Source organism: Amycolatopsis sp. NPDC003676, assembly GCF_053587275.1.
Genome location: NZ_JBSFNS010000078.1, coordinates 1 through 41,326 on the forward strand (window position 1 = coordinate 1; position 41,326 = coordinate 41,326).

A 41,326-nucleotide genomic window follows, 5' to 3' on the forward strand; every position below is an offset into this window, starting at 1 on the left:
CGTCAACGCCCTGTGGAACATCTTCAACTGGGCCGAGATCTCCAAGCGCTTCGACAACGCCGTCGCCGGCGGCAACGGCCTCCTGCTCGGCTGAGCCCGACGCACTGAGGCACCGGAAACGGGGTCCGGCCCACGCGGCCGGGCCCCGTTTCGCATTTCACGGCGGAAATAGTCGCCCGGGTGGGGGAAAACGCCTGCGGCAAATGTCGGGAACTGCTGGTCCATCGGCACTCCGGCGGCGCCCGCAAACCGGCGGGAGCCGTGCCGCACGGCCTGGATCCGGCGGCCTCCGGGCGGGCACGGCGCTTCCGGCTAATGCGTGCGCCCGATCCGGCGAGACGATTTGTCTCGCTTTCGCGGTTCCGCTGCGAACTGTGTGCGGACCGACCACCTGATTCAGCGAGATTCGCTGGCATTCGGTGGGTTCTTTCCCCTCCGGGAAAAAGCGCCTGGACAGCGGCGGATCCGCGCGGCACTCTGGAAGCGCAACCATGTCGGGGGGCAGGGGGAGCACATGGCGTTGCGCATTCATTTCACCGACGACGATTTCGGCCGGACGAGGCGGCGCACCGGCCCCGATCCGCTGTGGGAACTGGTGCTGAGCCTCACGGCTCTGCAGAGCCGCCGTCCGGCGAGCGGGCTGCGGGTCTGGTCCGCGCGCGCCCGCAAGCAACTTCGCCGGGAGAGCCTGCTTCCGCAGCCGCGTCCGGCGGCCGCGCTGGAGATCCGCAACCGGGCGTTGCGGGCGCTGCCGTCCGGCGCGCCGGGCATCCGGCACGCGGGAGCGCTGAGGCAGCCGGACCGGCGGCGGCAGATCGGCCCGGTCGCGGGAGACGGTCTCGTGCACGTCCCGAAAACGACGCTGCGCGCGGACATCCAGACGTTTTTCGTGCACGGGGTCACGCCGTCGTGGGTCGGGGAGCTGGCCGACGGGGCGCGCGCCCTGCTCGGCTCGGCACTCGCGTCGTACGGCTCGGCTCGGCAGTCGCCGACTTGGCCGTCCGCCGGAGACAAAGCCGCCGCGCCGATTCGCTGGGAGCGCCCGGAGTTGTCCGGCGAACCGCCCGCCGACCGCAGTGTCTACTTCGGAGGCTTGCTCGTGATCCCGGCCTATTTCCGGGTCGTGGAACCGGATCCGGGCACCGGACCAGAGCTGCCGGTGGTCTGGGGCGCGCCCGCGGAACGCGCGATCGCGGCAGGCGACGCCGCGCGGGACCCGCTGCCGGATCTGCTCGGCACGACCCGGGCCCGCGCGCTGCACGCGCTGGCGGTCCCGCTCTCCACCGCCGAATTGGCCGGCGAGATCGGCGTGACCCCGGTGGCGGCGGGCAAACACGCGGGCGTCCTGCGTCGCGCGGGATTGGTGGAGAGCCAGCAGGACGGGAACACGGTGCGGCACGCGGTGACGGCCACCGGACAGGCATTGCTGAGCGCGTCCGGCGGGTGATTGCGCGTTCCGGAAGAATCCCACGTACTGGCGGAAGACAGCGGCAATAAACGACACGGTGCGGGCGCCGCGGAATGGTCTGCGACTGGCCCGCCGCTCTCGGGCAGCCAGTCGCGTCTGGGTTGCCTCCGTGTGGCGTTACCCACGAATGAGTGAAAAGAACGGGTGAAACCGGGCATCGACGCGGCGTCGTTTGCCCGTCGCGGGCGGCTTTTCCCGCGACTTGGGCACATTTGTCCGCAAACCCTGCCGTGCGCCCGGTTTTCCCGGCATTCTCTAGGACATGGCTTCTGGTGGTTTCGGCGCGTCCGCGGTGCGCGGTCGCGTGTTCCTCCTTCCCGTCCTGGCCGCGGCCGTCGCGGTCTCGGCGGTGGCCGGGCTCTGGCTGGGGTTCTGGATCCACCGGCAGGGCGCCGCGGCGATCGAGCGCGCGCCCGGCCGGTCCGTGGTCGCGTCCGTCGCGCCCGAGTCCGGCGCGCTGCGCGGCACCGAGGGCGCCGCGATGCCCGACACCCGGCGCGTCACCTGGACCGCCCCGGACGGCGGCACCGAGGAAGCCAACATCCCGCTGCGTTCGGACCCGGCGGCGCGTGGGCTGACGCGGGTGCGGGTGGATGCGCGGGGGCAGTTGCGGTCGTCGTCTCCGGATCAGGTCGATGTGCTGTCGGTGTCGGTGATTACGACGGTTGCGTGGGAGTTGGTGACGGCGATCGCGGGTTTCGCGTTGTTCCGCCGTTTCGGGCGCGGGCGCGTGGCTGCTTGACGACGCTTTCCTGGCAGGCGTCAGCGCCAGTGGCAGCGGTAGAACCAGATGATCGCGAGCGGGATCGCCGTCGTGAGGACCGCGCCCACCGCGATCGGCGGGGCGGAGGCCATGCCGAACCCGACCACGAGCGTGACCAGGCCGGTGAGGAACACGCTGAGCACGCCGAGCGCGGCCGCGGCGAAGGTGATCACCGGCATCGGGCGGAACTTCTCGAACCGGCGGGCAAGGCGCGGGTTCTCCTGGGCGAGGCATCGTTCGATCTCGTCCAGCTGATGTTGTTCGTGGTCGCGCAGCGCCATCGTCCGCTCCGCCCGTCGACCTGGCCGAAACTTCTCCGCTGATTCTGCCACGAAACGAGCCCGGAATCCGGGCCCGCGTTCAATTCGAGGCCTCGCCCGGGTGAGTCCGGCCGGACCACGAGGAGTGGGGCGGCCCGCTCACGCCGAGCGGGCCGCCCCGGGGATCAGTCGCGGCGGCGGCCGCCCACGATGAGCCGGTAGCCGGTCAGGATGACCAGCGCGCCGAGCACCGCGAGACCCCACGTGCGCAGGTCGAAGAACGTCCCGAGCTGGGTGTGGAACAGCGTTTTGCCGATCCAGCCGCCCACGAACGCGCCTCCGATCCCGAGCAGGATGGTGATGATGCAGCCGCCCGGGTCCTTGCCCGGCATGAGGGCCTTCGCGATCAACCCGGCGATCAGGCCCAGCACGATCCAGCTGACAACGCCCACGTCGGTCCTCTCCTCGGTACGGCGGCGGCCCGGCGGGCCGCCCCTGGCGGGACCAGGATGGCATGGTCCGTCCGGGTGGCGCGCGCCAGAGTCAGGGCTACTGTGCGTAGCACTGGCCGGAATCAGCGGCGAAGGGCGGTTTCCGAGTCCATGTGCGACAGCTTCGCCGGATTCCGCACCGCGTAGAGGCCGGTGATCTTGCCGTCGTCGATGCGCAGCGTGAGCACCGTGTCGACCTCGCCGTCGAGCTTCAGCACCAGCGCCGGATGCCCGTTGACCTGCATCGGGCGCAGCGGCGCGGGGATCTGGGCACCGCCCGCGGTCAGCAGCCGCGCGACCTTGTCCGCGCCGACGATCGGCCGCGGCACCGCCTGCTTCACGCCGCCGCCGTCGCCGAGGAAGACGACGTCAGGGGCGAGCAGGTCGAGCAGTCCCTGCAGGTCGCCGGTCTCGACGGCCTTCTGGAACGCGTCGAGCGCGCCGCGGGTTTCGGCGGGCGTGACGTCGCCGCGCGGACGGCGGGCGGACACGTGCGACCGTGCCCGGTGCCCGATCTGCCGCACCGCTGCCGGGGTTTTGCCGACCGCTTCGGCGATTTCGTCGTAAGGCACGTCGAAGACCTCGCGCAGCACGAACACCGCGCGCTCGGTCGGCCGCAGCGTTTCGAGCACCAGCAGCATCGCCATCGAGACGCTGTCGGCCAGTTCGACGTCCTCGGCGACGTCCGGCGCGGTGAGCAGCGGTTCAGGCAGCCAGGTCCCGACGTAGGACTCCTTGCGCCTGCCGAGCGTGCGCAGCCGGGTCAGCGCCTGGCGCGTGGTGATGCGGACCAGGTACGCGCGGTGTTCGCGGATCTCGTCGAGGTTGACGCCCGCCCACTTCAGCCAGGTTTCCTGCAGCACGTCCTCGGCGTCGGCGGCCGAGCCGAGCATCTCGTACGCCACGGTGAACAGCAGGTTCCGGTGGGCGAGGAAGGTCTCGGTGGCGAGGTCCGGGCTCGCTTCGCCGGGCGCTGTCATGGGTGGCTCCTTCGCGTTCTGGGGACGATCGCCCATAGGACGCCGGCCGCCGGGAGTTTGTGACATTCAGGTCCGGCGCGCGGTGACGAGCCACGCCCGGGCGTTGAACCAGACGCCGTCGCGGCTGTGGTGCTTCGCCATTTCGGCGCGCAGCCGGGCGAGGGCTCGGACTTTGCCTCCGGGCGCGGTGCCGTCCGGCGGATCGGCCTCGGCGAGCGCGCGGTGGATCGCGGTGACCCATTCCTGGCGGCGCCGCTCCTGCCATACCAGCTGCACGAGCCGCGCCCCGGGCCGCAGCGCGCGGGCGATGGTGGCGAACGCGGCGGCCGGATCGGCGAAGAACATCGTGCCGAACCGGCTCAGCCCGAGCGTGAACGCCGCCGGCGGGAACGGATGCGCCTGCGCGTCCGCCTGGACGAACCGGACGTTGGGCACGTCCGCGGCCGCTCGCTCGGCGCGGGCGAGCAGCGAGGCGGACAGGCCGATTCCCAGCGCGCTGCCGCGAATCGCGCGCCGAGCGGCGGCGCGGGTGGTCTGCCCGGTACCGCAGCCGATGTCGAGGACGTGGTCGTCCGGCTGGACGTCGGCGGCCTCGCGCAGGTGCCGGTCGTGGCGGCGCAGTTCCGAGTCGTAGTCGAAGTCCCCCACGGGATGCGAGGGTACTGGGAAAGCCCCGGCGGAGAGGAGTTCACGACGATGGCGGAGCGGGGACAGGACTGGCTGCGGCGGACGTGGGACGAGGCCGCGCCGCGGTACGACCGGGACATCGCGTGGGTCGAGGCGGCGCTGCTCGCCGACGGCCGCGAGTGGGTGTGCGGGCAGGCTGCCGGGGAGGTGCTGGAGGTCGCCGTCGGGACCGGGCGGAATCTGCCGTTGTATCCGCCGGATGTGCGGCTGACCGGGATCGACCTCAGCCCGTCGATGCTGGACCTCGCGCGCCGCCGGGCTGTTGAGCTCGGGCGCGAGGTGACGCTGACCGAGGCCGACGCGCAGTCCCTTCCGTTCCCGGACGGCTCGTTCGACACGGTCGTCTGCACGCTGGGCTTGTGCGGCGTCCCGGACGAGCGCGGCGCGATCGCGGAGATGCACCGGGTGCTGCGCCCGGACGGGCGGCTGTTGCTGCTGGACCACGTCGGCAGCGACCGGTGGTTCGTTCTCGCCGTGCAGCGGCTGGTGGAGAAGCTGACCGTGTGGCAGCTGGGGGACTACCTGACCCGCCGGCCGCTGCCGTTGCTCGCGGCGGCCGGGTTCGCGGTGGAGCGGGCGGAGCGGAGCAAGGCCGGGATTGTCGAACGGTTGGCGGCGCGGAAGACTGCTTGATCCTGTACGGTCGTATTGTACGTTCGTATAGGAGGGTGCGAGATGAACGGGAAATGGGGGCACGTCGCGGTCGGCGTGCTGATGGTGGTCGTCGGTGCGGTGCTGTACTTCGTGTTCCACGACGTCGAGACGCCGGTGGTCGGGCTGCGGCAGGTCGGCGTGGTGGTGGGAGTGATCGGGATTCTCGAACTGGTCGCCGTCGCGTGGCGGGCGCGCACGGGGGCGTCTCGGCAGTGAAGCGGGCTTCCCATGTGCTCGATGCTGTGCTGGAAGTGTTGGCGGAGCAGGGAATCGGCGCGCTGAGCGTCCGGACGGTCGCCGCCGTGGCGGGTGTTTCTCCGGCTCAGGTGCAGTATTACTACCGGACGAAGAACGACCTCGTGCGCGCCGGTTTCGAGTACGCGGGAGAGCAGTTCCTGGCGGAAATCGAAGCGGCGCAACCGAAATCGATCGCCGGCTACGTCGAACTGTGGCTGCCGCTGGACGAACCGCGCTCCCGGCGGGCCCGGGTGTGGCTCGCGTACGCGGCGGCTGCCGTGGTGGATCCGGTGCTGCGGGAGGAAAACGCGAAGCTCGATCGCGAGCTGCGGCAGTGGTATGTCGACGCCGGACTGTCCGAGGACGTGGCGGCGCAGGTGTTCGCGATGATCGACGGCGTGACGCTGCAGTGCCTCTCGCTGCCGTTGGCGGACCGGCAGGCGCTGGCGGACCGGACGGTCGGCGCGTTCCTGGCGGCGCTACCTCGCTGAATGTAACACGTGCTACATTCAGCATTGTGGCAGACGACAAGTGGCTGGTGCTGGTGGTGCGGGTGCCGTCCGGACCGTCGCGGCATCGGGTCGCCGTGTGGCGCGAGCTGCGGCGGGTGGGCGCGTTGTCGCTCGGGCAGGGCGCCTGGGCGGTGCCGGACGTGCCCGGGTTCGCCGGCGGCGTCGCGCGGGTCGCCGAACTGGCCGAACGCGGCGACGGCGAGGTGATCACACTCGACGCCGCCGAACGCGACGGTTCGCGGCTGGTCGAGCTGTTCACCGCCGAGCGGGAAGAGGAGTGGGCGGAGTTCCTGGGCGACTGCGGGAAGTTCGACGCCGAGATCGACAAGGAAATCCGGATCGGCAAGTTCACGATGGCCGAACTGGAGGAGGAAGAGCAGAGCCTCGAGCGGCTGCGGCGCTGGCATCGGGATTTGAAGGCGCGGGATGTGTTCGGCGCGCCTTCTGCCGGGGAGGCGGAGCAGCGGTTGAAGCATTGCGCGGAGCGGCTTGCCGAGTACACCGAGCGGGTTTTCGAAGCCCTGCACCAGATGTGAGGGCTTCGGGCGGGGGTGAACGCGGCGTGCGGCGGATGGGTTTGCTGGCCGTGCCGCGGTGGTGCGGGTTCGGATGGGTCGTGGTGCGTCGAGTGCGCTTGGGGGCGGCGTGTGGCGGATGGGCTTGGCTGGCCGCGCCGCGGTGGTGGTTCGGATGGGGCGTAGTGAGTCGAGTGCGCCTGAAGGTGGCGTGTGGCGGATGGGGCTGTTCGCCGACTGTGCCGGGCAGGTTTGCTGGCCGCTGCTCAGTGGCGAGGTTCGGATGGGTCTTGGTGAGTTGAGTGCGGTTGGTCTCGGCTCGGGACGGCGTGGGGCGGATGTGGTTGTTCGCCGACCGCGGCGGGCGGGTTCGACTGGCGCGCCGCAGTGGTGAGGGTTCGGATGGGTCCTGGTGAGCGAGCCGGCCAGGGATGGCGTGCGACCGTTCGCCGACCACTCCGGGCGGAATATTCAGTCCCCGCGGCAGAAGTGAGGGTTTCGCATGGGTTCCGCTGAGCTGCGTCCGCTGTACGCCGCCGGGTTCGTCACCGCGTTCGGGGCGCACAGCATCGCCGCCAGCTTGGGCGCCTACACGCACGGCGATTCCCTCCTGACCTTGGGACTCCTGCTCGCGGTCTACGACGGCGCCGAGGTCGTGCTGAAACCGGTGTTCGGCTCGCTGGCCGACCGGATCGGGCCGCGGCCGGTGCTGCTCGGCGGGTTGCTGGCGTTCGCGCTCGCGTCGGCGGCGTTTGTCGTCGCGGGGAATCCGGCGGCGGTCGGGCTGGCGCGGTTCGGGCAGGGCGCGGCCGCGGCGGCCTTCTCGCCCGCGGCCGGGGCGCTGGTCGCGCGGTTGTCGCCGGAGAAACGGCAGGGGCGGGCGTTCGGCGGTTACGGGGCTTGGAAGAGCGTCGGTTACGCGCTCGGCCCGTTGCTCGGCGGCGTGCTGATCCTGCTCGGCGGGTTTTCCTTGCTGTTCGGCACTCTCGCGGTGCTGGCCTTCGCTGTCGCGGGGTGGGCCGCGTTGGTGGTGCCCGCGCCGGAGCCGTTGCCGCGCCAGCGGCAGACCGTTCTCGACCTTGCCCGTCGCCTCGCTGAGCCTGGGTTCCTGCGGCCGACCGCGGTGCTGGCCGGAACGACCGGTGCGCTCGCGGTGGGTATCGGATTCCTGCCGGTGACGGGAGCGGCGAGCGGGCTCGGCACGGTCGCGACCGGTGCGGTGGTATCGGTGCTGGCGTTGTGCTCCGCACTGGTGCAGCCGTGGGCCGGACGGCTCCGGGACGCCGGGCGGATTCCCGACGGGTGGGGGATGGCTGGCGGGTTGCTGCTGACCGCCGCTGGGCTGGCGTTGGGGGCGCTGATTCCTGGTATCGCGGGGGTGCTGGCGGCGGCGGTCGCGATCGGGGTCGGGGTCGGGGTGGCGACGCCGATCGGGTTCGCGCATCTGGCCGGTGCCGCGCCCAAGGAACGGCTCGGGCAGACGATGGGCGCGGCTGAGGTCGGCCGCGAACTGGGCGACGCGGGCGGACCGCTGCTGGTCGGCGCGATCGCCTCGGCGGCGACGTTGGGGGCGGGGTTCGGCGGGCTGGCGGTCGTGCTGGCCGCAGTCGGACTGGCGGTGGCTGGCTTCCGAAAGCCGTGAGGGGAACCCTGAGGGAATCAGATTCCCTCAGGGTTCCCCTCACGTACCGCTTAGTCGGTGGCGATGGCCGGGTCGCTGGTCGAGGCTTGGCCGGTCTCCGCGTGGCCCGCGAAACGCCGAACGTACTGCCCGTCGTGATCCGCCTTCACCGTGATGTCGTACCAGCCGTTCGCGACGCCCCACTTCGGCACGGCTCGTGAAGTGCCCGGGGCGAGCGTGTACTGGTAAGCCTCGGTGGGCGCGTAAGCGTCAACGCCGGTGAAGGTGACCGTTCGGCTGCTCGGGTTCGTGAACGTGACCGTCACATAGCCAGCGTCGTGCCGCGCAGTCACCTCCGGTCCCAAGCCGCCGATGGTTCCGGCTTGTTCGCGGAGCCAGCCGTTCGGGCCGAAAACCGAGTACTGGTACCAATCTCCCGCGCCGCTCGGCAGGTGCCAGCTGTCGCTGACCGACTTGTGGCCCTCCACGGTGTACGGCCACGGCCCGTCGGAACGCATCTTCGACGTCACGTGGAACCCGGCTCCGGCGTCGCCGAAGTTGGTGAAGGTGAAGTACATCCGGCCGTCGCGGGCCTCGGTGTCCGCGGCCAGGTCGTACGGCAGCGCGCGGGCCTTGCGGGTGCCGGGTTCCTGCTTCGGGAGCGAGCCGTTCGAGGGCGGCACCGGGTGGTAGGTCGGCGGGGTGCTGTGGTCGGCGGGCGGTTGGTAGTCGCCGGTGCCGGGCAGGGACGGGACGCCGCTGTTGGCTCCGGTGAAGTCGAACGCCGACGTGAGGTCCCCGCACACCGCACGGCGCCACGGCGAAATATTCGGGTTGTGCACGCCGAATCGCTTTTCGACGAACTGGATCAGCGACGTGTGGTCGAAGGTTTGCGAGCAGACCCAGCCGCCGGTGCTCCACGGCGAGACGGCCAGCAGCGGCACGCGCGGGCCGAGTCCGTAAGGCATTCCGGTCAGATACGATGCGGCCGCGCCGCCTTCGTACCATTCTCCGGCGACGCTCGCCGTCGATTTGCCCCAGTTCGCGTCGCGCGGCGGATACGGCGGGACGACGTGGTCGAAGAAACCGTCGTTCTCGTCGTAAGTGATGAGCAGGACGGTTTTGCTCCACACGTCCGGATTCGACGTGAGCGCGTCGAGTACACCAGAGACATACCAGGCGCCGTAATTGGCGGGCCACGCTGGATGTTCGCAGTACGCTTCCGGCGCTACGATCCAGGAAACCTGCGGCAAGCGGTTCGCTTTGACGTCCGCGGTGAGGTGGTCGAAGAAACCGTCGCCCGCGGCGGCGTGGGTGCCGGTGCGCGCGTTGTCGTAGAGCGGACTGCCCGGGGTCGATTTCTGGTACTGCGTCAGGTAAAGCAGCGAGTTGTCGCCGTAATTGCCGATGTACGCGTCATCGGTCCAGCCCCACTTGTGCTCCTTGTCGAGACCGTTGCCGACGTCCTGGTAGATCTTCCACGAAACCCCGGCCTTTTCCAGGATTTCCGGGAAACTGGTCCAGCCGTAGCCGGATTCTTCATTGCCCAGCACCGGTCCGTTGCCGGAACCGTCATTTCCGGTCCAGCCGGTGTACATGTAGTACCGGTTCGGGTCGGTCGAGGACAGCATCGAGCAGTGGTATCCGTCGCAGATGGTGAACGCGTCGGCGAGCGCGTAGTGGAACGGGATGTCCTTGCGCGTCAGATACGCCATCGTGGTGCGGGTTTTCGCCGGGATCCACTTGTCCCAGCGGCCGGTGCTCCACGCGGTGTGCGTGCCGTTCCAGTCGTGGTTGAGGTCCTCGATGAAGGTGAGGCCCAGGTTGTCCTCGGCGGGCCGGAACGGCAGCGTTTCGGTGCCGCCCGCGTCGGCCTGGTTCCACACGGATTTCCCGCTCGGCAGCGAAACCGGGCGCGGGTCGCCGAAGCCGCGGACGCCGTTGAGGGTCCCGAAATAGTGGTCGAACGACCGGTTTTCCTGCATCAGCACGACAACGTGCTCGACGTCCGCGAGCGTGCCGGTGCGCACGGCGGCGGGCACTGAAGCCGCCCGCGCGATGCTCGCGGGCAACGCCGTGCCCGCGGCGGTGGCCGCGGCGAGTTGCATGAATCTGCGACGGCTGACCGATGACATCGATGTCTCCTCGAAAAGGCGGGGACAGTTCGCGGACGCGTTCGGGAATTTCCCACCGGGGAAAGCCGAACGAATCATTGACGGGTCACCGCCGCGCTGTCAACCGCTGACCGGGAGGGCGCCCGTTCGTACTGCGTCACAGCCGGTTTGCTACCCGTTTGACCGTCTTGATCACCGGTGCCGTTTCCACGTGGGTGACCGCGGGAAGCGCGGCGACGCTGGTGGTGAGGTAGCGGTACAGCTCGTGCTGGCTCGCGCACACCGCTGTCGCGTAGAGGTTGGTCGGGCCGGTGGTCGCGGCGGCGAACGCGACTTCCGGGTGCGTGGCCAGCGCGGCCCCGGCCTCTTCCAATGCCGACGGGGCGACCGAAAGCCACAGCAGTGTCCGGATTCCCTTGCCGTGCAACCGCCAGTCGAGGTCGAGGTCGAAGTACAGCACGTCCCGTTCGCGCAGTTCCGCCATCCGGCGGCGGACGGTCGTGGGGGACCAGCCGGTCTCGGCGGCGAGTTGTTCGAACCCGGCGCGGCCGTCGGCGGCCAGTGCGGCGAGGAGTGTGCGGTCGCCGTCGTCGAGGGTCGCCGGTCCTGGGCGACGGGGGAGCGGCGGCGGGCGCAACCGGGCGACGGTGGCTTCGTCCAGCGCGCCGAGTTTGGCGACCAGGTTGTCCGGTCCGCCGTAGAACGCGTGCAGCACCGAATGCGCGGTGACGCCCTCGACGCGCGGGGTGCGGGGAAGTTTGGCCAGCAGCAACGCTTCGCTGTCGGCCTCGTTTTCGATGCGGACCGTGCAGGTGATTTCGGTGCCGCCGGACGTGAGGCTCACCCAAGCGGTGTCCGGCCGCCGAGCGAGTGCCTCGGCGACCGCGCCTGCTGCGGCGGGTGCGCACCGGATGCGCAGGAACCATTGCACCGCACCGGAAGCCGTCTCGTTGACGCTGCCGATGACTCGAACCGCTCCAGTCGACCGGAGTCGCGCGTAGCGGCGCGCGATGGTGCGATCCGACACGGCGAGCGCGTCGGCGATCGTGCTGAACGGGGCCCTCGGGTCGATCTGCAGGGCGTGCACGAGCTGGCGGTCGAGGTCGTCGTAGTCGGAATCCACCGGATCGAGAGTACTCATGTCGGAATCCGCCGCAATCGTGTCGCTTTCTGGCTCGCCCGCCGATGCCGGGCCGAGAGTCGGTTCCGAACACACCGACCCTCGAGGGGAGAGATCATGACTGCCGAGGTGCTCGTCGTCGGCGCCGGGCCGACCGGGATGACAGCGGCGAACGAACTGCGGCTCGCCGGAGTGTCCTGCGTGCTGGTGGACCGGCTGCCGCAGGCGAGCGAACTGTCCAAGGCGGGCGGGCTGCAGTCCCGGACTCAGGAGGCGTTCGACCAGCGCGGCCTGCTCGAACCGCTGCTGGCCACCGGCGACTATCCGGTCACGACAGCGCATTTCGCCGGGAATCTGCTGCCGCTGGTCCACAAACGGCACCGGTTCCCGTGGCGGTCGGTGCCGCAGGTGGCGATCGAGGGATTCCTGGAGGAACACCTTGCCGCGGAAGGAATCCACGTCCGCCGGGAGCACGAACTGATCGGGCTGGAGCAGGACGCGGACGGCGTCACCGCGAGATTCGCTAACGGTGCCACGGTCCGGTCCCAGTACCTGGTCGCCGCCGACGGCGGGCGCAGCACGGTCCGGAAGCTGCTGGGCGCGGAGTTCTCCGGCCGTCCCGGGACCGCGACCATGGTGGCCGCCGACGTGCGGCTGAGCGCCGAGGTCCCGATGACTACGATCACCCCGGAGGGTTATCGCGCGCAGGTGTTCCCGCTCGGCGTCGACGCTGAAGGCCGCCCGCTGCGCCGGCTGACGTTCGGCGGACCCGGTTGGTCGCTGGAACGGGACACGCCGGTCACCGAGGACGAGATCCGCACCGGGCTGAAGACGGTCTTCGGCGATCGCGTGGAACTGGTCGAACTCCGTTACGCACGCCGGATCACGAACGCCGCGCTGCAGGCCGCGCAGTACCGGCACGGCCGTGTCTTCCTGGCCGGCGACGCCGCGCACGTGCACCTTCCCTTTGGTGCGCAAGGCATGAACGCGGGAATCCAGGACGCGATGAACCTCGGCTGGAAGCTCGGCGCGGCAATTCGCGGCACCGCGCCCGAGGGATTGCTGGACAGCTATCACGCGGAACGGCATCCGGTCGGCGCGGCGGTGCTGCGCAACGTCCAGGCGCAGTCTCTGCTTCTGGACGGCGGCCCCGATTCGGCCGCGGCCCGGTCGTTGTTCACGGAGCTGGTGCAGTTGCCCGAAGTCCAGTACTTGCTGGACGACATGCTGTCCGGCATGGGATTCCGCTACCCGTTGCCGGGCAGTGAGGACCATCCGCTGGTCGGGCTTCCCGCGCACGATCTCGGTCCGGAACTGCGGGCCGGACGCGGCGTTCTCATGGATCCAGGCAACCAGTTCGGCGATATCGCGGCTCGGTGGGCGGATCGGGTGCACCACGTCGAGACGGGTGCCGAGGCGAAGCTGGTCCGGCCGGACGGATACGTGGCGTGGGCCGGTGTTCCGGACGGGCTGGAACCCGCGCTTCGCCAGTGGTTCGGCGCGCCGTTGAGCTAGCGTGGCCGTCGTGCAGACCTGGCTGACCGACACCCGGACCTCGTACGACACCGTCGCCGACAGCTACGCCGACCGCTTGCGCGACTCGATCGCCAAAAGTCCTTCGCTGCGAATGACGTTGGGCTTGTTTGCCGCGCAGGTGCAGGGAAACGGCCCGGTCGCCGACGTCGGCTGCGGCACCGGGCACGTCACCGCGCACCTGAACGGCCTTGGTCTCGACGCGTTCGGCCTGGACCTTTCGCCCGGCATGATCGAGGTGGCCCGGCGGGATCACCCGGGGCTGCGGTTCGCGGTCGGGTCGATGACCGCGCTCCCGCTGCCCGCCGCTTCGGTGGCCGGGCTGCTGTCGTGGTGGGCCTTGATCCACGTCCCGGACGACGAGGTGCCCACTGCGATCTCGGAGTTCTACCGCGTGTTGCGGCCCGGCGCACCGGTCGCGATCGGCTTCCACGTCGGCGACGTCGCCCGGTTGAAGACGCAGGGTTACGGCGGGCACGCGATGCAGGTGTACGTCCACCGCCGGCAGCCCGCGCAGGTGTCGGAGTGGTTGCGGGAGGCCGGATTCACCGTCACCGCGGAATGGGTGGAGGAGTTGGACAGCGAGGTGCCGCAGGCGGTGGTCTACGCTCGCCGTCCAGCCTGAGGGCTCAGCCTAGGTCGAGCTTCGCCAGCCGGGGCAGCACGCCGTCGCGCCAGCCGGGGCCCATCCGCTCGCACGCGTCGGCCTGGCGTTTGTCGTCGAGGTCGAAGCCGGAGTGGTTGAGCAGGAGCCGGGTGCCCTGGCCTTCGGCGACGAGCGTCCAGGTGAGGGTCCAGTCGCCGTTGAAGGTGTAGACGAACTTCGACGGCGGCTCGGATTCGGTTACGCGGCACGGGATCGAGCCGAACCCGGGCATCTCCAGATGGAACTCGTGGCCGACGTCCGGGCCGATGTCGCCGGGTGCCCACCACTTCGCGTGCAGTTCGGGATCGGTGAGCGCGCGCCAGACCTTCTCCGGGGCGGCGGCGATGAACTGATCGACCGAGATGCTGCCGATGCGGGCGTACGTCACGGGGTTTCCTCCTCGTTTTCCAGCAGGTCGGCCATGCTGCGCAAGCGGCTGCGCCAGAACCGCTCGAACGGGTGCAGCCATTCGCCGACCTGCTCCAGCGGATCGCTTTCCAGGTGGTAAAAACGTTGCCGCCCCACGGCTTCGTCGCGGACCAAAGCGGCGTCCCGCAGCACTTTGAGGTGCTCGGCCACCGCCGGACGGCTCAGCTCGAACCGCGCCGCGAGGTCGCCCGCGGTGTGCGGGCCGTCCGCCAGGATCTCGAGCAGACGCCGGCGGACGGGACTGGCGAGAGCGAGGAAGACGTCGTCGGGCATGACGCTACGTTACGTCGGAAGTTTCCGACATGTCAACCAGCGGGACTCCGGCCGATGATCGGTAACGCCTGCTGATCTCGGGGATATCCACCCGGTATGACGCTTATGTCGAATTCCCGAGTTCGAAGACTGGCGGCCGCCGTTGTCCTCGCCACGCTGACGGTGGCGACCGGGGTCGCCGCTCCGGCGGTGGCGACTGCGGCTCCGGTTGCCGCTGTGGCGCAGACGCCGGAGGAGGTGCGCACGAACGCGGCCGCCGTCGTCGGGCTCGTGATCACCCCCGAACTGTTGCGGCTCAGCGAAAGCGACTTCGTGCACGAGATCTACTTGGCCGCGCAACGACAGGGAGACGTTGCCGAGGAAGTCCAGTACGAGGCATATCACGCGGACACCATCGGCTCGACTTCGTACTTCCTCACCACCGCGATTTACCAGGCGCACCAACGGGATCTGGACCGGGAGGCACTGTTCCAGGCCCGGCGCGCGGAACGGCAGCCCGCTGCCGCGCTGCTCGGTTTCGAGCTGACCCGGATGCTGTTGAGCCAGGAGGACCCGAATTTCGTTTTCGCGTTGTGGGAGCACGCCCCCAGGGATTCGTTCGTGCGGGCGGCTGCGGCTGCCGCCGTCAAGGGGACTCTGGAGGACAAGAAGGAATTCATCGTGCACGGCATCTTCGTCGAGCATCAGCGCGACGTGGCCGCCGCGAAGGAGGCGGCGGAGAAGGAAGCCGCGGAAAAGATACTCCGCGACGCACGAGTGAAGGCGGCCGCCGCGGTGGGCATGGATGCGGCGCTGGCCGCGCAGCTGACGGACGATCAGTTCGTATGGCACATCTGGGCGCGTCAGGCGCCTTACGCTTCCGAGGTGTGGATGGCGGCGTACTCCTGCGAGACGCCGGAGCAGCGACGGGCGTTCATTGACACCGGCATCTTCGAGGCCGCGGCGAAGGACAAGCTGAACGACATGAAGGCGCGTGCGGCCGCGGTCGTCGGCGTCGAGGCCAGCTACGCCAGGTATCTCGAGGAGGGGCCGCTGGTCCGGGAGATCTGGACTCGCTCGACGCCGGGCAGCCATGTCCAGGCGGCGGCTCGGCGGGCGATGGACAGCCAGTCCCCGGCTGAATGGCGGGCATTCCTGGAAACGGGGATTTTCGTGGCTCAGGCCGCGGACAAGTCCTGAATCCGAGGCGCAACCACTCGCCAGCTGCCGCGTCTTGATGTTGTAACGCCAGCTGCCGAAGGGACGTCTTGACCATGCTGCTCCGCCGGTTGGCCGTCCTGGCCCCAGTCGCCGCCCTGGCCGCCGTCACGGTGGCGACCCCGGCGTCGGCCGTGATCGGCGGATCAGTCTCCGGCTACGGCCCGTGGGCGGTGCGGATGCTGGTCGACGGCAAGCCCGAGTGCACCGCGACCGCGATCAGTCGCGAGTGGATTATCGGTGCCGACCACTGCTTTAACGAGGCAGCCGAACCCATCGCGGACTCCCGGATCGAGTTCCGCGTCGGCAATCTCGACCAGCGGCTCGGCACCGTCGTCCGGCCGGTGCCGGGCAGCCGCAACAACCACACGCTGGCCGACATGATGCTGATCAAGGTCGCTCCGATGACCATCACCCCGGCGAAGCTGCCGACCGCCGGGCCGGTGCGGCCGGGCGAGACGGTTCGCCAGCTCGGCTGGGGCGCGACCTGCACCGGAGACGAGAACAGCTGCCAATCCGACGTGCTCAAGCAGGTGGACGCGAAGGTCATCGATCCCGGCGACCAGCGCTGCGAAGGCATGACCATCTCCGGCGGCACCGATTTCTGCGCGCTGACCACGACCGGCGTCACGGCGGGCGGCGATTCCGGCGGTCCGGTCATGTCGACCGCTGATCGCGACACGATCGTGGGAGTCACCAGCAAATCCGACCGCAGCAGCGTCGCGGCCGACGGCGACGTGTTCGGTCAGCTGGACTGGATCAAGAAGACCATCAAGGGCTGAGAAGGGCGCTCCGCAGGGCGCGCACGGCTTCGTCGCGCGCGCCGGCGAGGGCGGGGGAATCCGTGGCGTGCGGGGCGCGAAGCGGGACGTTGCGCGGCAGCCGCGCGAAGCGGGCCGACACCGCGTCGAGCACGGCGGGGCCCCACGGACCGCCCAGGATGATGAGTTCCGGGTCGGACACGGTGACCAAAGCCAGGAGCACGCCGCAGATCGCGTCGGCGAGGGTGTCGAGGACGTCGTCGGATTTGATCGCGCACAGCAGGGCTTCGACGTCGATCGTGGTCGAATCCGGTTGGCGGACACCGAGATCCGCGAAGACGTCGATGAACGCGAGAGCCTGACCGTCCGCGCCGCGCGTGAGGACGTGCGCGATTTCCCCGGCGAAACCGGCGTGTCCGCGACGCACTTCGCCGTCGGCGACCACCGCGCAGCCGAGTCCTTCGCCGAGGAAGAGGTAGGCGAAATCGTCGGCGGCCTGCTCGGTGCGGGCCGCCCAGTTCACGTCGTTGTCGACGGTGACCGGGCCCGCGACGAGCGGCGCGAGGACGTCGGCGGGAGAGAGTTCCCCGAGCAGGAACGGGGAATCGGGCAGGTGGACCAGTTTCCCGGTGGCGCGGTCGACCGGATCGGCCGCGCTGACGACCGCGAGCCGGAGCGGCCCGGCGTCGTCGGCGACCTGTGTCGCAGCCTTGCGGAGAGCCTGCGCGACCTTCCTCGGACGCACGGGCCGGCCGAGGTCTTCGACGTGCCGGGCCAGCACCTCGCCAAAAACGTCGACGGCCTCGGCGACCGCGCCGTCGTGGCCGATGCTGACGACCAGCGCCGTGCCGAGGTCGTCGGCCAGCGCGTAATAGGTGCCGACGCGGCCGCGGCCGGTGGTGCGTTCGCCGGTGTCGCGCAGCAGCCCGGCCTCGGCGAGCCGGGCGACGCTGTCGCCGACCGCGGGCTTGGAAATGCCGGTGTGGGCGGCGATTTGCGCGCGCGTGAGCTGCCGCTGCGCGAGCAGCGCCCGCAGGACGTGCTCGTCGGTCAGCGACCGGAGCAGGTCGAGGGAGGGCTTGGCCGGGGTCACCGGCGCGAGTGTAGCCGATTTAGTCAGGAGTGTTGCCTGAATCGGCGCGGGCGCCTTACCGTCGGTTCAGTAAGGAGCCCTTCCTGAATGGAGCGAGTGCTATGCAGCTGCCCCCGTTGCCGCACTGGGAGACGACGCCGGACGACCTTCCGGCCGCGATCCGCGAGATCAAAGCCGCGCTGCGGGCGCGGATCGAGGCGTCCGGGCGCACCGTGGAGGAGGTTTTCGCGGTGGTCGAGGCTCGTGTCGCTGCGGCGGTCGAGGAGGTCGAGGCGGCGAAGGCGCGCGGCGAGGCGATCTGGCCGGAGTTGGACTACGCCGACATCGAGGCGGGCAGGGTCTCCGAAGAAGACCTCGCGCGGCTGCGGAGGCGCGGCTGTCTTGTGGTGCGCGGTCATTTCCCGCGCGAGCAGGCGCTGGACTGGGACGCGGGGATCGTCGAGTACGTCGAGGGCAACCGGTTCTTCGAGCAGTACCGCGGCCCCGGCGACGACTTCTTCGGCACCGTCGGCTCGCGGCCCGAGATCTATCCGATCTACTGGTCGCCGGCGCAGATGGAGGCGCGGCAAAGCGACCGGATGGCGCGGGTGCAGGCGTTCCTCAACGCGCAGTGGCGTTCCGAATCCGACGGCGTCCGGTGGTTCGACCCCGGCCGGGATTCGCTGTATCCGGACCGGATCCGCCGCCGTCCGCCGGGCACGGATTCCGGCGGTCTCGGCACCCATCTCGACCCGGGCACGTTGGATCTCTGGATGACCGAGGCGTACCAGCGCGCGTTTCGGCACCTGTTCGACGGCACCGTCGAGTCCTATGACCCGTGGGACGCCGCACATCGCACGGCCGGGCCGCAGTTCGAGGGTTCGACGATGTGCTCGGTGTTCCGCACCTTCCAGGGCTGGACCGCGCTGTCCGACATGGAACACGACCAGGGTGTGCTGCACACCGTGCCGATTCCGGAGGCGATGGGTTATCTGATGCTGCGCCCGCTGCTGGCCGACGTGCCTGAAGACGAGATGTGCGGCGTCACGGTGAATCAGGTGTTCCCGGCGAGCGAGAAATGGCATTCGTTGCTGCTGCGGGCTTCCAGCGGAATCCCGGACGTGCGGGCGGGCGATTCCGTGTGGTGGCATTGCGATCTGATCCACAGCGTCGCGCCGGTGGAGAACCAGCGGGGCTGGGGCAACGTCATGTACATCCCGGCCGCGCCGTGGTGCCCGCGCAACGAGGCGTACGCCGGGTCGGTGCGCGAAGCGTTCGAGTCCGGGTCCAGTCCGTCGGACTTCCCGGGCGAGCATTACGAGCGTTCCTGGCCGGACCGGTTCGCTCCCGGGCAGCTGAACGCGACCGGGCGGCGCGGGCTCGGGATCGGGTGACGTCGGTCGAGCGGTTGCCGGAGGAGCCGTATCCGGACGGCCACTATGCGCCGATGCTGTCAGTCCCGCCAGAAGCGAGGGTGATGTCCACAAAGGCCTGAGTTGCCGCGGCAATCGGCCCGGACCGATATATCAACCACTGCGGGAGCTTCTCCGGCGGCGCGAACCGGAGCACCTCGGCGCCGGCCCGGCGGGCGAGATCCGCCCAGCCGTCCGGCATCAGGCTCGCGCCGATCCCGCGCAGCACCATCGGCAGCACGACGCTCCGGTCGCCCACCTCGGCCGCGATCGACAGATCCGGCACGCTCGCCGCCAGGCGGTCGAAGAACCCGCGCACCGCCGTCGGCGACGTGGTGACGATGAACTGCATGCCGCTGAGTTCAGCCCGCTCGACGACCCCGTCCGAACCGATCTCGGTGCCCGGCGGGGCGACCAACAGCAGCTCTTCGTCCCGCAGATGATGCGCGACCAGACCTGGCCCGACCGGCCGTTCCGCGCTCCCGCACACCCCGGCCTCGCAACGCCCCTGCACCACCATCGCGACCACCTCGGCCGCCGACAACGCCGCCGACGTGCTCGCCAAAACGCCCGGGTACCGCGTGCGCATCTCGGCGATGATGCTGATCACCGGCTCCAGCGCGGACGACGACGTGGCCGCGACGTCGATCCGCCCGGCCGGTCCGTCGCCCGCCATCCGCGCGGCGGCGCGCAGGGCGTCGAGGTCGCGCAGCACCAGCCGGGCGCGTCCGGCCAGCAGCTCGCCGGCGTTCGACAGCACCGCGTTGCGCCCGACCCGGTGGAACAGCTCGACGCCGAGGTCCTGTTCCAGCTTCGAAATCGCCCGCGACAACGACGGCTGCGCCACCCGCAACGCCCGGGCCGCGTGCGTGAACCCGCCGTGCTCGGCGATCGCGACGAAGTACTCCAGCTGACGGCGTTCCATAGCGATACGCTATCGGACCGGTGTCTCAGATGTCTTTGACGTACCGCCAGCTCGCGCGCGACGATAAGGCCATGGTCCAGACGCGCCCGACGCTGCAGGGCACCTTCGGCATGGTGTCGTCCACCCACTGGCTCGCTTCGGCGGCCGCGATGGCGGTCCTCGAGGACGGCGGCAACGCCTACGACGCCGCGGTCGCGGGCGCGTTCGTGCTGCACGTCGTCGAGCCACACCTCAACGGCCCCGGCGGCGAGGTGCCGTTGATCCTCGCCCCGGCGGGCGGCGCGCCGAAGGTGCTGTGCGGGCAAGGGCCCGCGCCGGCGGGCGCGACGATCGAGCACTACACCTCGCTCGGCCTTGACCTCGTCCCCGGCACCGGCCCGCTCGCCGCCGCGGTGCCCGGCGCGGTCGAGGCATGGCTGCTCCTGCTGCACGACCACGGCACGAAGTCGCTGCGCGAGGTCCTCAAGTACGCCATTCACTACGCGGCGGACGGCCACCCGGCGGTGGAGCGCGTCGGCGCGACGGTGGAGACCGTCCGCGAGCTGTTCGAGAACGAATGGACGACGTCGGCCGAGCTGTACTTGCCCGGCGGGGTCGCGCCGAAACCCGGTGGCCTGCTGAAGAATCCCGCGCTCGCCGAGACCTGGCGCCGGCTGATCGCGGAAGCGGAGGCGGCCGGGAGCGATCGGGAAGCGCAGATCGAGGCAGCGCGGAAAGCGTGGCGCGAAGGGTTTATCGCCGAGGCGCTTGCTGACTTCGCTGCGAAACCGGCGATGGATTCTTCCGGCGAACGGCACGCGGGCACCCTCACCGCCGACGACATCGCCGTGTTCCGGCCGACCTACGAGGACCCGGTCACCCACACCTGGAACGGCTGGACTGTCGCGAAAGCCGGGCTGTGGAGCCAAGGTCCGGCGTTTCTGCAGCAACTCGCGCTCCTGCCGGACGAGCTGGAGTACGCGACGCCGGAGTACTACCACCGGCTCATCGAGGGCACGAAGCTCGCGATGGCCGACCGTGAAGCCTGGTACGGCGACAGCACCGAAGTGCCCATCGAGGCGCTGCTTTCCCCGGAGTACAGCGAAGTCCGGCGCAAACTGATCGGCGACCGGGCGTCGTTCGATCTGCGTCCCGGCAGTCCGGAAGGCCGCGAACCTCAGCTGAGCCGGCACGCGCACTACGTCGCGGGCGGCGGGGTCACCGCGTCGGCGATCGGGGCGGGGGAGCCGACCGTCGCGAAGGACGGCCTGACCCGCGGCGACACCTGCCACCTCGATGTCGTCGACCGCTGGGGCAACATGATCGCCGCGACGCCGAGCGGCGGCTGGCTGCAGTCCAACCCGGTCGTGCCGGAGTTGGGTTTCCCGCTGGGCACGCGGCTGCAGATGGCGTGGCTCGACCCCGGCCTGCCGAACTCGCTCGCGCCGGGCAAGCGGCCGCGCACCACGCTTTCGCCGTCGCTCGCGCTGCGCGACGGCGTGCCGGTGATGGCGTTCGGCACGCCCGGCGGCGACCAGCAGGACCAGTGGAACTTCCACTTCTTCCTCGGCACGGCGTTGCGCGAGAAGGTCCGCGGCGGGCTCGACCTGCAGGGCGCGATCGATGCCCCGAACTGGCACACCGACAGCTTCCCGAGTTCGTTCTACCCGCGCGGCATGGCGGCGGGGAGCGTGACGGTGGAGTCGCGGATCGGTGCGGACGTCGTTGCCGCGCTGGAGGAGCGGGGCCACGACGTGACCGTGGGGGAGCCGTGGTCGGAGGGCCGGTTGTGCGCGGTGGCGCGGGATCCTGAGACCGGGGTGCTTTCGGCGGCGGCGAATTCGCGCGGCGAGCAGGGGTACGCCGCCGGGCGGTAGCTGGGAATGACAAGCGCTGTCTGGAAACGGACAGCGCTTGTCAGTGCTTTCGACAGATTTACAACGTTGTATCGCGGTGCCACACTGAGGCAGCTCGGTTTCTTCTTTCCCGTGTCCGGCATCTGACCGAAAGAAGCTGTCGATGTCCTCCTCCGAAAGTCCCCGCGAAGTCAGCCGCCGCGACGCCCTGCGCTGGGCGGGCACCGGCGCGGCCGCGGCCGCCGCGCTCTGGTGCGCCCCGGAACTGGTCCAGTCCACCGCCTCGGCCGCTCCGGCGGGCACGCTGAACCCGCTGCGCCCGCCCGCGACGCCGCTCATCGTGCGTTCGCCGTACCTCTCGACCTGGCAGGCCGCGGACAACCTGCCCGGCACCTGGTCGACGTTCTGGACCGGGCACGTCACCGCGCTGTGCGGGATCGCCCGGATCGACGGCGCGGCGTACGTGTTCGCCGGGGCGCCGCAGCTGCCGTCCGGTCCGAGCCTGACGCCGATGTCGCAGAACTCCTTGCAGGTCACCGCGACTCGCTCGATCTACGAACTCTCCGGCGGCGGCGTGACCCTCACCGTCACCTTCTTCTCGCCGGTCGATCCCGGCAACCTCCAGCGCCAGTGCGTGCCGTTCGGCTACGTCACCGTCGCCGCCGCGAGCACCGACGGCCGGACGCATACTGTCTCGCTGCATTTCGACACGTCGGCCGAATGGCTGCAATGGGATTCGGCCACGCCGGTCGGCTGGCAGCGGCAGGAATCCGGCGGCATCACGTCGCTGAGCGTCCAGGCCGCTTCGCCGGGCGCGCTCGCCGAGGACGGGCACGACCAGCCGCGCTGGGGTTCGCTCGTGGTCGCGGCGCCTTCTGGCGCGACCTGGCAAATCGGGCAGGACACGGTCGTGCGCGCGACGTCGGCGAACGGGGGAGCGCTGCCCGGGACCAGCGATCCGGACCAGCCGCGGGCGATCAGCGACCGCTGGCCCGTCCTCGCGTTCGCCAAAGATCTGGGCGTCGTCGCGCCCGGGGCGGCGGCCGATCCGCTGGTGGTGGCGATCGGGCACGTCCGCACCCCCGCCGTCAGCTACCTCGGCGCGCAGCTGGCGCCGTGGTGGACGCACTACTGGTCCTCGTGGCAGGACATGGTCGCCTGGTTCCACGCCGACTACCCGGCCGCGCTCGCCGCCGGGATCGCGCTGGACCAGCGGATCGACAGCGAAGCCTCCGCCGCGGCCGGCGGTGGCGGCACCGGCGACCACTACGCGGCGATCTGCGCGCTCGCGCTGCGCCAAGCGTTCGGCGGCACCGAACTGGTCGACCGGAACGGCTCGCCGTGGGCGTTCCTGAAGGAGATCTCGTCCAGCGGCAACGTGTCCACAGTGGACGTGATCTACCCGGCGCTGCCCGGCTACCTCCATCTCTCGCCGGACTTCGTGCGCTTGTTGCTGGAACCGGTCCTCGACTACGCCGAACACGGCGGCTGGCCGATGACGTTCTCGGAACACGACATCGGCGCGTCCTATCCGAACGCGGCCGGGCACAACGACGGCAACGAGGAGAGCATGCCCGTCGAGGAATCGGCCAACATGCTCATCATGTCCGCCGCGGTGGCGCAGCGGCTGGATTCCGCGGCGGCGAAGGCTTTCGTCAACGCCCACTACGGAATTCTGCGGCAGTGGGCCGAATACCTGGTAGGAAACACGCTCGACCCGGGCAACCAGAACCAGACCGACGACTTCACCGGCTGGATCGCGCACAGCGCCAACCTCGCGTTGAAGGGCATCATCGGCGTCGGCGCGATGGCCGTTCTCGCTGATGTCACCGGCAACTCCGCCGATGCCTTGCGGTATCGGTCCATTTCGCGGTCTTACATCAGCCAATGGACGACGCTGGCCAACGACGGTTCGCACCTGCGGATGGCGTATGACCAGCCCGGCACCTGGAGCCTGAAGTACAACGGTTTCGCGGACCGGTTGCTTGGGCTCGACTTGGTGCCACTCGGCACTGCCGCGCGTGAAGCTGCTTGGTATCAATCAAAACGAGGCGCGCACGGTGTCCCGCTCGACCTCCGGCACGACTACACGAAAGCTGACTGGGAACTGTGGACGGCCGCCTGGCTGACCGACCACGCCGACATCCGCGCGACGCTCATCGAAGGCGTCTACAGCTTCGCCAACACGACGGGTTCGCGGGTTCCGTTCTCGGACTGGTACTTCGTCGCTGATGCCCGGCAGTCCGGCTTCCAAGCGCGCCCGGTCGCTGCTGGGTATCTGGCTTTGCTGCCGCATCCGGCTGCTTCGACGACTTCGTGGCGGCGGATCCAGAACCAACGGTCCGGGAAACTCCTGGCGGTGCAGGATATGTCGCTTTCGGACATTGCTGACGTGACGCAGTGGCAGGACAATGGCACGGTCGATCACGTGTGGACAGTCTTGGACAGCGGCGACGGGACTGTCCGGATTATGAACCGCAACAGCGGAAAGGTCCTCGCGGTGCACGACCAGAGCCTGGACAACGGTGCGCACGTGCAGCAGTTCCAGGACAACGGAACGCCGGATCACCTGTGGCGCATCGTCGACGCGGGCGGCGGTTGGTGGAAGCTGCAGAATGTCCACAGTGGAAAGGTGATGGCAGTCGATCAGCAGTCCACTGCGGACGGTGCACAGGTGACGCAGTGGGACGACAACGGGACGCCGGACCACTTGTGGAGGTTCATCTGAGCGGCTAGCGGGCGACGGAATCAGCGGAACCGGTGTAGCGGGCGCGGAGTTCGCGCTTCAGCAGCTTCCCGGTGGCATTACGCGGAAGCTCATCGACCACCTCGACGCGGCGGGGACACTTGAAAGCGGCGATCCGCTCCCGGCAATAAGCGATCACCGCGTCCCCGTCGAGCGAGTCGTCGGCCGGCACGACCACCGCGATGACGGTTTCGCCCCACCGCGGATCCGGCGCGCCGATCACCGCGACGTCGGCGATGCCCGGATGCCGGTGCAGCACCTGCTCGACCTCGATCGGATAGACATTCTCGCCGCCGGAAATGATCATGTCCTTCTTGCGGTCCACCAAAGTCACGAAGCCGTCCGCGTCGCAGCGGGCGAGGTCGCCGGAATGGAACCACCCGCCGCGCATGGTTTCCGCGCTCGCTTCGGGCAGGCCCCAGTAACCCGCGAAGACGTTCGGGCCGCGCAGCACCAGTTCGCCGACCGTCCCGGTGGGGACGTCGTCGTCGCGTTCGTCCACGATCCGCGCCTCGACGTGCAGGAACGGCCGTCCGACGGACCCGGCGTGCGAGCGCACGAACGCCGATTCCAGCACCAGCGCGGCGGGGGAGAGTTCGGTCATGCCGAAACCCTCCACAAAGGTCAGTCCCTTGCCCTCGTAGAACTCGATCACCGGCAGCGGGCACGGCGCGCCGCCGCACAGCAGGTAGCGCAGGCGCGACAGGTCGTAGGAATCGAAGTCCGGGACCTGCGTCATCGCCGCCCACATCGCGGGCACCATGAAATGGACGGTGACCTTCTCCCGCTGGATCAGGGCGAGTGTCTGTTGTGGATCGAACTTGCCCGCGACCACCACGGTGCCGCCCGCGTACAGCAACGGCAGGGTGAACAGCGCGAGCCCGCCGATGTGGAAGAGCGGGGCGACCGTGAGCGTGATGTCGGAGGGGAGCAGGCCTTCCCCGGAGGTGAGCACGTTGATCGCGTTCGCCTCCAGGTTGCCGTGGGTGAGCATGGCGCCCTTGGGTCGCCCGGTGGTGCCGGACGTGTACATCAGCACCGCGACGTCGTCGGCCCCGGTCGGTTCGGGTTCGACGCGGTCCTCTTGGAGGAGTTCGCTGTTGTTGACCAGCGCCCGGCCGTCAGCGGCTTCCTTCGCGAGCGCGGCGAAGGTGTCGTCGTGCACCACGACCACCGGCCGCGCGTCCTCAAGGAGGTACTCGACTTCGGCCGCCGCGAGCCGGAAATTGATTGGCAGCGTGATCGCGCCGAGCCAGGCGACCGCGAAGAGCGTTTCCAGGTAGCCAGTGGAATTCAAGCCCAGCAAGGCAACCCGGTCGCCTTTCCGCACGCCCAGCCCCCGCAGCGCCGCCGCCCGCCGCGCGACCCGATGTTCGAGCTCGGCGTACGTGATCCGCTCTCCGGTCTCCGCAGCCACGAGCGCGACCGCCTCCGGGGTGACGGTGCTGCGCCGGGCAATCCACTGCGCCAAGCTCGATGCCATGCCGAGACTCCTTCGTCGCCGGGGACCAGGACGAAGGTAACCGTACGGACGGTCAGTGGTCAAACCTTCGGCTAGAGTGGGCCGATGCCACCCAAAGGCCGTGCCGGGGACATCCTGGCGACGTTCACCCGCTACGTCGCCGAACGCGGCTACGACGCCGCGAACTTCTCCGACATCGCCGGCGAACTGGGGTTGTCGAAGGGCACCATCGTGCACCACTTCGGCACGAAGGACCGGCTGCTCGCCGCGCTGCACGAGTCGTACATGCGCCGCAGGCTGGCCGAAGCCGCACTGATCCGCGAACGCCTCGCGACACCGACCCGGCAGTTGGCCGGGCTGCTGTACGCGTTCGTGCTGTACCAGGTGGTGGACCGGGAGGCGACCGTCGCGTTCCAGCGCGAGGTCGTCCGGCTCGCGGACAGCGACGCGATGGCCGAGGGCCGCCGGATGCGCGCGGAATACCTCGACCTGGTGCGGGCTGTGCTGTCGGACGGGGCCGCGTCAGGGGAGTTCCGCTCGTGCGACGTCGAGGTGCAGAGCCTGCTGATCTTCGGCTCGGCGCAATGGGCATGGACGTGGTTCGACCCGGCCGGCCCGGTGTCCGCGGAGGAGGTGGGCGCGCAGCTGGTCGAGTTAGTCCTGGGCGGACTGCTGACGCGGCGGACCCGGCTCAGCGGACTGACCGAAGCGGACGGAAAGGTGGTCCGGGTCGTGCGTCAGTCCATTGCGGATGTCGCCAGTGCGGCATAGTGGGCCAGCAGCCCTTTGTCCCTGCTGAATTCGTAGCCCAAGCATTCTTCTCTTTCGTTTCCCATTGTCATGGAATATTCCTCCTCATGGTTGTTCCGGTGCTGCCCGGATGCTTTCGGGCCGCGTGCGAAAGAAATGATCAGCGAGGGGTACAGTCGCGCCGGGCGAGGGAATGAGGGGGTCTGGTGGGCGACGGTGCTCGCACGGCGGAAATCGTGCGGTTCTGGCGGATGGTCGAAATGTTCACTCCACAGGATGTGCCGAAGAAACCGAACACCCGGCCCGGCGCCGACAGCGAGCAGGTGGTGTTCGATCTCGGTCCGCGCGACCTGGCGCCGTGGGAAGAAGGCCATCCGGTGTGGCGGCTTCCAACGAAGCCGCGGATGACGTGGCAGTTCACCGTTTACGGCGGGTTGTACGAGTTGTCGGCGGTCCGGAACGAGCTTGTACGCGCTTTGGGCCGCGACGCCAAGGAGCCCGACGGACGGCTCGACCGGCACACCGCGCTGCTGGCGTTCACTGTGGACGACAAGGGCGGCCTGGTGGAGAACTCCGCGACGTTGTCCGCCTGCGCATGGGCCATCGGCCGCACGCGCTCCCCGGGACCGGGCGCCCGGGACTGGCTGGACGGGTTCGAAGCGGAGGAACGAGAGTTCGCCAGACAGCTCGACCGGCTGGTCCCGCCGTCGGCGCGAACGGCCCCGGCAGAGGACGACGACTCCGCCGAATCGGTGGTGAGCAAGGTAAAGCAGGCCGCTGGCGAGCAAGTCAAGAACGCCGCGGCCGAGGCGGTCAAGGCAGGGGCGAAATCTGCCGGGACCGCGGTGACGACGGCGGCCGCCGCGGCGGTGGGCTCGGTCGCCGGCCCGGTCGTCGGCGGGATCGCGGGCAGCGTCGCCGGCGCGTTCGCGGAGAAGCTGCTGACTCCGCGCACGCGAGAGAAAGCCTCGGCGAAGCAGCCGGCCGGCTCCGCGACGGGGCAGCCGGACTGGGAAGAAGCGGGCGGCTGGCCGTGTCTCGGCGCGGGCGACGTGCACCGGCTGGTGTCTTCGCTGACGAGGGGACTCGGTCTGGCCGCGCTGGCGCCGTCCGGCGTCCGCGTGAAGTGCGCCTTGGTGCCGATCCGGGAGTCGGCCGAAGCGGGCGAGCAGAATTTCCTCAACAGCTTCATCGCGAAGGATCTGGGCCGGATCGAACAGGATCTCCGAAGCGGGAACGCGGGCCGGGGACTCTCGCAGTACCTGACCGCACCGCGCGCTCTTCCCGTCGCGGCGCGGGTCGATGTGCGGGAAACTCCGGACGCGGTCGTGGCTGGCGTGACGCCCGGCAGCATCCCGGCCGGCCGGTGGCCGACCGACCTCGGGAAACCCCTGGTGCTGAGCCAGCAGTTCGCGGTCGACCGGATCTTCGCCGAACTCGCCGACGGCAGCGGGCTGTTCGCGGTGAACGGCCCGCCCGGGACCGGGAAGACGACGATGCTGCGCGACGTGCTCGCGGGCATCGTCGTCCGCCGGGCCGACCGGCTCGCCACGCTGCATCACCCGGTCGAGGCGTTCACCGGGCAGATCGGCAGCGTCGCGCTGAACGCGAAACACACCGCTCACGTGTACCGCCCCCGGCCCGAACTGACGGGGTTCGAGGTCGTGCTCGCGACCGCGAACAACGGGGCGGCGGAGAACGTCACCGCCGAAATACCCGGGGTCAAGGCGGTGGGCGGGGCCGCGGCCGAAGCGCTGGACGCGGACTACTTCACCGAACTCGCGTCGCACGTCCTCGACGCCCCGGCATGGGGGCTGATGGCCGCGACGCTCGGCAGCATGAAGAAGCGGAGCCGGTTCGCCAGCCGGTTCTGGTGGGGCGACGGTCAAAGCCAGCAGGAACCGGCCGGGAAGAACGGACGGCCGGAGCCGGCGAAGAAGAAGCTCTCCGGGATGCTCCAGATCCTCCAGCAGGCGCAACGGAAACCTGAATCGGCCGCCGACTGGGCTCGCGCGGTCAAGCGGTTCAAGGACGCTTCGGCCGAGGTCCGGCGGCTCGCGGCGGAACGGCAGGAAGTCGCCGACGCGGTGGCCGCGCATCCCGGATGCCAGGCTGCCCGCGACGCGGCGGCGGACCAGGTTGTCGCGGCGGTCCGCCGGGGCGAGCACGCGCGGGGCCAGCTCGCCGGGGCGGAACAGGTGCTGGCACAAGCCCGGAAGGCGTTCGCGGACGAGGACGCGGAGTCGAAGCACCACGCGCTCAACCGGCCCGGGTTCTGGATCCAGCTCTCCACCTGGTTCAAGGCGGGCCGCGAGTGGGCGAGGCTCGCCGACGAACTTCGGCGGCGCCGCGCGGCGGCCAAACAGGAGTGCGAGCGGGCGTGCCGGATCGCGGCCGGGTGGCAGGAGGAATTGGGCTCCGCCACCGTGGCCTGGCAGCAATCGGTTCAGGCGAGGGACGCGGCCGAAGGTGTGTTCGCCGAGGTTTGCGCACGCATCGAGGCGGGCCGTCGGCGCTGGCCGGGGAACGTCCCCTTCCGGCCGGATTTCGACGGCGACGACGAGTTCCAGCGCTGCGCGCCCTGGGCCGACGCGGAGTTCACGGCGGCGCGCAACCGCTTGTTCCTCGAAGCGCTGCGCTTGCACAAGAGGTTCGTGCTCGGAGCCGAACCGAGGCTGCGCGACAACCTGGCGGCGATCGAGGCGTATCTGAAGGGCCGGGTCAAGCCGGAGCCCGCCGTTCTGCTCGCGGCGTGGCAGGCGTTGTTCCTGGTCGTGCCGGTAGTGTCCACCACCTTCTCGTCTCTGCCGCGGCTGTTCGCCGGGCTCGGCCGGGAATCTCTCGGCTGGCTGTTCGTCGACGAGGCGGGACAGGCGACTCCGCAGGAGGTCGTGGGCGGGATCTGGCGGGCCCGGCGTTCGGTGATCGTGGGAGATCCGCGGCAGCTCGAACCGATCGTGTCGCTGCCGTCGTCCGCGCAGGAGGTGCTTCGCCGGCATTGCCAGGTGGACGAACAGTGGTTGCCGGACGCCGCGTCGGCACAGCAGATCGCCGACCGGACGGCGCGGTACGGCACCCAGCTGGCGGACTCGGACGGCAGCGGCACCGCCTGGGTGGGCGCGCCGTTGCGGGTGCACCGGCGGTGCGACCGGCCGATGTTCGGGATTTCCAACGACATCGCCTACGGCGGGACCCTCATGGTGTACGGGACGCACCACGACGGCGACTTCCCCGGGCGGAACGGCTGGATCCACGTGCCGTCCGGCGCGTCGGACGAGCATTGGCTGCCGGCGGAAGGCGAAGCGCTGGCGGGCCTGCTCCGGCAGCTCAGGCGGGACGGCGTCCACGCTGACGACATCCGGGTGGTCAGCCCGTTCCGCGCGGTCGTGCGCGGTTCGCGCAGGGTCGGCCGGGAGGTGTTGGGGGAGGAGTTCGCCCGTACGAACGTCGGCACCGTGCACACCATGCAGGGCAAGGAAGCCGACGTGGTGATCCTCGTGCTCGGCACCCCGGACCACCGGGAACGAGCCCGGGAGTGGGCCGCGGAGAAACCGAACCTGCTCAACGTCGCGGTTTCGCGGGCGAAGCGCCGGCTCTACGTGATCGGCAACCGGCGAAACTGGCGGACCCAGCCGTACTTCAGCGTGCTCGCCGACCGGATCCCGGATCTCGAACAGTGAGCGGCTACCGGATCCTGAGCCGTCGCATCATCTTCAGCCCGGACAGCATTCCTTCCACGTACTTCTCGTACTTCTGTCCCGGCCGCGGGCTCATCACCGGCTTCTTCAGCACCGCCAGGTTCTGCACATCGGTGTACTTCAAAAGCCCCTGATCCCCGTGCCGGGCACCGACTCCGGACGTCTTCACCCCGCCGGAAGGCGTCCCCTTGGCGGCATACGCCGTCGCCAGGCTGTCGTTCACGTTGACGTTGCCCGTCTCCAGTCGAGCCGCCACCGCGGAGGCTGCGCGAATGTCCTTGCCCCACACCGAAGCATTCAGCCCGTAGTCGGTGTCGTTGGCCAATTCGACGGCCTCGTCCACCGTCCGGTACCGATGCAGCGCCACCACCGGCCCGAAGGTCTCGGTGACCCCGCACAGCATGTCCTTCGTGACACCTTCCAGAATGGTCGGCTCGAAGAACGCCGGGCCCAGATCCGGACGCGGACGCCCGCCGCACAACACGGTGGCTCCCTTGGAAACCGCATCGTCCACATGGGACTTGACCCGGTTCATGTGGTCCACCGAAACCAGCGAACCCATTTCCGGGCCGAAATCGTAAGCCGCCCGGACATCCAGCGCGGAAGCCTTGGCGACAAAGGCTTCCTTGAATTCCTCGTAACGCGACTCCGGCAGGTAGATCCGCTCGATGTGCATGCAAATCTGCCCGGTATTGCCGAACGCGCCGAACACCGCGCCCGGCACCGCGTCGGCGAAATCGGCGTCCGGGAGCACGATCATCGGATTCTTGCCGCCGAGTTCGAGACAGCAGCCGATCAGGTTCCGGCCCGCCTGTTCGCCGATCACCTTGCCGGTGGCGGTGGAGCCGGTGAACATCACGTAGTTGGCTTGGCCGATGAGCGTCGGGCCGACGTCCGGGCCCTCGCCGCACACGACCTGGAACAGGCCCTTCGGCAAACCCGCTTCTTCCAGCAGTTGCACGCCGTACAGCGGCGAAAGCGCGGTCTTGTTGTCCGGCTTCAAGACCACCGCATTGCCCGCCATGAGCGCTGGAATGGCGTCGGAAATGCCGGTGGCGAACGGGAAATTCCACGGTGCGATGATCCCGACCACGCCCTTGGGCACCCGGATCTCGGTTGACGACGACACCAGCGGCACCGGTCCGCCGCGCCGGGTCGGGGCGAGCAATTTGGGCGCCCGCCGAAGGTAGTGGCTCATGATCATCGGCGGATCGCACGTTTCCTCGATCGCCATCCGCCGGTTCTTGCCGCTTTCGACCTGGATCAGGTCGGCGATCGTCCGCGCGCGGTCGATGAAGAGCGAATGTGCCCGCTGGAACACCGCGAGCCGCTGCTTGAGCGGCGTCGCGGCCCACTTCGCTTGCGCCGCCCGCGCGGTGGCGAACGCCTGCTCGATGTCAGCGGGCGTCGACTGCGGCAGGTCCACCAGGACGTCGCCGGTGTAGACCTCGGTGAGCGGCCACACCGCGCCGCCCGAGCCCGGCACGCGCGCGACGAGCTGCCGGAGGAACTCGTCGGTCGCCGAGGCCGGGCGAGTGGGCCGGACCGGGGTGACGGTCATGGTGTTCCGCTCCTTCTCAGTTGCCGGAAAGAACCAGCTGCGCGCCCATTTCGCCGATCATGATGCAGGGCGCGTTGGTGTTGCCGCCGGTGATCGACGGCATGATCGAGGCGTCGCAGACCCGGAGCCCGTCCACGCCGCGCACCCTGAGGTCCGGCCCGACGACGGCGAGGTCGTCCACGCCCATCCGGCAGGTGCCGACGCCGTGGTACACCGACGTCGCGCGGTTGAGGATCGCGTCGCGCAGCTCCTGGCCGCGCAGCTGCTTGCCGGGGTGGATTTCCTCGTTGATCGAGCCCTTGAACGCCTTCGACGCGAAGATCTCGCGCACCATCTCCGAGCCTTCGCCGAGCACTTCGAGGTCAGCCGGGTCGGAGAGGTACTGCGGGTCGATGAGCGGCGTCGCGGTCGGATCCGCCGAGGACAGCCGGATCGTGCCGCGGCTCTTCGGGTAGATCAGCGTGGTGAGGACGGTCAGCGCCGGCCGCTTGTCGACCGGGTGCCGGATCGGCGCGTCCTGGTTCGGCGACACGTACGCCCACGGCAGCAGGTGCAGCTGCAGGTCCGGCACCGTGGTGGCCTGCGACGTCTTGAGGAACGCGAGCGCCTCGAACACCGAGTTGGCCAGGAACGTCGAACCCGGCTTGAGCAGCTCGCGGGCCATCCCGCGGGCGAAATACGGTGCGGTGCCCTTGTTCTTGCACGACGACACCTGGAACGTCAGCGCGTGGAACATGTGGTCGTGCAGGTTGTCGCCGACCGGCAGATCCGCGAGCACGTCGATGCCGTGCTCCTTGAGATGCTCGGCGTGCCCGATCCCGGACAGCATCAGCAGCTGCGGCGACCCGACGAACCCGGCCGCGAGGATGACCTCCTTGCCCGCGCGGATCGTGCGGTGCTTGCCGCCCGCGTCGGTCACCTCGACGCCGGTCGCGCGCCCGTTCTCGATCACCACTTTCCGCACGAACACGCGCGACTGGATCTCGAGCGTCCGGGGTGCGAGGTGGTGCAGGTAGCCGCGCGAGGCGCTGTAGCGGAGGCCGTCGGCAGCGTTCTGCTGCATCCGGCTGACGCCTTCCTGCGATTCGCCGTTGTAGTCGTCGATGATGTCGCAGCCGATCGCGTCGGCCGTCGCGTCGAGGAACTGCAGCGTGCCTTCCTGCGGGATCTTGTTGCGGGTGATCTTGATCGGCCCGCCCGCGCCGCGGAAGGCGTTCTCGCCGTCCTCGAAGTCCTCCATGCGCTTGTACGCGGCGTTGACGCCGTCGGCGTCCCAGCCGGTGTTGCCCTCCGCCGCCCAGGAGTCGAAATTCGCCCGGTTGCCCCGGACGTAGACCATCCCGTTGACCGAACTGGAGCCGCCGAGCACCTTCCCGCGCGGCACCGGCATGCGTCGATCGAGAACATGTTTCTGTGGGACCGAGTAGAACCCCCAGTCGCTCATTTTCTTGAGCTGGGGAACCGCGTGCAGCGGGGCGACCAGCCCCGGTTTGCGCAACAGCAGCTGCTCGTCGCTCTTGCCCGCCTCAAGCACGATCACGCTGGCCCCGGACTCCGCGAGCCGTCCGGCGACAGCAGCTCCCGAGCTGCCCGACCCGACGACCACGTAGTCGGCTTCGTTGCTCCGGGCCACCCTGGCTGCCATGTCCGCTCCTCGTCCCGCGCACCGCCGAAACTATAACCTGTTCTAGTTCAGGCACGGTATAGCTTTCCCGCTCGCCGCGCAACGCCTCGCGCGCGAACCTGATTGACTTGCCTTCATGGGGACTGAGGAAGCGAACCGCCGCATCGACGCCGGGGAGACGGCGCCGGATCTGCGGGGGCTGCACCTGACGGAGGTTCCGGCTCGGGTGGTGGAACTCGGCGGTCTCGAGAAGCGGATGTTCCTTCGCCCGCAACGGCTCGCGCAGCAACAGCAGGAAGCCCGCTGCCTCGGCGTGTTCGCGGTCGTCCCGGCCGGATGGCGACGGATCACCGGGTCGCCGTACGAGATCCAGCTCTGCTGCGAGGAGCCTGGCGTCGGCTGGACGGCGACAAGGGCATTTGCCCCGGCCTTCTGCCGCAACCCCGGGTGAGCACCCTTGCTCCGTTCGGTGCGACCCCGCGCACACCGGCTGGGCAAACCAGGCGATAAGCGACACCGGGCGATTGACGGCCGACCGGACACCGCCGTAGCGTGCTGCTCGCGCGACGGCTTCCCGAAGCCGGTGAGATTCCGGCACGGTCGCGCCACTGTGTGCCCATCCCGGGCGAGTCAGGTCGAGGAGCCGTCGTCAGGTCCACCCGCAAGGGACGCGTCATCCCGAAGGAGAGCCATGGCCACCATTCCGGCCGACCGGTCCACCCCGGTCGTCTTGCCCGTGTCGAAAGCCGCTTTGCTGCTCGGCGCGACCATTGTCGGCGCGCTGCTGCTGTACTACTTCATCGGCGTCGACCAGGGCGCGGTCTCGATCTTCGGCAGCGACACGCACGTGCACGAGTTCGTCCACGACGCGCGGCACTTCCTCGGCTTCCCCTGCCACTGACGCGCCCGGAACGGACAACCGAACAATGCAGAACAAGCTGATTCTGCGCGGCCTCCTCGCCGGAGCGCTGGGCGGATTGCTGGCGTTCGTCTTCGCGCGGATCTTCGCCGAACCGCTGACCCAGGCGGCCATCGACTACGAATCCGGCCGCGACGAGGCGCAGATGGCGCTCGACAAAGCCGCCGGGATGGCGAGCGAACACGAGGGCCACGAGATCTTCAGCCGTGCCGTGCAGGGCAACCTCGGCATCGGGCTCGGCATGGTGCTCTTCGGAGTCGCGATGGGCCTGCTGTTCGCGGTGACCTACACGGTGCTGCTGGGCCGCGTCGGCCGGATCCGCGCGCGGGTGCTGGCGGTGCTCGTGGCCGGGGCCGGGTTCCTGACCCTGTACCTCGTGCCGTTCCTGAAGTACCCGGCCAACCCGCCGGCGGTCGGGCACGAGGCCACCATCGGCGCGCGCACCGGGCTGTACCTGACCATGGTCGTCGCGTCGGTGATCTTCCTGGTCGCGGCCGTCGTCGCGGGCAAACGGCTCGCGCCGCGGCTGGGCAACTGGAACGCGACGCTCGTCGCGGGCGCCGGGTTCGTCGTGCTGTCCGGGCTCCTGATGGCGCTGCTGCCGTCGCTGGGGTCGCTGGCCAGCAACGTCGCCGAATACGGCCCGCAGACCAGCGAAACGCCGCTGCCGCTCAAGGGTCCCGACGGCCAGATCGTGTACCCCGGATTCCCCGCCGACACGCTCGTCGGATTCCGGCTCTACTCGGTGCTGGCACAGGTCATCCTGTGGGCGACCATCGCGCTCGTGTTCGGCCCGCTCGCCGAACGGGTGCTGGACCGCGGGCGCGCGGTTACCGTCGAGGCGTGAACCCGCTTACCGGACTGGGCCCGTTCTTCGCCGTCGACACGCATTCGGCTGACGAACCGGCTTCGCCGTGGCGTCCGCTCTCCGAAGTCCTCGATGACGGCCCGGTGCTGCGCGAACGCGTCGCGCAGAACCGGGCCGTGCTCGGCGGCGATTTCGTGGAATTGCGCGTCGCGGCGTCGATCGCGCATCTCGGGCTGGCTGCGCGGCTCCTCTCGCCCGCGTTAGGTCTTGCTGCCGGGGCGGGAGCGATTCCGGACTACTCGACGGCTTGGTGGCAGCCGAAGCTCGGCGGCGCGTTTCCGTTGTCCTTGAAGGAAGATTCGCGGGTTGAGTCCGATGTGGTCACAGCCTTCGCGGAGCGGGTGCTGCGCGGTCCGTTGGTGCGGCTGGACAAGGCGATGGCGCAGTTCTCGCTGGCGGAGAACGTCCGGCGGGGGAACGTGGCGTCGGCGCTGAACGGGGCGGTGACGGTGTTGCGGTCCGAGCGTCCAGAGTGGACTGACCGGGTCGTCGAAATCGTTGGTGCGCTGGAGGAATTGCCGGAGCTTGCCGGAACTGCGACTCGGGAGAACGGGCGATTCCGGCGTCGCAGCTGCTGCTTGTTCTATCGGGCGACGCCGGATCGTGACGGTCCGAAGTGCGGGGACTGTGTGCTGGTCTGACCGGGTCAGGGCGCTCGGTTGGCCTGGTAGGCGACCATGATCCCGGCGAATCGGTCTGCTTCGTAGCAAGGGTCGCCGTACGCGTCCAGCTTCGGATCGGTGGCCGTGACGGTGACGTCGAGGAGCGTGTCGTCGGCGACGCCGGTTTCGACGGTGCAGTGGCCGTCGCGGTCGTCTCGGTGAACGCCGGGGTAGCTGTGGACGAAGACCGGGGCGAAGTCCGCAACCACGGCACGGCGGTGGTACAGCGCTTCCAGCCCGCCTGAGGTGGTGTCGACGGAGGCGACGTACGTCAAGGCCTTCGTGTCGTGGGGGATCCAGGTGCAGGCGGTTTTCCCGGCGACAGGGGAGGCCGTTCCCTGGTTGTTGACGAAGAACATGGTCAGCTGGTGGGAGGTCATCAGGTCGCAGGGCTTGGTGGTGAACTGCGTGAGATCCAGCGGGGCATCGGGCAGCGGCGGCGACAGACGCGGCGGAGGCGGCGGCGCGGACGAGCAGCCTGCGACGCCGAGGAGGAGCGCGAGCAGCAAGCCCGTACGGCGACTGCCGCCGGGAGGCACGATTTTGTTCGGCGCCACAGAATTGAGCATAGCCGTATTTCGGTGCTCTCGGTTTCCGGTCGAAAGGCAGTAAAAGACCGTTTTGTGCGGCCGAATGCCAAAGTCTCTCAGCGGGGTTTCCCTGCGCGGCGAGCAGCCGGGAAGATCGTCCCGCGTGCCGAGGGCGGCCGGTTTTGTCGGTGCCCCGACCTAGGATGCGGAGCATGAAACGGTATGTCGACGAGGACCTGAACGGTGCGGAGTTCCGCGAGTGCGATCTGACCGGGGCGCGCCTGATCGGCGTCGTCATGCAGGACGCCGTGATCGACGGGCTCGTCTCCAACCTCGTGGTGAACGGGGTCGAGGTCGGCGAGTACGTCGAGGCGGAGCTGGACCGGCGATATCCGGTGCGGGTGCTGATCCGCTCCGAGGACCCGGTCGATCTGCGCGAGGCGGCGCGTCAGCTCCGCAAAGGCTGGGCTGCCACGGTCGAGCGGATCCGCAGTGCGCCCGGCATCGAGCGCCGCAGCGTGAACGACGAGTGGTCGGCGGCGCAGACGATGCGCCACCTGGTCTTCGTCCACGATTCGTGGTTCCGCCGCTGCTGCCTTGGCTCGACGGAGCTGTTCACGCCGATGGGCATCGGGCCGGACGTCGGTCCCTACCGCGAAGCGCACGGCCTGGACCGCTCGCTCGATCCGTCCCTTGACGAGATCGTGCGCGTGCGCGACGAACAGGCGGCCGAGCTCGGGGCCTGGCTCGACGAGGTCACCGCCGCACAGCTCGAGGCGCCAGCACCGGTGCCCGAAGACGATGTCTGGCCGCCGTACGCGAGGGGCCGCTCCGTGCGGCAATGCCTGCGCACGGTGCTCAACGAGACCTTCGAGCACCACGGCTTCTGCGTCCGCGACCTCGACCTGATCGAGGTGCAGGACGTGGAGTAGGGATTGGACCTGCGATCGAGATCTGCGCGGGGAACACTGGCGAAGGAGAGCGCCGGGAGGTTGCCATGCGGAGGAACTATTGGACCTACAGCGCGGGGCTGCTCGTCGCGTGGGCGCTGGTCTTCGTGCTCGTCGGCCTGATTCGCGGCGGACACGAGGTGCAGGTCGTGCTGCCGGTGTTCGGCGGCTTCTGCATCGGCTGGGTGAGCACCACCATCGCGCGGTACGTGTACCCGCCGCCGAAGCAGTGGCTGAGCTGAACCCGTCCCGGTCGGCGAGACGATCGTCGCCACCGCCGCGCTGTTGTTCGTAAGGTCGGCCGGTGTTGTCCGAACGAGCGTTCTTCTCCTTCGTCGCACTGGCCGATCCCTCGCGGAAACGCGAGTACAACGAGTGGCATCAGCTCGACCACCTGCCGGAGAACCTGCGCCTCCCCGGCGTCGCGCACGGCGACCGCTGGGCCTGGACCGGCGACGGCACCGCGAGCCCGGAGCTGGCTGTCGACTATGTGGCGATGTACTGGTTCCGCCCGCCGTACGAGCAAAGCGTGGCCGAATGGCGCAAGCTCGGCGAAGACTCGTTCCAGTGGGGCCGCGGACCGCTGATTCCGGGCGTGCGGCGGCCGTTGCTGGGGTTCTTCACGCCGGTGCTCGGCTATGTCGCGCCACGCATCCGGTTGTCCGCGGACGCGCTGCCGTTCCGGCCGAATCGCGGACTGCACGTCACGGTCACCGAGCTGGCCGAACCGCACAGCGACGAGGCGCACGCGCAGTTCGCGTGGCAGGACCGGACGCGGATTCCCGACCTGCTGACCTGCCCGGGCGTTGCCGGAGCCTGGACGTTCTCCTTCCTCGGCAGGCAGCAGCATTCGACACTGAACATCGGCTCCGTGGAGGAACGCGCGCCGGGTTCGCTGCGAGTCCGGCTGTTGTACCTGGACGAGGACCCGGTCGAGGTGAGCCGCGAAATCGCCGAGCGGGAACGCCGCTGGGAGCCCGCGCCGCATCCCGAGGCCGAGCGGACGCTGCTTTCCGGACCGGTTCGGACGATCTGCCCTTGGCGGGACTGGTGATCCCCGTCGAGGAATGGGCCGCGCTGCACGATCTCGTGCACCGTTACGCCGCCCGTGTCGACCAGCGCGATTTCGCCGGGGTCGCCCGGCTGTTCGGCGACGACGGGGTGCTCGTGCTGCCTGATCCGCCTCGCGAGTTCGGCCCGGCCCACGAGCATCGCGGTCCGGAAGCCGTCGCTGCGGCCTTGTCCGTGCTGGACGACGTGCCGCTGACCGCGCATGGCATTACCGGCGTTGTCTTTGACCCCGGCGGCGATCCCGCGATCGCGCGCGGACGGATCACCTGCGTCGCCCACCATGTGACCCCGCGCGACGGACGCTTCGCCGACGCGGTGTGGCATCTGCACTACCTCGACCGCTACGCCAAGACCACCGGAGAATGGCGGTTCGCGCGCCGTGAAGTGCACCTCGATCTGATCGAAACCCGGGAGGTCCGCGCGTCCCGCCTCGGCCGGTGACCTGCGCCGCGTCACCCGAACGGGCGGACCCGTCCGGGGCGGCGGCGCGACGGGTTTGCCCGGAAACTGCGTAAGGTCGAGTCCATGCCAGGGGAAGACGGCCTGCTCACGCAGGACAGCACGCGCGGGCTGACCGCGGCCGAGGTGGCCGAGCGGGTCGCCGCGGGACGGACCAACGACGTGCCTTCGCGCACGAGCCGCAGCGCGTGGGAGATCGTCCGGTCGAATGTCTTCACCCGGATCAACGCGATCTTCGCGGTGCTCGCGGTGATCATCTTCTCCACCGGCTACCTGCTGGACGGGCTGTTCGCCGGGGTGATCGTGGCGAACAGCGTCGTCGGCATCGTGCAGGAGCTGCGCGCCAAGCGGACGCTGGACCGGCTCGCGATCGTCGGCCAGGTGCGCCCGCGCGTGCGCCGCGACGGGACGAGCAGCGAGCTGGCCCCGGAAGAGGTCGTCGCCGACGACGTGCTCGAGATCGGCGCGGGCGACCAGGTGGTGGTCGACGGCGAGGTGCTGTCCGCGGACGCGCTCGAGGTCGACGAATCGCTGCTCACCGGCGAATCGGACCCGGTGGTGAAGCGCGCGGGCGACCCGATCATGTCCGGCAGTTTCGTGGTGGCCGGGAACGGGGCGTACCGGGCGACGAAGGTCGGATCGGAGGCGTACGCGGCGAAGCTGGCCGAGGAGGCGGGCCGGTTCACGCTGGTCGATTCGGAGCTGCGGAACGGGATCAACAAGATCCTGAAGGTCATCACGTACCTGCTGGTCCCGGCCGGCGCGCTGTCGATCTACAACCAGCTTTCCGGTTCGCAGAAGCTGCCCGACGCGCTGCGCGGGATGGTCGCGGCACTCGTCCCGATGGTGCCGGAGGGCCTGATCCTGCTGACCTCGGTTGCGTTCGCGGTCGGCGTGATCCGGCTGGGCCGCAGGCAATGCCTGGTCAACGAGCTGCCCGCGATCGAGGGGCTGGCTCGCGTGGACGTCGTGTGCGCGGACAAGACCGGCACGCTCACCGAGAACACCATGCGGCTGTCCGAGCTGCGGCGGTTGCACGAGGAGGGCGAGGCGCCGGAGACGGTGCTGGCCGCGCTCGCCGCCGCCGACCCGCGCCCGAACGCCAGCCTGGTCGCGATCGCCGAGGGCTGTCCGGCCGCGCCGGACTGGACGCCGACCGCCGTGGTGCCCTTCTCGTCGGCGCGGAAGTGGAGCGGCGCGGCGTTCGGCGAACACGGCGACTGGGTGCTCGGCGCGCCGGACGTGCTGCTGCCCGCCGAGTCGGAGGAACGCGCGGAAGCCGAACGGATCGGCGCGCAGGGCCTGCGGGTGCTGCTGCTGGGCCGGGCCGCGAACGCCGTCGACGCGCCGGACGGGCCGGGCAAGGTCACGCCGGTGGCGCTGGCCGTGCTGGAACAGAAAATCCGCGGCGACGCCCGCGAGACGCTCGACTATTTCGCCGCCCAAGGCGTTGCGGTGAAACTGATTTCGGGCGACAACGCGGTGTCGGTCGGCGGTGTGGCCCGCGCGCTGGCGCTGCCCGGCGGCGAGGCCCCGGTCGACGCGCGGACGCTGTCCGAAGACCCCGGCAAGCTGGCCGAGGAACTGGAAGGCACCGCGGTGTTCGGCCGCGCGACGCCCGCGCAGAAGCGATCGATGGTCGCGGCGCTGCAGGCTCGCGGACACACCGTCGCGATGACCGGCGACGGCGTCAACGACGTCCTCGCTTTGAAGGACTCGGACGTCGGCGTCGCGATGGGCGCGGGCAGCCCGGCGACCCGGTCGGTCGCGCAGATCGTGTTGCTGGACAACGCTTTCGCGACCCTGCCGTACGTCGTCGGCGAAGGCCGCCGGGTGATCGGCAACATCGAACGAGTCGCGAACCTGTTCCTCACCAAGACGGTGTACTCGGTGCTGCTGGCGCTGATCGTCGGCGTGCCCGGGCTGATCGGCCAGGACGCGATGCCGTACCCGTTCCTGCCCCGGCACGTGACGATCGTCGGCTGGTTCACCATCGGCCTGCCCGCCTTCGTGCTGTCACTCGCGCCCAACAACGACCGCGCGCGCAGCGGATTCGTCGGCCGAGTGCTGCGAATGGCGATCCCGGCCGGGGTGGTGATCGGGGCCGCGTCGTTCGTCGCGTACATCCTGGTCCATCCTGGCAACGCGACCACCCATGCCGCGCAGGTCCAGGCGAGCACCACGGCGCTGATGACGTTGATGGCGCTGGCATTGTGGGTGCTGGCGGTCGTAGCGCGGCCCTACACCTGGTGGAAAGCCGCGCTGGTGGCGACGATGGCGGTGGTTTCAGCGCTCATGTTCCTGCTGCCGTGGACGCGCGAGACTTTCGAACTCGACCCGAGCAATACCGGCTACACGCTGACGGCGGTGTGCTGTGCCGCGGCGGGAGTGGTGCTGATCGAGATCGGGCGGTGGATCGGGAACCGGATCGGGACATGACGGTCTGTGAGGGGAACCCTGAGGGAATCAGGTTCCCTCAGGGTTCCCCTCACAGACGACTGGCGGGGCTATCGCCGGGCGC

General features: G+C 69.6%; 39 protein-coding genes and 1 pseudogene. 26 read left to right on the forward strand and 14 right to left on the reverse strand.

Annotated elements, in window-relative coordinates:
• The 3 genes and pseudogenes from ACWDNU_RS32310 to ACWDNU_RS32320 form a co-directional block, all read left to right on the forward strand.
• Positions 1-94, forward strand: a pseudogene (locus tag ACWDNU_RS32310) (superoxide dismutase); the annotation flags it as partial.
• 420 nt (positions 95-514) lie between these two features.
• A complete protein-coding gene (locus tag ACWDNU_RS32315) occupies positions 515-1,447 on the forward strand; it encodes a winged helix-turn-helix domain-containing protein (protein ID WP_449671660.1) in 933 nt (310 codons plus the stop codon).
• 283 nt (positions 1,448-1,730) lie between these two features.
• Positions 1,731-2,210, forward strand: a complete 480-nt coding sequence (locus ACWDNU_RS32320; protein ID WP_449671661.1) for a hypothetical protein — start codon at positions 1,731-1,733, stop codon at positions 2,208-2,210.
• Between the two features lie 20 nt (positions 2,211-2,230).
• On the opposite strand, the gene ACWDNU_RS32325 is transcribed toward ACWDNU_RS32320, so the two are convergent.
• The 4 genes from ACWDNU_RS32325 to ACWDNU_RS32340 form a co-directional block, all read right to left on the reverse strand.
• Positions 2,231-2,512, reverse strand: a complete 282-nt coding sequence (locus ACWDNU_RS32325; protein WP_449671662.1) for a DUF3040 domain-containing protein — start codon at positions 2,510-2,512, stop codon at positions 2,231-2,233.
• A 164-nt stretch (positions 2,513-2,676) separates the two neighbouring features.
• Positions 2,677-2,943 carry a GlsB/YeaQ/YmgE family stress response membrane protein gene (locus ACWDNU_RS32330; RefSeq protein WP_009077073.1) on the reverse strand — a complete coding sequence of 89 codons (267 nt, stop codon included), beginning with the start codon at positions 2,941-2,943 and terminating at the stop codon, positions 2,677-2,679.
• A 122-nt stretch (positions 2,944-3,065) separates the two neighbouring features.
• Entirely contained in the window at positions 3,066-3,962 is an 897-nt protein-coding gene (locus ACWDNU_RS32335; protein ID WP_449671663.1) for an RNA polymerase sigma-70 factor, read from the reverse strand.
• 66 nt (positions 3,963-4,028) lie between these two features.
• On the reverse strand, positions 4,029-4,610 hold the full coding sequence (locus tag ACWDNU_RS32340) for a class I SAM-dependent methyltransferase (protein WP_449671664.1): 582 nt from the start codon (positions 4,608-4,610) through the stop codon (positions 4,029-4,031).
• Between the two features lie 48 nt (positions 4,611-4,658).
• Between ACWDNU_RS32340 and ACWDNU_RS32345 the strand changes: the two genes are divergently transcribed.
• The 5 genes from ACWDNU_RS32345 (at position 4,659) to ACWDNU_RS32365 (ending at position 8,209) form a co-directional block, all read left to right on the forward strand.
• Positions 4,659-5,282, forward strand: a complete 624-nt coding sequence (locus tag ACWDNU_RS32345) for a class I SAM-dependent methyltransferase (protein WP_449671665.1) — start codon at positions 4,659-4,661, stop codon at positions 5,280-5,282.
• A 42-nt stretch (positions 5,283-5,324) separates the two neighbouring features.
• Positions 5,325-5,519, forward strand: coding sequence for a hypothetical protein (locus tag ACWDNU_RS32350; protein ID WP_449671666.1), 195 nt, complete (start codon positions 5,325-5,327; stop codon positions 5,517-5,519).
• A gap of 26 nt (positions 5,520-5,545) precedes the next feature.
• The gene (locus ACWDNU_RS32355; protein ID WP_449671667.1) at positions 5,546-6,031 is read left to right on the forward strand and encodes a TetR/AcrR family transcriptional regulator; all 486 of its coding nucleotides are present in this window, start codon (positions 5,546-5,548) and stop codon (positions 6,029-6,031) included.
• Positions 6,032-6,057: 26 nt separating this feature from the next.
• Entirely contained in the window at positions 6,058-6,588 is a 531-nt protein-coding gene (locus ACWDNU_RS32360) for a Chromate resistance protein ChrB (RefSeq protein WP_449671668.1), read from the forward strand.
• A 481-nt stretch (positions 6,589-7,069) separates the two neighbouring features.
• Positions 7,070-8,209 carry an MFS transporter gene (locus ACWDNU_RS32365; RefSeq protein WP_449671669.1) on the forward strand — a complete coding sequence of 380 codons (1,140 nt, stop codon included), beginning with the start codon at positions 7,070-7,072 and terminating at the stop codon, positions 8,207-8,209.
• Positions 8,210-8,259: 50 nt separating this feature from the next.
• Here the strand turns inward: ACWDNU_RS32365 and ACWDNU_RS32370 are convergent, their stop codons facing one another.
• Both ACWDNU_RS32370 and ACWDNU_RS32375 read right to left on the reverse strand, forming a co-directional pair.
• Positions 8,260-10,323, reverse strand: a complete 2,064-nt coding sequence (locus tag ACWDNU_RS32370; protein ID WP_449671670.1) for a phosphocholine-specific phospholipase C — start codon at positions 10,321-10,323, stop codon at positions 8,260-8,262.
• 136 nt (positions 10,324-10,459) lie between these two features.
• Positions 10,460-11,425: an Lrp/AsnC family transcriptional regulator gene (locus tag ACWDNU_RS32375; RefSeq protein ID WP_449671694.1), complete on the reverse strand. Its 966-nt coding sequence runs from the start codon at positions 11,423-11,425 to the stop codon at positions 10,460-10,462.
• A 114-nt stretch (positions 11,426-11,539) separates the two neighbouring features.
• Between ACWDNU_RS32375 and ACWDNU_RS32380 the strand changes: the two genes are divergently transcribed.
• Both ACWDNU_RS32380 and ACWDNU_RS32385 read left to right on the forward strand, forming a co-directional pair.
• Positions 11,540-12,937 (forward strand): FAD-dependent monooxygenase, encoded by a 1,398-nt coding sequence (locus ACWDNU_RS32380; protein WP_449671671.1) that lies wholly within the window; start codon positions 11,540-11,542, stop codon positions 12,935-12,937.
• 1 nt (position 12,938) lies between these two features.
• The gene (locus ACWDNU_RS32385) at positions 12,939-13,580 is read left to right on the forward strand and encodes a class I SAM-dependent methyltransferase (protein ID WP_449671672.1); all 642 of its coding nucleotides are present in this window, start codon (positions 12,939-12,941) and stop codon (positions 13,578-13,580) included.
• A gap of 4 nt (positions 13,581-13,584) precedes the next feature.
• Here the strand turns inward: ACWDNU_RS32385 and ACWDNU_RS32390 are convergent, their stop codons facing one another.
• Positions 13,585-13,989: an SRPBCC family protein gene (locus ACWDNU_RS32390; RefSeq protein ID WP_449671673.1), complete on the reverse strand. Its 405-nt coding sequence runs from the start codon at positions 13,987-13,989 to the stop codon at positions 13,585-13,587.
• Positions 13,986-14,303, reverse strand: a complete 318-nt coding sequence (locus ACWDNU_RS32395; RefSeq protein ID WP_344264264.1) for an ArsR/SmtB family transcription factor — start codon at positions 14,301-14,303, stop codon at positions 13,986-13,988. Before ACWDNU_RS32395 ends, ACWDNU_RS32390 begins: the two co-directional genes overlap by 4 nt.
• A gap of 96 nt (positions 14,304-14,399) precedes the next feature.
• Between ACWDNU_RS32395 and ACWDNU_RS32400 the strand changes: the two genes are divergently transcribed.
• Positions 14,400-15,482: a hypothetical protein gene (locus tag ACWDNU_RS32400; RefSeq protein WP_449671674.1), complete on the forward strand. Its 1,083-nt coding sequence runs from the start codon at positions 14,400-14,402 to the stop codon at positions 15,480-15,482.
• Positions 15,483-15,556: 74 nt separating this feature from the next.
• Positions 15,557-16,282 carry a S1 family peptidase gene (locus tag ACWDNU_RS32405; protein WP_449671695.1) on the forward strand — a complete coding sequence of 242 codons (726 nt, stop codon included), beginning with the start codon at positions 15,557-15,559 and terminating at the stop codon, positions 16,280-16,282.
• Here the strand turns inward: ACWDNU_RS32405 and ACWDNU_RS32410 are convergent.
• A complete protein-coding gene (locus ACWDNU_RS32410; protein ID WP_449671675.1) occupies positions 16,272-17,354 on the reverse strand; it encodes an ROK family protein in 1,083 nt (360 codons plus the stop codon). The genes ACWDNU_RS32405 and ACWDNU_RS32410 overlap by 11 nt on opposite strands.
• 101 nt (positions 17,355-17,455) lie before the next feature.
• On the opposite strand from ACWDNU_RS32410, the gene ACWDNU_RS32415 reads away from it, so the two are divergent.
• A complete protein-coding gene (locus tag ACWDNU_RS32415) occupies positions 17,456-18,727 on the forward strand; it encodes a YbiU family protein (protein ID WP_449671676.1) in 1,272 nt (423 codons plus the stop codon).
• 43 nt (positions 18,728-18,770) lie between these two features.
• Here the strand turns inward: ACWDNU_RS32415 and ACWDNU_RS32420 are convergent, their stop codons facing one another.
• Positions 18,771-19,670, reverse strand: coding sequence for a LysR family transcriptional regulator (locus ACWDNU_RS32420; RefSeq protein ID WP_449671677.1), 900 nt, complete (start codon positions 19,668-19,670; stop codon positions 18,771-18,773).
• Positions 19,671-19,741: 71 nt separating this feature from the next.
• Between ACWDNU_RS32420 and ACWDNU_RS32425 the strand changes: the two genes are divergently transcribed.
• Entirely contained in the window at positions 19,742-21,526 is a 1,785-nt protein-coding gene (locus tag ACWDNU_RS32425) for a gamma-glutamyltransferase family protein (RefSeq protein WP_449671678.1), read from the forward strand.
• Between the two features lie 142 nt (positions 21,527-21,668).
• A complete protein-coding gene (locus ACWDNU_RS32430; protein WP_449671679.1) occupies positions 21,669-24,233 on the forward strand; it encodes a glutaminase domain-containing protein in 2,565 nt (854 codons plus the stop codon).
• 4 nt (positions 24,234-24,237) lie between these two features.
• On the opposite strand, the gene ACWDNU_RS32435 is transcribed toward ACWDNU_RS32430, so the two are convergent.
• The gene (locus ACWDNU_RS32435) at positions 24,238-25,734 is read right to left on the reverse strand and encodes an acyl-CoA synthetase (protein WP_449671680.1); all 1,497 of its coding nucleotides are present in this window, start codon (positions 25,732-25,734) and stop codon (positions 24,238-24,240) included.
• An 84-nt stretch (positions 25,735-25,818) separates the two neighbouring features.
• Between ACWDNU_RS32435 and ACWDNU_RS32440 the strand changes: the two genes are divergently transcribed.
• Together ACWDNU_RS32440 and ACWDNU_RS32445 are read left to right on the forward strand one after the other, a co-directional pair.
• Positions 25,819-26,484, forward strand: coding sequence for a TetR/AcrR family transcriptional regulator (locus ACWDNU_RS32440; RefSeq protein WP_449671681.1), 666 nt, complete (start codon positions 25,819-25,821; stop codon positions 26,482-26,484).
• 185 nt (positions 26,485-26,669) lie between these two features.
• A complete protein-coding gene (locus ACWDNU_RS32445; protein WP_449671682.1) occupies positions 26,670-30,143 on the forward strand; it encodes a DEAD/DEAH box helicase in 3,474 nt (1,157 codons plus the stop codon).
• Between the two features lie 4 nt (positions 30,144-30,147).
• Here ACWDNU_RS32445 and ACWDNU_RS32450 read toward each other — a convergent pair whose 3' ends face one another.
• Together ACWDNU_RS32450 and ACWDNU_RS32455 are read right to left on the reverse strand one after the other, a co-directional pair.
• Complete coding sequence (locus ACWDNU_RS32450; RefSeq protein WP_449671683.1) at positions 30,148-31,722, reverse strand: succinic semialdehyde dehydrogenase; 1,575 nt, start codon at positions 31,720-31,722, stop codon at positions 30,148-30,150.
• A 16-nt stretch (positions 31,723-31,738) separates the two neighbouring features.
• Positions 31,739-33,367 carry a GMC family oxidoreductase gene (locus tag ACWDNU_RS32455; RefSeq protein WP_449671684.1) on the reverse strand — a complete coding sequence of 543 codons (1,629 nt, stop codon included), beginning with the start codon at positions 33,365-33,367 and terminating at the stop codon, positions 31,739-31,741.
• A 115-nt stretch (positions 33,368-33,482) separates the two neighbouring features.
• On the opposite strand from ACWDNU_RS32455, the gene ACWDNU_RS32460 reads away from it, so the two are divergent.
• From ACWDNU_RS32460 to ACWDNU_RS32475, 4 genes are all read left to right on the forward strand, one after another.
• A complete protein-coding gene (locus ACWDNU_RS32460; RefSeq protein WP_449671685.1) occupies positions 33,483-33,797 on the forward strand; it encodes a hypothetical protein in 315 nt (104 codons plus the stop codon).
• 240 nt (positions 33,798-34,037) lie between these two features.
• Positions 34,038-34,247 carry a CbtB domain-containing protein gene (locus ACWDNU_RS32465; protein ID WP_009077103.1) on the forward strand — a complete coding sequence of 70 codons (210 nt, stop codon included), beginning with the start codon at positions 34,038-34,040 and terminating at the stop codon, positions 34,245-34,247.
• Between the two features lie 25 nt (positions 34,248-34,272).
• On the forward strand, positions 34,273-35,112 hold the full coding sequence (locus ACWDNU_RS32470) for a CbtA family protein (RefSeq protein ID WP_449671686.1): 840 nt from the start codon (positions 34,273-34,275) through the stop codon (positions 35,110-35,112).
• Positions 35,109-35,774 carry a (2Fe-2S)-binding protein gene (locus ACWDNU_RS32475; RefSeq protein WP_449671687.1) on the forward strand — a complete coding sequence of 222 codons (666 nt, stop codon included), beginning with the start codon at positions 35,109-35,111 and terminating at the stop codon, positions 35,772-35,774. Before ACWDNU_RS32470 ends, ACWDNU_RS32475 begins: the two co-directional genes overlap by 4 nt.
• A 5-nt stretch (positions 35,775-35,779) precedes the next feature.
• Here ACWDNU_RS32475 and ACWDNU_RS32480 read toward each other — a convergent pair whose 3' ends face one another.
• The gene (locus tag ACWDNU_RS32480; protein WP_449671688.1) at positions 35,780-36,352 is read right to left on the reverse strand and encodes a DUF3558 family protein; all 573 of its coding nucleotides are present in this window, start codon (positions 36,350-36,352) and stop codon (positions 35,780-35,782) included.
• Positions 36,353-36,537: 185 nt separating this feature from the next.
• Between ACWDNU_RS32480 and ACWDNU_RS32485 the strand changes: the two genes are divergently transcribed.
• The 5 genes from ACWDNU_RS32485 (at position 36,538) to ACWDNU_RS32505 (ending at position 41,244) form a co-directional block, all read left to right on the forward strand.
• A complete protein-coding gene (locus tag ACWDNU_RS32485) occupies positions 36,538-37,257 on the forward strand; it encodes a DinB family protein (RefSeq protein WP_449671689.1) in 720 nt (239 codons plus the stop codon).
• A 65-nt stretch (positions 37,258-37,322) separates the two neighbouring features.
• On the forward strand, positions 37,323-37,517 hold the full coding sequence (locus ACWDNU_RS32490; RefSeq protein WP_449671690.1) for a hypothetical protein: 195 nt from the start codon (positions 37,323-37,325) through the stop codon (positions 37,515-37,517).
• Positions 37,518-37,579: 62 nt separating this feature from the next.
• Entirely contained in the window at positions 37,580-38,329 is a 750-nt protein-coding gene (locus ACWDNU_RS32495) for a hypothetical protein (protein WP_449671691.1), read from the forward strand.
• On the forward strand, positions 38,314-38,787 hold the full coding sequence (locus ACWDNU_RS32500) for a nuclear transport factor 2 family protein (RefSeq protein WP_449671692.1): 474 nt from the start codon (positions 38,314-38,316) through the stop codon (positions 38,785-38,787). Before ACWDNU_RS32495 ends, ACWDNU_RS32500 begins: the two co-directional genes overlap by 16 nt.
• 84 nt (positions 38,788-38,871) lie before the next feature.
• Positions 38,872-41,244 carry an HAD-IC family P-type ATPase gene (locus ACWDNU_RS32505; RefSeq protein ID WP_449671693.1) on the forward strand — a complete coding sequence of 791 codons (2,373 nt, stop codon included), beginning with the start codon at positions 38,872-38,874 and terminating at the stop codon, positions 41,242-41,244.
• Positions 41,245-41,326 lie beyond the last annotated feature (82 nt).

Excerpts from the sequence above, each read along its gene's own strand:
- ACWDNU_RS32315 (WP_449671660.1), top strand. The coding sequence starts at position 515 with ATGGCGTTGCGCATTCATTTCACCGACGACGATTTCGGCCGGACGAGG.
- ACWDNU_RS32320 (WP_449671661.1), top strand. The coding sequence starts at position 1,731 with ATGGCTTCTGGTGGTTTCGGCGCGTCCGCGGTGCGCGGTCGCGTGTTC.
- ACWDNU_RS32325 (WP_449671662.1), bottom strand. The coding sequence starts at position 2,512 with ATGGCGCTGCGCGACCACGAACAACATCAGCTGGACGAGATCGAACGA.
- ACWDNU_RS32335 (WP_449671663.1), bottom strand. The coding sequence starts at position 3,962 with ATGACAGCGCCCGGCGAAGCGAGCCCGGACCTCGCCACCGAGACCTTC.
- ACWDNU_RS32345 (WP_449671665.1), top strand. The coding sequence starts at position 4,659 with ATGGCGGAGCGGGGACAGGACTGGCTGCGGCGGACGTGGGACGAGGCC.
- ACWDNU_RS32350 (WP_449671666.1), top strand. The coding sequence starts at position 5,325 with ATGAACGGGAAATGGGGGCACGTCGCGGTCGGCGTGCTGATGGTGGTC.
- ACWDNU_RS32365 (WP_449671669.1), top strand. The coding sequence starts at position 7,070 with ATGGGTTCCGCTGAGCTGCGTCCGCTGTACGCCGCCGGGTTCGTCACC.
- ACWDNU_RS32370 (WP_449671670.1), bottom strand. The coding sequence starts at position 10,323 with ATGTCATCGGTCAGCCGTCGCAGATTCATGCAACTCGCCGCGGCCACC.
- ACWDNU_RS32380 (WP_449671671.1), top strand. The coding sequence starts at position 11,540 with ATGACTGCCGAGGTGCTCGTCGTCGGCGCCGGGCCGACCGGGATGACA.
- ACWDNU_RS32395 (WP_344264264.1), bottom strand. The coding sequence starts at position 14,303 with ATGCCCGACGACGTCTTCCTCGCTCTCGCCAGTCCCGTCCGCCGGCGT.
- ACWDNU_RS32400 (WP_449671674.1), top strand. The coding sequence starts at position 14,400 with ATGACGCTTATGTCGAATTCCCGAGTTCGAAGACTGGCGGCCGCCGTT.
- ACWDNU_RS32405 (WP_449671695.1), top strand. The coding sequence starts at position 15,557 with ATGCTGCTCCGCCGGTTGGCCGTCCTGGCCCCAGTCGCCGCCCTGGCC.
- ACWDNU_RS32415 (WP_449671676.1), top strand. The coding sequence starts at position 17,456 with ATGCAGCTGCCCCCGTTGCCGCACTGGGAGACGACGCCGGACGACCTT.
- ACWDNU_RS32420 (WP_449671677.1), bottom strand. The coding sequence starts at position 19,670 with ATGGAACGCCGTCAGCTGGAGTACTTCGTCGCGATCGCCGAGCACGGC.
- ACWDNU_RS32425 (WP_449671678.1), top strand. The coding sequence starts at position 19,742 with ATGGTCCAGACGCGCCCGACGCTGCAGGGCACCTTCGGCATGGTGTCG.
- ACWDNU_RS32430 (WP_449671679.1), top strand. The coding sequence starts at position 21,669 with ATGTCCTCCTCCGAAAGTCCCCGCGAAGTCAGCCGCCGCGACGCCCTG.
- ACWDNU_RS32435 (WP_449671680.1), bottom strand. The coding sequence starts at position 25,734 with ATGGCATCGAGCTTGGCGCAGTGGATTGCCCGGCGCAGCACCGTCACC.
- ACWDNU_RS32440 (WP_449671681.1), top strand. The coding sequence starts at position 25,819 with ATGCCACCCAAAGGCCGTGCCGGGGACATCCTGGCGACGTTCACCCGC.
- ACWDNU_RS32450 (WP_449671683.1), bottom strand. The coding sequence starts at position 31,722 with ATGACCGTCACCCCGGTCCGGCCCACTCGCCCGGCCTCGGCGACCGAC.
- ACWDNU_RS32455 (WP_449671684.1), bottom strand. The coding sequence starts at position 33,367 with ATGGCAGCCAGGGTGGCCCGGAGCAACGAAGCCGACTACGTGGTCGTC.
- ACWDNU_RS32460 (WP_449671685.1), top strand. The coding sequence starts at position 33,483 with ATGGGGACTGAGGAAGCGAACCGCCGCATCGACGCCGGGGAGACGGCG.
- ACWDNU_RS32465 (WP_009077103.1), top strand. The coding sequence starts at position 34,038 with ATGGCCACCATTCCGGCCGACCGGTCCACCCCGGTCGTCTTGCCCGTG.
- ACWDNU_RS32470 (WP_449671686.1), top strand. The coding sequence starts at position 34,273 with ATGCAGAACAAGCTGATTCTGCGCGGCCTCCTCGCCGGAGCGCTGGGC.
- ACWDNU_RS32485 (WP_449671689.1), top strand. The coding sequence starts at position 36,538 with ATGAAACGGTATGTCGACGAGGACCTGAACGGTGCGGAGTTCCGCGAG.
- ACWDNU_RS32490 (WP_449671690.1), top strand. The coding sequence starts at position 37,323 with ATGCGGAGGAACTATTGGACCTACAGCGCGGGGCTGCTCGTCGCGTGG.
- ACWDNU_RS32505 (WP_449671693.1), top strand. The coding sequence starts at position 38,872 with ATGCCAGGGGAAGACGGCCTGCTCACGCAGGACAGCACGCGCGGGCTG.